This window comes from Phaeovulum veldkampii DSM 11550 (genome assembly GCF_003034995.1).
GTDB lineage: Bacteria > Pseudomonadota > Alphaproteobacteria > Rhodobacterales > Rhodobacteraceae > Phaeovulum > Phaeovulum veldkampii.
Genome location: NZ_PZKF01000025.1, coordinates 1 through 42365, shown reverse-complemented (window position 1 = coordinate 42365; position 42365 = coordinate 1). Strand labels below are relative to the sequence as shown.

At 65.6% G+C, this 42365-nt stretch carries 38 protein-coding genes; 8 read left to right on the top strand and 30 right to left on the bottom strand.

All coding sequences use genetic code 11. The features are described 5' to 3' along the window. The 4 genes from C5F46_RS11270 to C5F46_RS11255 form a co-directional block, all read right to left on the bottom strand. On the bottom strand, positions 1-540 hold a 540-nt coding region (locus tag C5F46_RS11270), incomplete at its 3' end, for a DNA methyltransferase (protein WP_146160224.1). Beyond that, the gene (locus C5F46_RS11265) at positions 540-3404 is read right to left on the bottom strand and encodes an SNF2-related protein (RefSeq protein WP_107325449.1); all 2865 of its coding nucleotides are present in this window, start codon (positions 3402-3404) and stop codon (positions 540-542) included. The genes C5F46_RS11270 and C5F46_RS11265, both read right to left, overlap by 1 nt. 5 nt (positions 3405-3409) lie before the next feature. After that, positions 3410-3604, bottom strand: a complete 195-nt coding sequence (locus C5F46_RS11260; RefSeq protein WP_235820156.1) for a type II toxin-antitoxin system prevent-host-death family antitoxin — start codon at positions 3602-3604, stop codon at positions 3410-3412. 206 nt (positions 3605-3810) lie between these two features. Then, positions 3811-4797, bottom strand: a complete 987-nt coding sequence (locus tag C5F46_RS11255) for a LysR family transcriptional regulator (RefSeq protein WP_235820154.1) — start codon at positions 4795-4797, stop codon at positions 3811-3813. Positions 4798-5041: 244 nt separating this feature from the next. Between C5F46_RS11255 and C5F46_RS11250 the strand changes: the two genes are divergently transcribed. Continuing rightward, positions 5042-5674: a TetR/AcrR family transcriptional regulator gene (locus C5F46_RS11250; protein WP_107325447.1), complete on the top strand. Its 633-nt coding sequence runs from the start codon at positions 5042-5044 to the stop codon at positions 5672-5674. Here the strand turns inward: C5F46_RS11250 and C5F46_RS11245 are convergent. Genes C5F46_RS11245 through trbB form a run of 11 tightly spaced genes read right to left on the bottom strand, consistent with a single transcriptional unit; the run spans position 5669 to position 15217 of the window. Further along, complete coding sequence (locus C5F46_RS11245; RefSeq protein WP_107325446.1) at positions 5669-5890, bottom strand: DUF2274 domain-containing protein; 222 nt, start codon at positions 5888-5890, stop codon at positions 5669-5671. The genes C5F46_RS11250 and C5F46_RS11245 overlap by 6 nt on opposite strands. 2 nt (positions 5891-5892) lie before the next feature. Beyond that, on the bottom strand, positions 5893-7032 hold the full coding sequence (locus C5F46_RS11240) for a TraB/TrbI/VirB10 family type IV secretion system protein (protein WP_201161480.1): 1140 nt from the start codon (positions 7030-7032) through the stop codon (positions 5893-5895). Continuing rightward, a complete protein-coding gene (gene trbG, locus C5F46_RS11235; protein WP_107325445.1) occupies positions 7029-8042 on the bottom strand; it encodes a P-type conjugative transfer protein TrbG in 1014 nt (337 codons plus the stop codon). Before trbG ends, C5F46_RS11240 begins: the two co-directional genes overlap by 4 nt. Next, positions 8039-8728: a conjugal transfer protein TrbF gene (gene trbF, locus C5F46_RS11230; RefSeq protein ID WP_107325444.1), complete on the bottom strand. Its 690-nt coding sequence runs from the start codon at positions 8726-8728 to the stop codon at positions 8039-8041. The genes trbG and trbF overlap by 4 nt, the downstream gene beginning before the upstream one ends. After that, positions 8728-10083 carry a P-type conjugative transfer protein TrbL gene (gene trbL / locus C5F46_RS11225; RefSeq protein WP_107325443.1) on the bottom strand — a complete coding sequence of 452 codons (1356 nt, stop codon included), beginning with the start codon at positions 10081-10083 and terminating at the stop codon, positions 8728-8730. Before trbL ends, trbF begins: the two co-directional genes overlap by 1 nt. A gap of 3 nt (positions 10084-10086) precedes the next feature. Further along, on the bottom strand, positions 10087-10374 hold the full coding sequence (gene trbK-alt / locus C5F46_RS11220; RefSeq protein WP_107325442.1) for a putative entry exclusion protein TrbK-alt: 288 nt from the start codon (positions 10372-10374) through the stop codon (positions 10087-10089). 21 nt (positions 10375-10395) lie between these two features. Beyond that, on the bottom strand, positions 10396-11175 hold the full coding sequence (gene trbJ, locus C5F46_RS11215; RefSeq protein ID WP_107325441.1) for a P-type conjugative transfer protein TrbJ: 780 nt from the start codon (positions 11173-11175) through the stop codon (positions 10396-10398). 2 nt (positions 11176-11177) lie between these two features. Continuing rightward, on the bottom strand, positions 11178-13664 hold the full coding sequence (trbE, locus tag C5F46_RS11210; protein WP_107325440.1) for a conjugal transfer protein TrbE: 2487 nt from the start codon (positions 13662-13664) through the stop codon (positions 11178-11180). A 10-nt stretch (positions 13665-13674) separates the two neighbouring features. Then, positions 13675-13956 carry a VirB3 family type IV secretion system protein gene (locus C5F46_RS11205; protein WP_107325439.1) on the bottom strand — a complete coding sequence of 94 codons (282 nt, stop codon included), beginning with the start codon at positions 13954-13956 and terminating at the stop codon, positions 13675-13677. After that, positions 13956-14288 (bottom strand): TrbC/VirB2 family type IV secretion system protein, encoded by a 333-nt coding sequence (locus tag C5F46_RS11200; RefSeq protein ID WP_107325438.1) that lies wholly within the window; start codon positions 14286-14288, stop codon positions 13956-13958. The genes C5F46_RS11205 and C5F46_RS11200 overlap by 1 nt, the downstream gene beginning before the upstream one ends. Then, on the bottom strand, positions 14285-15217 hold the full coding sequence (gene trbB / locus C5F46_RS11195; protein ID WP_456238440.1) for a P-type conjugative transfer ATPase TrbB: 933 nt from the start codon (positions 15215-15217) through the stop codon (positions 14285-14287). The genes C5F46_RS11200 and trbB overlap by 4 nt, the downstream gene beginning before the upstream one ends. 402 nt (positions 15218-15619) lie before the next feature. On the opposite strand from trbB, the gene C5F46_RS11190 reads away from it, so the two are divergent. After that, on the top strand, positions 15620-16510 hold the full coding sequence (locus C5F46_RS11190) for a tyrosine-type recombinase/integrase (protein WP_107325436.1): 891 nt from the start codon (positions 15620-15622) through the stop codon (positions 16508-16510). Positions 16511-16522: 12 nt separating this feature from the next. Continuing rightward, positions 16523-17716: an IS91 family transposase gene (locus C5F46_RS11185; RefSeq protein WP_107325435.1), complete on the top strand. Its 1194-nt coding sequence runs from the start codon at positions 16523-16525 to the stop codon at positions 17714-17716. A gap of 413 nt (positions 17717-18129) precedes the next feature. On the opposite strand, the gene C5F46_RS16900 is transcribed toward C5F46_RS11185, so the two are convergent. Both C5F46_RS16900 and C5F46_RS11170 read right to left on the bottom strand, forming a co-directional pair. Then, a complete protein-coding gene (locus C5F46_RS16900; RefSeq protein ID WP_201161481.1) occupies positions 18130-18627 on the bottom strand; it encodes a c-type cytochrome in 498 nt (165 codons plus the stop codon). Between the two features lie 547 nt (positions 18628-19174). After that, complete coding sequence (locus tag C5F46_RS11170; protein ID WP_107325433.1) at positions 19175-20092, bottom strand: IS5 family transposase; 918 nt, start codon at positions 20090-20092, stop codon at positions 19175-19177. 511 nt (positions 20093-20603) lie between these two features. On the opposite strand from C5F46_RS11170, the gene C5F46_RS11165 reads away from it, so the two are divergent. The 5 genes from C5F46_RS11165 (at position 20604) to C5F46_RS11145 (ending at position 29636) form a co-directional block, all read left to right on the top strand. Beyond that, positions 20604-21107, top strand: a complete 504-nt coding sequence (locus tag C5F46_RS11165; RefSeq protein ID WP_107325432.1) for a hypothetical protein — start codon at positions 20604-20606, stop codon at positions 21105-21107. Positions 21108-21123: 16 nt separating this feature from the next. After that, on the top strand, positions 21124-24534 hold the full coding sequence (locus tag C5F46_RS11160) for a hypothetical protein (protein WP_107325431.1): 3411 nt from the start codon (positions 21124-21126) through the stop codon (positions 24532-24534). Then, on the top strand, positions 24531-26102 hold the full coding sequence (locus C5F46_RS11155) for a hypothetical protein (protein ID WP_107325430.1): 1572 nt from the start codon (positions 24531-24533) through the stop codon (positions 26100-26102). The genes C5F46_RS11160 and C5F46_RS11155 overlap by 4 nt, the downstream gene beginning before the upstream one ends. A 29-nt stretch (positions 26103-26131) precedes the next feature. After that, positions 26132-28711: a hypothetical protein gene (locus C5F46_RS11150; protein ID WP_107325429.1), complete on the top strand. Its 2580-nt coding sequence runs from the start codon at positions 26132-26134 to the stop codon at positions 28709-28711. A 127-nt stretch (positions 28712-28838) separates the two neighbouring features. Next, positions 28839-29636 carry an SDR family NAD(P)-dependent oxidoreductase gene (locus C5F46_RS11145; protein WP_107325452.1) on the top strand — a complete coding sequence of 266 codons (798 nt, stop codon included), beginning with the start codon at positions 28839-28841 and terminating at the stop codon, positions 29634-29636. A gap of 289 nt (positions 29637-29925) precedes the next feature. Here C5F46_RS11145 and C5F46_RS11135 read toward each other — a convergent pair whose 3' ends face one another. The 13 genes from C5F46_RS11135 to C5F46_RS11075 form a co-directional block, all read right to left on the bottom strand. Continuing rightward, positions 29926-30969, bottom strand: a complete 1044-nt coding sequence (locus tag C5F46_RS11135; RefSeq protein WP_201161482.1) for a hypothetical protein — start codon at positions 30967-30969, stop codon at positions 29926-29928. Positions 30970-31129: 160 nt separating this feature from the next. Further along, on the bottom strand, positions 31130-31582 hold the full coding sequence (locus C5F46_RS11130; protein WP_107325428.1) for a ribbon-helix-helix domain-containing protein: 453 nt from the start codon (positions 31580-31582) through the stop codon (positions 31130-31132). A 10-nt stretch (positions 31583-31592) separates the two neighbouring features. Beyond that, positions 31593-33584, bottom strand: a complete 1992-nt coding sequence (locus C5F46_RS11125; RefSeq protein ID WP_107325427.1) for a conjugal transfer protein TraG — start codon at positions 33582-33584, stop codon at positions 31593-31595. A gap of 273 nt (positions 33585-33857) precedes the next feature. Beyond that, positions 33858-35168, bottom strand: a complete 1311-nt coding sequence (locus C5F46_RS11120) for a type II toxin-antitoxin system HipA family toxin (RefSeq protein WP_201161483.1) — start codon at positions 35166-35168, stop codon at positions 33858-33860. Next, positions 35155-35493, bottom strand: coding sequence for a helix-turn-helix domain-containing protein (locus tag C5F46_RS11115; protein ID WP_107325426.1), 339 nt, complete (start codon positions 35491-35493; stop codon positions 35155-35157). Before C5F46_RS11115 ends, C5F46_RS11120 begins: the two co-directional genes overlap by 14 nt. A 364-nt stretch (positions 35494-35857) precedes the next feature. After that, positions 35858-37930 (bottom strand): DUF3363 domain-containing protein, encoded by a 2073-nt coding sequence (locus tag C5F46_RS11110; protein WP_107325425.1) that lies wholly within the window; start codon positions 37928-37930, stop codon positions 35858-35860. Between the two features lie 309 nt (positions 37931-38239). Then, complete coding sequence (locus tag C5F46_RS11105; protein ID WP_107325424.1) at positions 38240-38920, bottom strand: lytic transglycosylase domain-containing protein; 681 nt, start codon at positions 38918-38920, stop codon at positions 38240-38242. After that, on the bottom strand, positions 38920-39255 hold the full coding sequence (locus C5F46_RS11100; protein ID WP_058096051.1) for a DUF736 domain-containing protein: 336 nt from the start codon (positions 39253-39255) through the stop codon (positions 38920-38922). Before C5F46_RS11100 ends, C5F46_RS11105 begins: the two co-directional genes overlap by 1 nt. Positions 39256-39289: 34 nt before the next feature. Then, entirely contained in the window at positions 39290-39835 is a 546-nt protein-coding gene (locus C5F46_RS11095) for a S26 family signal peptidase (protein ID WP_107325423.1), read from the bottom strand. After that, positions 39832-40350, bottom strand: a complete 519-nt coding sequence (locus C5F46_RS11090; protein WP_107325422.1) for a DUF2840 domain-containing protein — start codon at positions 40348-40350, stop codon at positions 39832-39834. Before C5F46_RS11090 ends, C5F46_RS11095 begins: the two co-directional genes overlap by 4 nt. Then, complete coding sequence (locus tag C5F46_RS11085; RefSeq protein ID WP_107325421.1) at positions 40347-40529, bottom strand: hypothetical protein; 183 nt, start codon at positions 40527-40529, stop codon at positions 40347-40349. Before C5F46_RS11085 ends, C5F46_RS11090 begins: the two co-directional genes overlap by 4 nt. Then, positions 40526-41563 (bottom strand): replication initiator protein A, encoded by a 1038-nt coding sequence (locus C5F46_RS11080; protein ID WP_235820153.1) that lies wholly within the window; start codon positions 41561-41563, stop codon positions 40526-40528. The genes C5F46_RS11085 and C5F46_RS11080 overlap by 4 nt, the downstream gene beginning before the upstream one ends. A 114-nt stretch (positions 41564-41677) precedes the next feature. Continuing rightward, positions 41678-41959: a helix-turn-helix transcriptional regulator gene (locus C5F46_RS11075; protein ID WP_107325419.1), complete on the bottom strand. Its 282-nt coding sequence runs from the start codon at positions 41957-41959 to the stop codon at positions 41678-41680. Positions 41960-42365: the final 406 nt, after the last annotated feature.

Here is a 42365-nt window from a genome sequence, read left to right as displayed (position 1 = left end):
CAGTCTTTTTCGGTAAACGAGGACGTACTCTTTGAGTTTTGGCAATTTTTTGTCCACATGAGACATCTTAACGCCTGAAGCCTCACTCATCTTTACTGCGATTACGTTTATCCTATTTTCTCGGCCGAAAACCTCATCAAGCATGACGGCAAAATAAGGAAATTCGTTGTCGTCTATTTGAGCAAAGAAAAGTCCATCGTCTGCAAGTAAGTCTCGAAGAATGAATGCACGCTCCCTCATAAGAGAGAGCCAAATCGAATGCTCCAAGCCATCGTCATAGTGCTCGAATGCTGATCCCGTATTGTAGGGCGGATCTATATAAATACACTTTACGTTGCCCGCGACTCGCGGGTCAGCCTCCAGTGCCTTGAGTGCGAGAAGATTATCTGCTTGAATTAGCAGATTGTCGAAGATGTCGCCGTCGCGCCGCGCCTTGGCGTGATAGGACAGCTCTGGCTCTTCGATCAGAATACGCGGTTCCAGCCGGGGGCGGATGTCCTTGCCAATCCATGTGAGTTCGAGCTTGGACTTAGTGGCCATCAGGCAAGGCTCCATCTTATTGAAAACAGTGTGGTCAATGTGGGCGTCAGGTTCAACTGATCGGCGATCTCGTCCAGCATCCGCTCGCGCTCGTCGTCGATCTCGCGCAGGCGGGTGTAAAGCTGGTGCTGCAGGTCGTCGACCTGCCGCTGGATCTGCTTGGCTTCGCGCTGCAGCTCCAGCTTGGCCTCAAGGCCTGACGTCGCCCGCGCCAGCTTTTTCTTCTCGTTGGCTTCCTTGCTCAGCGCCTTGATCTGCTGATCGAAGGACACCTTGGCATCATCGCGCCAAGCGTCGAGGCGTTCTTCCTCTTCGTTCAGGAACTCGCCCAGCCGCTCCTGCGCGCGGGCGACCACGTGGGTCTGCCGCTCCGCCATGACGCCGGAGAGGCGCGCGTCGGGCATGTCCCCGACCGCAGCCCCCGCAACCTCGGCCGGAACCTGCAACAGACGCTCGACCGTTTCGGAATGAACCTCATGGCCCTGGTCGGTGAAGGCGGCGCAGATGATCTCGTCATAGGTCTTGGCCGGGGTGTGCAGGGTCAGCCGCGCGACCCGCATCCAACCCGACTGCCCCCGCAGTTCGGCCACATCCGCCAGATTGCCGGGATAGGCCGCATAGTCGAACCGCAAGGACGCGGGTTCCAGCGGCCGTTCCTTGGCCTGCGCGATCAGCCGGTCGGCAAGGCCGCCATCGGCCAGCCGGAAGAACCGCCAGCCGCGCTCGTCCGCCTCAGGCCATTCGGTCGACCACGTCTCGCCCGCGTAGTCGAAGCGTTGGGCGTGGTCGTCGTGGAAACGGGCGTCGGGCAGTTCCGCCCGCGCAAGGCCAAGGAGCGCGCGCTTGAAGTCGCCGATGGCCGACACGACCGCCTCGCGCCGCCCCAGGAGGCGTTCGATCACCCGGTCGTCCATCTCGGCCAGAAGCTTGTTTCGGGCGTCCTTCTTGGCCTCGTCGATCTCGACGCTGAACTCGGCCTGAAGGCGGTCGAAGGCGGCATTGATCTCGTCATTGGTCCGGCATGACTGGACGATGTTGAGGATGCGTCGCTCGATGTCCACGCCGGACTCGATGGCACCGAGCACCTCGTCGGAAGATCCGAAAACCCCCTCGAACAGTTTGAACTTCTGTTCCAGCAGCTGGTGGATGCGCGCCTCGGCGTGGTTCTTGCGGTTCAGGAAGTTGATGACGGTGACGTCGATCTTCTGGCCGTAGCGGTGGCAGCGCCCAATCCGCTGCTCGACCCGCTGGGGGTTCCAAGGCAGGTCGTAGTTGATCAGCAGGGAACAGAACTGAAGGTTGATGCCTTCGGCGCCGGATTCCGTGGCGATCAGGATGGTGCGGTCATTACGGAAGGCATCGACGATGGCAGCCTTCATGTCGGCGGTCTTTGAGCCTGAAACGGCTTCGGTTCCGCGATGCCTGTCGAGCCAACCCTTGTAGATCGCGTTGCTGTCCTTGTCGGAGTTGGAGCCGTTCAGGATGACCGTCTGGCCCCGAAAGCCGTTCGCCTCGAGCAGGTCGCGCAGGTAGGATTGGGTGCGCACGGACTCGGTGAAGATCACAGCCTTGCGCTGCCCCCCCTTGCCGACGATCTCGGTCAGGACGTGCGGCAAGCACTCAAGCAACGCTCGGCCCTTGGCATTGTCCGCGATGGAAATGGCCAGATCGCGATAGCGGGTCAGTTCGTCGATCTCGGCCTGCAGCTTTTTGGGATCGATACGCTCGATGGCGTCATCCTCGTGATCCTCGACAGCATCGGCTTCGGCGCCGCCTCCGGCATCGCGCCAGTCTTCTGCCTCTTCGGCGAAACCGTCGATGTCGGCGAGCGTCTCGTCATCGACGATGAGCTTGCCCTGGAGCCGCCTGACCATCTTGTCGAGGGTCTGCGCCACGGCGAAGGACGACGATCCGAGGATCTTCCGCAGCATCAGCGTCACGAGGTGCCGCCCGTTTTGCCCCAGTGCGATCGTGTCGGTCCTCTGGAGATAGGCCGACATCAGGTCGTAGAGATCTGTTTCCAGCCGGGCCGGCGTGAAGTCGAAGGTCTTGGCCAGACGGTTCGTGTAGTTGATCAGGCCCGCCTTCTGCACCTGCCGGCGAAGGGTGCGCTTGCAGATCGGCTCAAGGCGGCGCGCCAGCAGCGCCTGCGATGCAACCTCCTCCCGGCCGCCGAACTCAGCGCGGAACGCCTGTTCTGACCCGAAGTAGGTATCGTCGATGATGCTGATCAGCCCGAAAAGCTCCATCAGGTTATTCTGCAGCGGTGTGGCGGTAAGAAGGAGCTTCTGGCGACCGGCCAGCGCGTGACGCAGGACGGCAGCCCGAGAGGTTTCCGCGGCCCGGTAGACGTTTCGGAGTTTGTGGGCTTCGTCGAACACGACTAGGTGCCATGGGACCATCCGGATTGCGTCAGCCATTCGGGCGGCGAACTCGTAAGAAAGGATGATGATGCCTTCCGCTCGACCGATAGGGCTTGAACGCCCCGCGGCCTTGATCTCCTTGAGCCTTTTGGCATCGAGGATTTCCGAAGGGAGTGAGAACTTCTCCATGAGTTCCGCGGCCCACTGCTTGCGCAGCGAAGCCGGAACGACAAGAAGCAGGTTCCGTTGCCGACTCCACCAATATTGGCTCAAGACCAAAGCCGCCTCGATCGTCTTGCCGAGACCGACTTCGTCAGCAAGGAGCACCCCTTTTGACAAGGGAGATCTGAGCGCGAACATAGCCGCATCGACCTGGTGAGGGTTGAGATCCACACGTGCCGAAGAAAGGGACTGGGTGAGCGCGTCACCGTCCTCGAAGCCTTCCCGGGTCAGGAAGTGGGCGAAATACTTCGCCTGATACTGACTAAAGCTTCGCTGCACCGTGCTTAGCCCTCCTGCTCTTCTTGCGTGGGCTTTTGATTGCTCTTGCCCGACCGCAGCGCTTGTTCGGCAAGCCGCTCATATTCTTCAACCGCCACGACCACGACTACCCCCCTGCCGTGCTTCTCGATCATCACCGGCTCAGCACGTGCAGTGTCGATCAGTAACCCGAATGCATTCTTGGCCTCTCTAGCGGACATAGTTCGCATGACAGCGTCCTTTCGGGGCAGTTTGGCTACCCTTTGCATCGCTCACGAAAGCCATACCGGCATACAACAGCACGATCACGTTAGTGCTATTTTGTCTATTATGGCCACATATGGCAAGCTTGGAACAGCGGCTGATCGGGGGGCGACGCTCCTTTAGCACTTGTTCTACTGCGTCCGGGCTAGCAAAGAAGAAACCCTTAGTGAGCACTCAAACTTGAGGCGGCGCGCTTTGCCATTGAACGCGCCATGCTCAGCAGCCGACGGCTCGCCGGGTTGTCGTTGCGCGCTGACCAGACCACGCTGAACGGCAGGACCTCTCCAGTCAGTTGCCGATACGCAATGCCCGGGAATCGCGCACCGATGGTGGCCTCGCTCGTCAGGGTCAAGCCCCGCCCCAGGGCAACAAGCGACAAGAGGTTGTCACGGCCGACCTTCTGGAACTGGACGTCAGGGTGACGCCCGAGATCGGAAAGATGCGCGACTAGGTAGTCGTGAATCTCCGGGCCCGGTGGGGCGTCGCTGACGATAAAGCGTTCTCTGGCGATGTCCGACCATGCCAGGGCGGCCTTGGCTGCGAGGGGGTGACCTTCGGGAAGTACGATAAAGACATGTTCGAACCAAAGCTGTTCTGTTTCACAGCCGTCCCGGTGACCTGCCCCGGTGACGAAGGCGGCGTCCAGTTCGAGGTTGCGCACGGCCGCGACATGTTCGGCCGGGTCGCCGTCGACCAGATGGACCCGGACCTTGGGGTGCTGTTTTCCAAAGGCACCCAGCAGGTCGAACAGGAAACCGGAGGCAAGCGAGGAGAAAATGCCGAGCTTGAGGACCCCTTCCTCCGCCCGACCGACCGCAGCAACGCGCGTCACACCGATGTCGATCTGACGCAAGGCATGACGGGCGCTCGGCATGAACTCCTGCCCTGCAACAGTCAGGCGGACGCCGCCGTGCGATCGTTGGAACAGAGAGGCACCAAGGTCATCCTCGAGATCCCGGATGCGCCGGCTGATCGAGGACTCCTGGATGGACAGGGCTGCGGCCGCCTTGCGGAAGCTGCCGTAATCGGCGGCGGCAAGGAAGTATCTGAGTTGCCGGAGCCTGACGGGTGCCCTTCCCCCGGTCATTGAAGCAAGCCGCGCCGGGGCGGTGTCACCAGAACGGCCTTGACTGTCCCGGTCCCCAGCCATGTCGGTTCATCCAGAGCCGCGGCCGGCGACCAGACGAAGCGCCATGAGTGTGATCCCATTATCCTGCGGGTCCAGCAGGGAACCGTCTACCATTTGGCACAGCTCGACCCGGTCTGTCCCCATCACCCGCCGCAGCCCTTAAAAGTTAACGTCGTTCATTTATGGATGCTGCCGCTTGACATCCGGAGCGTCAACGAAAAAAATAAACGTCATTCAGTAATCACGCAAAGTTGCGGGGACTTCGATGGCCCGCCCCCGGAAGGCGCAGGAACTCGACATCGGCCGTCGCGCGGTCGAGGAGACGATCAGACTGGTCGCGCAAAGAGGCGATTTCGATGTGCCGCTAACAGAAGTCGCCCAAGCCATCGGCTGCACGGCGCCTGCGCTCTACGGTCATTTCCGCAACAAGTGCGCGCTGCTCATCGCCATGCGGGATGAAGGCTTCAACCGGCTCTACGAAGTGAAGGCTGCGGTTTCCGAGCGCATGCGGTCAGACCCTTTCGGCTATCTGCGCGAGGGCAGCTACGCCTATGCGCGCTTCGCCCTCGACAATCCGACCCTTTACCGGCTGATGTTCTCCCCGCCCCCGAAGCTCGGCGTGGGTGACGATCCCTGGTCAAGCGAGAACGGACGCCGGGTTCTCGCGCTGCTGCTGAACGGTCTGAGGGAGTCGCAGGACCACGGCTATCTGCCGGGCGCGGATCTTCGGCGCCAGGGATTGATGTTCTGGTCGACGGTGCACGGCGCCGTCAGCCTCAACCTCGAAAACCAGGCGATGGACCCGGCCGCCAAATGGGACGCGACGCGGGACGTCATCGACACGCTGATGGAGATGATCGCGGCGACCGGGCGGCGCAATCCACCTTCTGGATCATGATCGGGGTTTGCGGGACCGGACGAAGCCCCGGTCCGTGGCCATGAAGCGCTTGAGCATCGGCACGATCAGTTTGACCGGATCCGCGACTGGCTGGCCGGTTTCCCGGGCCAGAACCTCGGCATACAAGAGAAGATCGCGATGCAGCGGTCCGGGCAGTTCAACGCTCACCTTCACGGGCCTGTCGTCGACGAGGGGGCCGAGTTTCAGCTTGGTCATGTTCAGTTCCCGTAAGGTTCGAGGACGAGGTCGCGGGTGACAATCACCCGGACCGGGAAGCCCGGCCGGATGGTCAGCGTCGGCGCGACCTGCAACTGGCGCTGGACGATCGCCTGCCCGGCCTGATTGATCGTGTCCTGCGCCCCGTCGCGCAGGGCGCGGATCAAGCGATCCTCTTCATCGGTGGCAAGCTCCGCCCCGACGGCGAGCAGCGTGGAAAGGCCGGCCGCCTGCAAGAGTTCCGCCCAGTGATAATCAACGCCGTCCTCAAGACCCGCGAAGCCTGAAGCATCCGCACCGGGCTGCCGTTCCAGCACGATGGAGCGGCCGTTGGGCAGGATGAGGCGGTTCCATACAAGGAGGACCCGGCGCTGGCCGAAGGTCACGCCCGCATCATATGCGCCGATCAGCCGTGTGCCCTGCGGGATCAGAAGCAGGCTTCCGGTCGGGCTGTCGTAGACGTTTTCCGTGACCTGGGCGGTGATCTGTCCCGGAAGATCGGACCGGATGCCCGTGATCAGCGCCGCCGGGATCACCGCCCCTGCCTGCAGGATGTAAGGCGAAGCCGGTGCCATGACGCGGTCCAACGCGACAACCTGTCGGTCGGCCGGGCCGGTCAAGAACGCGGTCTGGCGGTCCTGCGCGGGCGCCTGAGCCGGAAGCCCGGCAAGACCGAAGTCGGCAAGACCGGGAGCGGTCCCCGGACCTGCACCTGGCCTCGGCCCCGACTGGAAGAAGACCGTGCTCAGTCGCGCAGCCTCTTCCTCGGCGCGGCGGCGCTCTTCGTCGGGATCGACGGCAGGCATCGCCATCGCAGGAGGGGCAATGGGCTGACCTCGGTTCTGGGCATCGAGGATCGGACCCCCGAGATCGCCGGGAAGCGGCGGTCCGAGCACAGGGCCGGTATAGTCCCGCGGCAGGCCGGTCAGCCCGTCGGCGGTGGGGCGGTTGTCGATGGAATAGAGCTCCTCGCCGCCCGGCCCCGGATCGCGGGTCTGCAGCGCATAGATCAGCGCCCCGCCGATGCCGAGAAGTGCAGCGGCGCCGACACCCGCCAGAACCTTTCGTGACAGGCGCGTCACCCGCGGCGGTTCCGCGCGCAGGCGCATGGGCTCGGCAGTTGCGTTCATGTTGTCGGTCATGTCGGGGCCTCCCCGGTCGCAGCTGGGCGCACCTCAGCCTGCTGCGGCTCGATCCGCAGGATGCGGACGACCTGCTGGCGCTCACCACTGCCGAGGCGCAGTTCCGCGACCCCGAAGAGTCGATCCACGATCAGGACATTCTGGTGGATGCGGCTGTTGACGATTTGCGTCTCGCCATCCGACCCGATGACGAAGAGCGGCGGCATTTCGCCCTGCACGATGCCCCGCGGGAAGACGACATAGACCCGCCTGCCGTCATCGAAGACCGAGATCGGCCGCCAGGGCGGGCTGTCCCCGGTCAACCCGTAGCGGTAGTTGCGCGCCGCCTCGGCCGGAATCTGGGGCGCGGCCGGCACGGTGTTGCGCTGCCCCGGTGGAGGTGCCGGATAGGCCCAGGCCACGGCAGGCATGTAGAGTGCCTCCTGAGCCCGAAGCTCGATCATGTAGATCCGCCGGTCGGTGGTGATGACGAGGTTCGTCGAGATGTCCGGGCGGGTCGGCTTGACGAGGATATGCACCCGGCGGTTCGCGCCGCTGCCGCTTTCGGTGTCGCCGATGATCCAGCGTGCGGTATCGCCCGCAGCGATCGGCCCGGCGCCGGTCAGGCTCTCTCCCGGCTCGAGCGCGATGTTCGTGATCTGACCGGGCGCGGCATAGACCTGATAGAGTGCACCGTCGGACCAGGGGTAGATCTGGATGGCGTTGTAGTAGCCCTCGCGGCGCGGTTCGACCCGGGCGGCGGCGTTGGCGTTCTCGACGCGTCCGGCGGGCGTTCCGGCCTCCGGTCCGCCCCGCGCGACCGTCCAGGCCGGGGGCACATGCAAGGGGCGCGGGCGATCATCCGTGACCGCCGCAGGAACCGTCGGCAAGGGCGGTACATCGACATCGTAGCTGAACTGAGGGTTTGGCTGCGATGCGCAGCCTGCAAGGGCGGTCGCGGCCAGCAAAGCCGCAATCGCGGGTGTGCGGAAAGCCAAAGGCCGGGACATGCGGATCGTCGGGACGGTCATTGGCTCATCTCCCGTGACCAGTTGATGGCGTTGACATAGATACCCAGCGGATTGACCCGCAGCCGCTCGGCCGTGCGCGGGGTCTGGACCACGATGGTCAAGATCGCCGTCCAGCGCTCGGTCGTGGCCAGTTGGCCGTTCTCGAAATGCCGCTCGATCCAGGCAACGCGGAAGCTGTCCGGTGAGGCGCGGATGACGCTGGAAACCTCGACGGAGACCTGCTGCCGGCCGACGCGGCTGAAGGGGTCATTGGCGCGGGCATAGTCGTTGAGGGCCGCAGCCCCGCGGTCCGTCGTCCAGTCATAGGCCCGCAGCCAGTTCTGCCGCACGATGATCGGATCGGCGGGAATGGCACGGACCTGTTCGATGAACCGGCCAAGATGCCAGGCGATCTGGGGATCGGTGGGCATGTAGTCTGCGGCCGCCGGGGCCACGGTCTGCGCCTGCCCCAGATTGTCGACCTGCACGACCCAAGGCACGACGGTGCCGCGCGCGGATTGCCAGACGAGCGCCGAGGCGAAGCCGCCTGCGAGAATCAGGCAGCCGAAGGCCATGTATCGCCAGTTCCGGGCCTGAACGCGGGCGGAACCGATCCGCTCATCCCAGACCTGGGCGGCCTTCTGATAGGGCGTCTCGGGCTCCGGGGATTTCCCGTAATGGGGGCTGGGTCTCTTGAAGATGTTCATCAGCGATTGCTCTCGGAAAGATTGATGGAAGATCCGGCACCCTGACCGTCGCCGGACCGGATGGCATGGGCCGCCATCGTGGTGCCTTGGCTGAGGGCCTGCTTGCGCTGCATCCGCTGCGCCCAAGCGGGGACAGCACCGGCTGCGGTAGCCGGAGGCGCGGTTGCCTCCGGCGTTCCGGCAACGGTCCCCATTGAGGATGAGCCCCCGGTGGCGCCAAACCCGCCCCGCGCGCCAGCGGCGAAGCTGGAGCCGATACCGTCGGCGGCCCGGGCGGTCGCGCGTTTCAGCGGAGAGGCGGCGGCCGCACCCGCCGCGCGGGCCACGCCGCCCAGCCCCGCGGCGACACCGCCCGCTCCGGATTGTCCCATGGAGGCAAGGCTATAGGCCGTCGATGCTCCGCCTGCGGCGGCCGCGCCGCCACGGACGGTTGCGGCACCGCCGGCAAGCGCCGCGCCGCCGCCCCGTGCGGCAAGACCGGCTGCGGCCCCGCCCGCGATCATCGCGCCGCCTGCGGCAAGGCCGGTTCCGACGGCCGCACCCGCCCCGAGTTGCGGCCCACCCGAGACGAGGCCGGAGGCGATGCCGGGGCCAAAGATGCCGAGCCCCAGAAGCGAGAGCGCCGCCAGCACGATCGCCATGGCATCATCGATCGTGGGCGTGGCCCCGCCAAACCCCGAGGTGAACTGGGAGAAGAGCGTCGAGCCGATGCCGATGATGACGGCCAGCACCAGCACCTTGATGCCCGACGAGACGACATTGCCCAGCACCCGTTCGGCCATGAAGGCGGTCTTGCCGAAGAGGCCGAAGGGGATCAGCACGAAACCCGCAAGGGTCGTCAGCTTGAACTCGATCAGCGTCACGAAGAGCTGCACGGCCAGGATGAAGAAGGCCAGGAGCACCAGGACCCAGGCGAACATCAGGCAGGCGATCTGGATGAAGTTCTCGAAGAAGGCGACAAAGCCCATGAGGTCCGAGATGGCCTCGAGGAGCGGACGCCCGGCATCGAGACCGGTCTGAGCGACGCGGCCCGGGCGCAAGAGATCGGCGGCAGAGAACCCGGTGCCGGATGCGAGAAGCCCAAGCCCCGAAAAACTTTCGAAGACGATCCGCGCGAGCATGTTCCAGTTGGAGATCAGGTAGGCGAAGATGCCGACGAAGATCGTCTTCTTGACGAGGCGGGCGATGATGTCGTCGTCCGCGCCCCAGGTCCAGAACAGGGCGGCCAGCGTCACATCGATCACGATGAGCGTGGTGGCGATAAAGGCGACCTCGCCCCCCAGGAGTCCGAAGCCGCTGTCGATATAGCTGGTGAAGATGCCGAGGAAGTTGTCGATGACGCCGGTGCCGTCCATGGTTCACTGTCCCTCATTCCCTTGGGGTGCGGCGTGCGTCGTCGGGCGGCCCAGGAACCGGTCCCGCGACTGCGCCCAGGCCGACAGACATTCCACCTCGTTGCTGGCCGCCTCGCCGAGTTGCTGGCACCGGCGCAGCGTGGCGCGCAGAGGATCGGTTGGGGGCTGAAGGGCAGGAAGTGAGGACACGGGTGGCGGTTCTTCCTGCCGCGTCATGTCGATCACCGTTGCGGTGATGGCGATGGCCACAAAGACCACCGCACCGATCCGGGCCAGCACCTTGCCTTCCATAAAGGCCCCCTTCCCCGCGTTTCAGTTGGTGCTGAACATCCGGGCATTGCCGGGCTGATAGCCCGCGCCCGGCGTGAGGAAGCGCTCGCGCTGGACCCGCCCCTGCTCGGCGGCGGTGGCGCGCTCGGCCTCGATCAGCGCCTCGGCCCGGCCATTGGCCGACAGAAGCGCGATCATGTCCGACAGCTGTTGCGATTGCAGGGCCAGAAGCTGGTTGCCCGCCTGCGTCGCCTGCAGGGCACCGGTGGCGTTCTGGCTCTGGCCGACCAGCGCGGACATTTCGGCGCGGTTGGTGTCGATGTTGCCGACGACGCCCGCCTGCACGCGCAGGGCGTCCTGCAAACTGCCGACGGTGGTTTCCCAGCGCGCCCGGGCATCCGCGACGAGCTGCGCGTCGGTCGCGGATAGCGCGACATTGCCGTAGCGGTCCTGAAACGCCTGGTCGATCTGACCCACGTCGAAGGCGATGCTCTGGGCCTGTTGCAGCAACTGCTGCGTCCGGCCGACATTCTGCTGCAGTTGCTGCAGAGACGAATAGGGCAGGCTCGCGAGGTTGCGGGCCTGGTTGATCAGCATCTGCGCCTCGTTCTGCAGCTGCTGGATCTGGTTGTTGATCTGCTCGAGCGTGCGAGCGGCGGTCAGCACGTTCTGGGCATAGTTGCTCGGATCATAGACGATGCGACCGAAGCCGAAGAAGGCATGGGCCGGGCTGGCAAGGATCGGCGACAGGGCCACGGGCGCGGCAAGCGCGAGGGCGAGCATCGAGGCGCCGGCGAAACGGCCGATGGGGGTGCGGGTCATGGTCAGGTCTCCTCTGCTGGGGGGTGGTCCGGGTCCTGTGGCGACTTGGCCTCGGGTCCGGGAGTGAGGTTGGGAAGATCGGGGATCAGGTCAGCTGCCCAGTCCACGCCGCGGTGGCGCAGCCAGGCGGCGAGAAAGCCTGCGCGTCCATGTTCGGCCAGAAGCCGGTCGACGGCAGCCTGATCGGACTTCGAGGAGGCCGCGCAGAGCGCGAGGCCGACCTCGGAAAGCCCAAGTTCGAACAGGCGGTTGCCGCGGCGGGATTGGCAGTAGTAGTCACGCTTGGGCGTGGCCCGCGCGAGGAGCTCGATCTGGCGGTCATTCAGGCCGAAGCGGCGATAGATGGCCGTGATCTGCGGCTCGATCGCCCGCTCGTTCGGCAGAAGAAGCCGGGTCGGACAGCTCTCGATGATCGCGGGCGCGATGGCGCTGCCGTCGATGTCGCTCAGGGACTGGGTGGCGAAGATGACCGAGGCATTCTTCTTGCGCAGCGTCTTTAGCCATTCACGGAGCTGGCCGGCAAAGCCCTCATCATCAAGCGCCAGCCATCCTTCATCGATGATCAGCAGTGTCGGCCGACCATCGAGGCGATCCCCGATCCGGTGGAAAAGATAGGACAGCACCGCCGGTGCCGCGCCGGTCCCGACCAGCCCTTCGATCTCGAAGGCCTGAACGGAGGCTTCGCCCAGTTCCTCGATCTCGGCGTCAAGGAGCCGTCCATAGGGGCCACCGAGGCAATAGGGCCGCAGCGCCTGCTTCAGGTCGGTCGATTGCAGAAGAACGGCAAGGCCCGTGATCGTGCGCTCGCCGATCGGTGCCGAGGCGAGCGAGCACAGCGCGGTCCAGAGATGCTCCTTCACCTCGGGGGTGATGGTCACGCCTTCGCGGGCGAGGATCGCCGCGATCCAGCCCGAAGCCCAGGCGCGTTCTCCGGGATCGTCGATCCGGGCGAGCGGCTGGAGATAAACCGCCCCTTCCCCACTATCGGTAAGCGAACCACCTAGATCATGCCAGTCGCCGCCCATGGCGAGCGCCGCAACCCGGATCGACCCGCCGAAATCGAAAGCGAAGATCTGGCTCTGCGCATAACGCCGGAACTGCAGCGCGATCAGCGCCAGAAGCACGGATTTCCCGGCACCCGTCGGCCCGATCACCAAGGTATGGCCGACGTCGCCGATATGCAGCGACAGGCGGAACGGCGTCGACCCTTCGGTCTTGCCGAAGAGCAAGGGCGGCGCGTCCAGATGATCATTCCGATCCGGCCCCGCCCAGACTGCCGAGAGCGGGATCATGTGGGCGAGGTTCAGGGTCGAGATCGGGGGCTGGCGGACATTCGCGTAAGCATGCCCCGGCAGGGAGCCGAGCCAGGCATCGACCGCATTGACGGTCTCGGGCATGGCCGTGAAATCCCGCCCCTGCACGATCTTCTCCACCAGCCGGAGCTTTTCGTCGGCGGCGTGCGGATCGCGGTCCCAGACCGTGATCGTGGCCGTGACATAGGCCATGCCCGCGACATCGGCGCCGAGCTCCTGCAGCGCCATGTCGGCATCGAGCGCCTTGTTCGCCGCGTCGGTGTCGACCAGCGCGGACTGCTCGTTGGTCATCACCTCCTTCAGGATCGCGGCGACCGACTTGCGCTTGGCAAACCACTGGCGGCGGATCCGGGTCAGCAGGCGCACCGCATCCGTCTTGTCCAGAAGGATCGCGCGGGTGGACCAGCGATAGGGAAAGGCCAGCCGGTTCATCTCATCGAGGAGCCCGGGCGTGGTCGCACTGGGAAAACCGGTGAGCGTCAGGACGCGGAGATGCTGATCGCCGAGGCAGGGCTCGAGGCCCGCAGTCAGCGGCTGATCGGCCAAGAGCGCATCGAGATGCATCGGCACCTCGGGCACACGCAGGCGCTGGCGGTTGGTCGAGACGGTCGAATGCAGATAGGTCAGCGTCTCGGCATCATCGAGCCAGCGGCATTCGGGCATAAAGCCGTCCAGCAGGGACAGCACGCGATCGGTCCGGTCGATGAAACCCCGCAGCAGTTCCCACGGATTGACCCCGGATTGCTCGCGACCCTCGTACAGCCAGGTCTCGGCACGGGCGGCATCCTCCGCCGGCGGCAGCCAGAGGAAGGTCAGGAAATAGCCTGACACGAAATGCGTGCCCGCCTCCTCGAAGGCCGCCTTGCGTTCGGCATCGAGAAGCGCCGAGGCCGGATCGGGAAACCGGCTGTCGGGATAGGTCGCGGCCTCGGACCGCTGCGCCTCGACGAAGATCGCCCAGCCGGAGCCCAGACGCCGAAAGGCGTTGTTGATGCGCCCTGCCACCGCGACCAGCTCGGCCGCGACCGCGGAGTCGAGGTCCGGCCCGCGGAACCTGGCCGTCCGCTGAAAGCTGCCGTCCTTGTTCAGAACGATCCCGGGCGCGACCAGCGCCGCCCAGGGCAGGTAATCCGCGAGACGAGCGTTGCGGTTGCGATATTCGGCGAGGTTCATCATGGGCGCGCCCTCACACCGCGAGGAAGGCAGGAAGACGCAGATGCCTGCGACCGACTTCGACGAAGAGCGGGTCGCGCTTCGCGGCCCAGACCGCCAGAAGATGCACCACGGCCCAGATGAGGATGCCGACCAGCCAGAGGCGCAGGCCGAGGCCAATGGCCGCGGCCAACGTGCCGTTCAGGATCGCAATGGACCGCGGCGCGCCGCCCAGCAGGATCTGCTCGGTCAGCGCCCTATGCACCGGTACGGAAAAGCCGGGAACGGCATCGAGGCTCTCGAAACTTCCCGCCATCAGAGCAGCGCCCCACCGCCGAAGGAGAAGAAAGAGAGGAAGAAGCTCGACGCTGCAAAGGCGATCGACAGGCCGAAGACGATCTGGATCAGGCGCCGGAACCCGCCCGAGGTGTCGCCGAAGGCCAGCGTGAGGCCGGTGGCGATGATGATGATGACGGCAACGATCTTGGCGACGGGACCCTCGATCGACTGGAGGATGGCCTGAAGCGGCGCCTCCCAGGGCATGGAGGAGCCGGACGCATGGGCCGCAGGGGCCAGCAGCAGGCTGACATAGGCAGCAGTCGCGAGGGTCGTGGCACGACGTTGCAGGGCACGGGCGTGGCGGATCATTCGGGGTGTCCTTTCGGGGTGGTTGCGGGGGTGATGCTGTAGTCGCCGTCAGCGCCGAGCCCGTCGACGCGGGCCAGTTCGACCAGCCGACGCGCAGAGCCGCGCCCTGCGAGAACGGCGACCAGATCGATCGTCTCGGCGATCAGCGCGCGGGGGACGGTGATGACAGCTTCCTGGATGAGTTGCTCAAGGCGGCGCAGCGCGCCGATGGCGCTCCCGGCGTGGATCGTCCCGACCCCCCCGGGATGGCCGGTGCCCCAGGCTTTCAGAAGATCAAGGGCCTCCGCCCCGCGCACTTCGCCCACGGGTATGCGGTCCGGGCGCAGGCGCAGCGAGGACCGGACCAGATCAGAGAGGGTCGCAACACCATCCTTGGTACGCAGCGCGACCAGGTTGGGCGCGGCGCATTGCAGCTCGCGGGTATCCTCGATGATGACTACGCGATCCGAGGTCTTCGCAACCTCGGCCAGGAGAGCGTTGGTCAGCGTGGTCTTGCCCGTCGAGGTGCCGCCCGCCACGAGAATGTTGGCACGTGCTGCGACCGAGGCTCGGAGAGCATCGGCCTGATGTTCAGTCATGATCCTCGCCGCTACGTAATCGTCCAGCGTGAAGACTGCGACCGCGGGTTTGCGGATGGCAAAGGCCGGGGCGGCGACGACGGGCGGTAGAAGACCTTCGAACCGCTCCCCGGTTTCGGGCAGCTCCGCCGACACCCTGGGGCTCCGCGCATGAACCTCTGCACCGACATGATGGGCCACTAGCCGAACGATGCGCTCACCATCGGCGGCAGAGAGCCGCTCCCCCGTATCGGCTAGCCCTTGAGACAGACGGTCGACCCAGATGCGACCATCAGGGTTCAGCATGACCTCGACGACACTCGGGTCCTCGAGAAGCCGCGCGATCGACGCGCCGAGCGCAGTGCGCAGCATGCGCGCACCGCGGGACCTAGCCTCGGAATTCCGGTGATCTGCCGTCATGTCGTCCCCATTGCGCGGGGACGCCTCAGCTCAACCCCGGTTCGGGATCGATTAAGGGAACCGGATTTTTGCTCGACTCAACAGGTATTTGGCAGTGTGCGGTTCACGGCGGCGCACGGCGGAAAATCGGAGGGTTTGCAGATCCCCTTCAACAGGAACGGCACAAGGCATGACGGAACACATCACCGCGCCGAATTGACCGACACGGTCGACGATGTGGGCGGAAGGACTAAGCCGCTCCGCGGCATTGGCGCCTGTGGCTGGCGTTCGGTTCCCAATTCAGCGTTGCTCTTTGTGTGAGGCCTTTCTGGGCTGACGATGTGGGTCCTTCCACCCGTCAGACAGGAGGTTTCGATGAAGGAGGAGAAGACCACCCCGCTGCGCCAGCGGATGATTGAGGACATGCATATCCGCGGGTTGTGCGAGAAGACCCAGCAGGGGCACATTCGCTGCGTGAAGCATTTCGCGTCTTTCCTGGGGCGATCTCCGGATACAGCCACGCCAGAGGATCTGCGGGCCTATCAGTTGCAGATGACGAAGGACCTGGTGTCAGCCACCACGTTCAATGTGCGCATCATTTCGCTGCGGTTCTTTTTCGGCGTCACCTGCGGGCGCGAGGAGATGAAGCGATACATGCAGTTCCATCGCCAGCCGCGGAAGTTGCCGGTGGTGCTGAGCGTGGAAGAGGTCGCAAAGCTTCTGGCCTCGGTGCCGGGGCCCGGATTGAAGTATCGGGCAGCCCTTGGCATCAGCTACGGGGCGGGGCTGCGGGCCTCGGAGGTCTGCAACCTCAGGGTCCGCGACATCGACAGCCAGCGCATGCTGATCCATGTCGATCAGGGCAAGGGCAGCAAGGACCGGCAGGCCATGTTGTCGCCCAGCCTGCTTGAGGTGCTGCGGCAATATTGGCGCGAGTCCCGTCCCGAAGGCTGGCTGTTTCCGGGCAAGCCAAAGATCTCGCCATTGTCACCCCGACAACTGAACCGAGCCTTCATGGCGGCCAAGGATATGGCAGGGATCACGAAGCCAGCGACCCTGCATACACTGCGCCACAGCTTCGCCACGCACCTGTTGGAGGCCAACACCGACGTGAGGGTGATCCAGGTGCTGCTGGGTCATGCCAAGCTCAGCACCACGGCGCGCTATGCCCATGTCGCCACCAAGACGATCCAGAGCACTGTCAGCCCCTTCGAGCAGATGAAGCTTGTCCAGGACCGGGTGCTCCGATCCGTTGGGCCGGACTGACGCCGGGGCTGCGTGCCCCGGCCATCGCTGGAACTGGCTGACATCTTCCGCACCCATGGCCCTGCGTGGCGGCAGGCCAATGCGGGGCATGTCAGCCTGACCCAGCTCAAGGTGATGTCGGCCATCGAAGCCTGCCGAACCGAGGCTCTCGGCGGGCATGTGGCCGGTTGCGCCAGCTGCGGCCATCAGCACATCGCCTATAATTCCTGCAAAAACCGGCATTGCCCCAAATGCCAGGGCCCGGCGGCGCGGGACTGGATGGCCGCGCGCGCCGCGGACCTGCTGCCCGTGGAGTATTTCCACGTCGTCTTCACCCTCCCGGCCGAGATCGCGCAGATCGCCTTCTGGAACAAGAAGGCGGTCTATGACCTGCTGTTCCGTGCCTCGGCCGAGACGGTTCTGACCCTTGCCGCTGATCCCAGACGCCTTGGCGCGCGGCTCGGCATGACGGCGGTGCTGCACACCTGGGGCTCGGCGCTCACCCACCATCCCCACATCCATATGATCGTCCCCGGCGGCGGCTTGTCGCCCGACGGCACCCGCTGGATTGCCTGCAAGCAGGGCTTTTTCTTTCATGTTCGGGTGCTGTCGCGGTTGTTCCGGCGCCTGTTTCTTGAGGGGCTTCTCGCCTTGCACCGCGCCGGGGAACTCGCCTTCTTCGGCGATCTGGTGAACCTTGCAGACCTCGCCAGCTTCACCACCTGGTTGGCCCCGTTCCGCAAATCCGAATGGGTGGTCTATGCCAAGCCCCCCTTCGGCGGCCCCGAGGCGGTTCTGGCCTATCTCAGCCGTTACACCCACCGCGTCGCCATATCGAACAACCGCCTTGTCAGCGCCGAAGCCGGGACCGTCACGTTTCGCTGGAAGGATTACCGCATCAAACAGGGCGACAGGCAAAAGGTGATGCGCCTCGCCACCGACGAGTTCATCCGCCGGTTCCTGATCCATGTCCTGCCCGACGGCTTCCACCGCATCCGGCATTACGGCCTGCTGGCAAGTGCCAGTCGCAGGGCCAACATCGCGAGGATCCGCACCCTGCTCGGAGCGGCTCAACCCGCCCCGGCACCCGAAACGGCAATCGAGAACGCCCCGCTCACCCTGCGCGAACCTTGCCCCTGCTGCGGTGCGCCGATGCGGATTATAGAAATATTCCGGCGCGGCCAGACGCCGCGATCACGGGCACCACCGCAGGAGCAGGCCGCATGATGAAACGCCCATCCCTTTGCCTGATCCGCCGCCGGTGCTTGCCTCGAACCGGCGTGGCCCCGATTTGCGCGCGACGGAACGGATCGCCAAATTCGGCAGACGGTCGCCCGCTTTCGAGGCTCAAAGCACCGGCAACTGGCGGCAAAAGTCAGGCTCTCGCCGGGCGCCCCGAACTCCGGTGCCCGTTTGTCGGCCATGTGGACCACACCCTCGGCGCTCTTTCTCCATAGGCAGCGCCTTGCCCCCCGCGGCTTCGTCCTTCCGAGGTTTGTCAACGTGGACCGCCACCACCCGGCGGCAACCGTCGCGCTGCGGTCCACGTCGAAAAACCTTCAGGAAAGCAGCCCTTGGCTTGTGAAGAAACGACGTCCGCTTTCCGGCTCGAGTCAGAACTGCGGTTCAGTTCCCTCTTCTCACCGGACCTGTATGGAATCGAGATAGGCGATCAGTGCCAGGACCTCGTCATGCTCCAGCACGAACTCCGGCATTTCGTGACTGACCATGATCCCTTCTGCCAGTGCCTCTCCCAGGCTCTCGATCGGATAGAGCCTGCCAAGGAAGCGGAACGGTATTGCCCGAGGATTGGGGCTGTGATCCTCGGCGGTGACGCCGTGGCAGCGGGCGCAGTTCTCCTGCACCAGGGCAGAGCCATCGCCTATCGGGTCGGCACTGACCGGGGCCGCAAGGACAACCAGCGCTGCGGCGAGGTATCGCATCATCTCTGCGCCTCCCGTGCGTTCAGAAGGAACTGGTAGCGGGTTATGTCTCGAAAACTGAGGCAACAGCACAATCGGACCCAAACCGAGATAGACGGATGACGCATGAAGTTTGGGCGCTTCTGCGCTGTTGTCGGTGCAGATCTGCGCGCTCGTCAACCGCTTGGCCCTGCGTATTACCGCGTCACCCATCATTTCCGATGCTCCTGCAACCCGAGTTCTGCCCGGATCCAGCCGAAGGCGTAGTCGCCCATCGGATCGTCACCATGCCGCCTGACGCGGGGATTTGCCCCCCAAGGCAGGGATCGCCGCGATCGCTGTGGAAGATGCAGCCCCGAAGCGGGGACCGCGGGGCGATGGACATTTTCAGTGCCCGGATCGCCAGATCGCGTTTCATGCGGTTGCTGACGGCCCAGCATGATTACGTGCCGCGAAAGCCCACTCGTCAACGCGATCCGCACCGCATCCCTGCAAAATTCATCCGTCCTGCCTGTGTCCATGGTTCATCTCCTTTGCTGCACATTACGTGATCAAAGCAGCGGCACCAATCCGCAACAGGTCCAGGCACATCGCAGGAAGGTGACGCGCTCCGCACGTTGAGGAACGTCTGATCAACGGCTTTGGCTGCGCCAAGATGGCCGCGTGACTCGTTGTGCCACCCGAATACCTGCGTCCGTAGACTGTTTTCGCGCATTTCGAGCCGCCTGAGCGGCCCTTTCGTGGGTTTCAGGCAGGCTCGTCCTCATGCCATCAGCCTCCGTCGCACCAGGAACAGGTTGCCGAGGGCGAAGAGTGTGAACAGCTGGGCGCGGTTCTTGGCGAGGCCGCGGTAACGGGTCTTCACGTGGCCGAACTGACGCTTGATGATGCGGAAAGGATGCTCGACCTTCGCGCGCACCATGGCGATGATCCGGTTGATCCGTTCGTCGACCGGGTGCAGCGAGCCACCCTTCGGGGCCTTGCGCATGACGCCCCAGACCTTGCCCGGCCCCGCGAATGCGGCCTCCCGGTCGGCGCTGACATAGCCCTTGTCGGCCCAGACCGAGGTTTCTTCGCCGTGCAGCAGTTCGTCCCAGACCTGGCTATCGTGCAACTTGGCGGTCGAGGTTTCCAGACTGTGGGTCACGCCGCTGTCCGCATCCACGCCGACATGTGCTTTCATGCCGAAATACCAGTCGTTGCCCTTCTTCGTGGACGACATCTCGGGGTCGCGGGCCTTGGCCTTGTTCATGGTCGATGACGGCGCGTCGATGATCGTCGCGTCCACCAGCGTGCCCGAGCGCAGCGTGATACCCTTGTCGGCCAGATGGGCGTTGACGTCGGCAAAGATTGCCTCGGTCAGCCCGTGCCGTTCCAGCAGGTGCCGGAAATTCAGGATCGTGGTCTCGTCGGGAATGCGGTCGTCACCCAGTTCGATCCCGGAGAACCGACGCATCGCCTCACTGTCGTATAGGATTTCCTCGGCCATCGGGTCGCTCAGCGCATACCAGTGCTGAAGAAAGTAGACCCGCAGCATCGTTTCCAGCGGCATCGGCGGGCGCCCGCCCTTAGGTCCGACCTTGGGGTAATGCGGCGCGATGAGCGCCAGCAGCCGCCCCCACGGAACAACCGCCTCCATCTCCGTCAGGAACTGCTCGCGCCGCGTTACCTTCTTCTTCATCGCGTCTCGAAGACCGGGAAAGGCAGGCTATTTCGGCATCGGCGGGGCTCCTCGTCGCGCCCCGCAAATCCTATCAGATCACGCCAAAACGCGCAGGTTTTTCAGACGTTCCTTGAAGCTTCCATTGGACGGCTCCGCCGTAACCACCGATCTCCGGGCCCAGTCTTCTGTCGAGGAGTCGCGGGCGGATTGATCCACGTCATTGCTAAATTCTTAGCATCTGCAAACATTCTCAAATCTCGGAGGACGGTCGGTGTGGACTTGGCAATCAAGATCGTCCCTGCCTCCGCCGATCGCGGGGTGTGATATGAGCGAGATAATCACGTTGAGTTGGCCCACGGGAAAAGGAGCTTCGGAGATCGCGTTGCGTACTGTCGTGGCGGCACTCTTCTGTCTATCAGCCAGTGTCTCAGGCACGGCTCCTCTCTGGACGGTCATGCTCGGGTTTGCGTCCGGCCTGGCGCTATACATCCTCTGGCCGAAAGCCCGGTTCCCTGCGGGGACAAGCACGATGCACCGCGGCAGCGCGGTCATCGGGCCGGACATCATCGGCGTCGGGCTGCTTGCCCTGTTCGTGGCGCTTCCGGTCTGGATCGGCCGGGCCGAAGGCGCCGAGGGGCTGCACGGTTCGGCGCTGCTGATCTGGCCACTTCTGCCTGCGCCACTGGCCCTGCTGTTCGTCGCGGCGTCAAACGCCTGTTTCGGGCTTTGGGTCGGTCCTGCCGGGCTGAGCATCAGCAGCCTGCGGAGAACCGAACGGATAGGCTGGGACGAGATCATCGGCTGGCGGCCCTGGCGGCGCGACCGGTTGAGGGTATTTCGTGCCGTGGCACCGTTCCTGCCGCCGGGTGCTGCCGGTGCGGTGCTGCTGGCGCGGGCCAGCACGGGGGTCGAGATCGTGCTACGGACCGGCCGCAGCCGGCGCCTTCCCCGGGAAGGGTTCGAAAACGGGCTTGCCCGTGTCCAGCGCGCACTGACCGAACGCGGCCTGCCAAGGCTGGAGCCGGCACATTGAGGAGACGCATCTGACGATGAAAGGTTTTCTGGCCATGACTCTTCTGCGGGCGTTCTGCCTGGCGGTCTTCCTTCCTGCGGCGGTTTGGGCGCAGGCGCTGCACACCTTGGGCGAAGCCGAGGCGCAGGTTCCCGCCGACTGGGCCGAGGCGGGCCGGCGGGGTGATCGCGAGGTCGATTTCACCGGTCCCGGCGGGGCTTATCTGATGGTCCGCTGGTGGTTCCCGGACGAGCCGCTGACTGGCCACGATGGAGAGCTGTCGGCCGAGACGCGCAGCTTTCCTGCCGGGCCCGCGCTGGTCAGGCAATCGCGCACCGGGCCGCTGGTGCAGGTTACCATCGCGTTCGAGAGACTGAACCGGAATGGTGAACGGCTGCTGCTGACGGTGGGAGGCAGCGATGCCGATCCGCAGGCGCTGGAGGCGCTGCTGCTGCCGATCGCCGAGTCGGTGCGATTTGCCGGCGACCCGGCCTCGGCCGCGACGGTCGTGCCGCAGGCTTCGCCGGGCACCGCGGCATCGGGCGGCCGGAACCATCACGCCGAAGGTGGGTTTTCGCTGGCCATTCCGGCGGGCTGGACCATCCATCCGGTCAGTCCTGACGAGGGGCATGGTCTGGTGGCGCTGTCGCCGGCGGGTGATGCGCTGCTGCATGTCGCGGTGTTCGATCTGGCGACGGCCGACACGGTGCTGCTGTGGTGGGACCGTTTTCTGGCCGAAACCGCAATCCCCACCGATATCCTCGGCGAAAGCCATGATCCCTTCGCCGGGATCGAGGGGGTGGCTGTCACGCTGGAGGCCGAGGTCTATCCCTTTGCCGGCATCACCCTGCCGTTCCGACGTGGCAATGCCTGGATCTTCACCGGCAGCGCGTCGGAGGGCAACGTGATGCTGGCTTCCCTGCACGCCGCCGACGCACCGCCCGCCTTGCGGCAGGAACTGGCGGACATGGCGGCGAGCTTTGCCTTCGGTCAGCCGGCGCCGACAGCAACAGCCGAAGCGCCCCCTCCCGCGCCCGCACCTGCCGCCCCCGCGGCGGCGCTGTCGGCGGCCGAGACGCTGGCGCTGGTGGCCAGCGGCTTCGAGGGCGGATGCACCGCGCGCGACGTGGCGGGCGATGCCTTTGCCGGTGCGCTGGCCGCGATGGCCCTTGCGCCGCAGGTGGTGGCGGGCTGCGCGGCTGGCACGATCGAAGCGGCCGTCGTCTCGCTGCCGCAGGACCCGCGCCAACCGCAAGCCGCCATGCTGTGGCTCCGAGCATTGACGGCGGCGGGTGGCAGGGACGTGGCGCTGGCCGACCCCGCGCGCCGCCTTCTGGTCCTGCTGCGTGCCGATGGCGCCGCCGGGTTCCGCATCGAGGTTGCGGATCTGGCCGCTACAGCGCCCGCCGCGCATGCTGCTGCCGAACCCACGGCCGAGCCCGCAGAGCCGCCGGGCCAGCTGTTCGCGGGCGTGGAATCCCCCGACTGGGCGCTGCATCTTGCGCGGCGCGGGCAGGCGGAGTGGACCCGGTTCGAGGGCGGGGCCTTTGTCGCCGAGGTGCCGGCCGGCCCGGATTTCCGCGTTACGGGCTTGCGCACCACGGCGCCGATAGTGCGGCTGCCTTCGGCATCGGACGGCTTTGCCACGCGGCTGTCGATCGACCTCGACACCGCGCGGCTGGACAACATCGTCATCGCGCTGGTTGAACCGGGGCTGGAAGACCAGCTTGACTGGCACGACCACGAAGTCTGGCTGGCGGTGGAACGGGACGGCGATGTCGTGCCCGAACTGGTGCTTGCGGTGCAGCAGAAGATGCAGGGCCGCATGCCGCTGCCCGACGCGACGGCGCTTGCCGGCCTGCAGATCGAGATGCGGCCCGACGGGCTGATCCTTGTCTCGAACGGTACCGGCGCGGTGCTGCTGGAGGGGCGGCTTGCCGCCCTGCCGGGCGATGGCCCCTTCCATCTGCAGATCTCGGCCACCGCGCCGTCGGGTGAGGTTTCCGCACTGCTGGCCCTGCGCGGTGTGCGGATGGAGGATGTGGCGGTCGCCGCCGATGCCGACCCGGGCGCGCTGTTGGCCGATGCGCCCCAAGAGGTGGAGCTGTTCGACGGCCGCACCCCCGGCCCGCATTTCGCGCTGCACGGCCCCAAGGGCTCGGCCCCGCTGATCAGTGTTGGCGACGGCCTGCACGTTGACGCCGCGGGAGCAGCGCTGCAGGGCCTCGGGCTGTTTTCGCCTGAACCGGTCATCTGGCTTGACCGCTTCGGCCCCGGCGCCAGCGCCCGCCTGCGGCTGGAGTTCGACCCGGCTGCGACGCAGGGGGTGCAGGTGGCGCTGGCGGCGTCGATGTCCTACGCCGATCAGGAGCCGCACCGCCCGCGCGCCCTGCTGCACTGGCGCAAGGTGGGCGATGCGCATTACCTGACCCGCACCATCGACACGGCCGAATCGCTGCACGCGGTCGTGCCAGGCATCCCCGCCGTGGTTGATCTGGTGCTGACGCCCGAAGGGGTGCAGATCGTGGCCGAAGGCTTCCCCGACGACGTGCTGCCCTGGCCCGTGCTGCAATCGGGTGCCGGCCTGCGGCTTTATGTGCTGGCGATGGGCGACCATGACAGCCAGGCCGCGCAGATGGCCATGCGCCGGATTACCCTCTTGCGCATGCCCGCCGCACCCGCGGTTGCCGACGACCTGCCCCCCTCTGCCCTAGAGCCGCTTCCGGTGGTGCGCCTGTTCCCAGATCCCGCCGCCCCTTGGGAAGGCCACGGCGTCGCCGGCCTGACCTTCGAAGAGGCGGGGCAGTTCACCGCAGATGGCGCGGTGGTGGTCCTAGCGCCCGAGGGGTATCAGGGCGGCCGCGCCGGGGTGCTGTCGTCGGCCCCGGTGGCGGTGCTGGACCGTCGGCTTGACCGCACGTCCTATCGCCTTGACTTCGCCTTCGATCCTGCCGCCACGGATGGCGCATATGTCACCCTGTCGCAGACGCCCCAGCCAGACATGGACGACAGCGGCGAGATCTTCATCTCCCTCGTTCGGCAGGCGAAGGGGCGGCTGGCGGAGGACTGGCTCTTGCATGTGCAAGGCGGGTTCTACGCCACCTGGACCCGCCGCATCCCAGCGGCCAAGATGGCGGGCTGGGACGGGCGGCTGACCCTGCGCATCGACAGGGGGGCCGCGACCGTCTCGCTGCCTGGCATCACCGATCTTCACGCGCCCGATTTAATCGGGTTTCGCAAGGGCGTGTCGCTGTTCGCCACCGTCCAGTCGCGGTCCTTCGATCCTTATGGCGCCGCGAAGATGACGCTGCGGTCTGTGGACGGCGGCTGGATCACCCCGTCAGGCATGACGGCGCGGTCGCGGCTGCTGCTGATGGGCACCAAGGACTTCGACGCCGAGGAATATGTGCGGTTGTTGCGCGCCGAGCTTGAGGAGACCGTGCCATGACGACCCGTCCCCGCCTTGCCCTCGCGGCCCTGATCGCGCTGGCGCAGCCGGCGCTGGCGCAGACCGCGGCCGATCCGGCGAACATCTTCGGCCTGCCAGGCGATGGCGGCGCGGCGGGCATCGAATCCGGCACGGCGGTGATCGACGACTCGGCCGCCGTGGCCGAACTCGCCCCGCTGCGCCAACGCTTTGCCGAGTTTCGCGCCGCGGGCTTTCCGCTGCCGGATGTGGCCGATCTTGACGCCTACAATCCCGAAACCCTGCTTCAGGCGGCGCGGCTGATCGAGGGGCAGGACGATCCCTGCACCGCAGCGGCCGACCTATCGATGTTCCTGAACGCGCGCATCGCTGATACCAACCTGCGCGACAGCCTGGGCACGGTAGACCGTCCGCTGTGGATGACGACGAAGGTTCTGGCGACCATGACGCTGCCCGATCCCGTGGGGCTGGGCGGCGACATGACCGACTGGCTTGCGGGGCTGAAGAACCGCTTCTCCCATATCGGCCCGCTCTACAACGCCTGGCAGTCCGCCGGGATCGTCAAGGAGCACTGGGGCGACACCATCGCGGTCAAGCACGGAAACTGGGCGCAGCAGGTCTATGACGAGGCCCGCCGCGAGGACTGGTCCGCCGAGGAGATCGGCACCGAGATCGTCAACCTGCAGGCCCAAAGCAACAGGATCCTGGCCGAGATCAACCGCGACACCACCGCCTTCGAGGCTGCCGTCAAGGCCGAGGAGGACCGCCACGCCGCCGCAGACGCCGAACAGGACGCCGCATATCAGGCCAAGCTGGCCGCCATCGCCGAGGACGAGGCCACCGGCGGCGAACGCAAGCGGCGCGAGAAATGGCTGCGCGAACATGCCGAAAGCGGCGAGCCGAAATCGGGCATGGGCCGGGTCATCGACCCGACGCGCGATCCGTCCGGGATCAGCAATGAATGGGCGATCACCGAAACCGAACCGGGCGGCCTCTACTACCGCGAGGAACGCGCGCGGGCGTTTCAGGAACTGCAACTGCGCCGCATTGCAGAAAAGCTGCAATACGAGGCGACGCTGACCAAACTCGGCTTCGATTTCGACATGACGATGGAGGATCGGCTTGAAACACTCGCCGAGCTGCAGGTCGAGCGAGAGACGCTGCACCGGATGAACCTGCCGATGGCGAACGGCAACTGCAAGGACATCGCCAAGCCGGGCAAAGTCAAGGAAAAGCTGCCCGAGATCGGGATGGAGACGCTGATCGCCCTGCCGCATGACGAACTGCTGAACGTGCTGAGCGTGCTGAAGATCCTGCCGCCGGACGACATGATGACCTGCATCTGTCAGCGTGCAGCCTATGGCCAGATGGGCACGACGCAGATCTACCACCCCGACACCTACGGCGAATACGACGCGCGGTATGCCTGCAACACGCCCGGCCCTCCCTGCATCGTCTCGGGCTATGGCTGCACGCGCAACCCGCTGCCCTCGAACCCCGCCTTCTGGAAAGACTGCGCCATCGGCACCGACATGGACGGCATGACCGTGCCGGAGGCGATCATCGAGCGATTGAACAACGGCGAATGACCGGCCGGCGCAGGAAAAAGGATCCCGTAATGACCACACAAGCAACCCGTCTTGCCTGCACCACCGCGGTGGCCCTTGCGCTGTCGCTGGGCCTTGCCGCGCCTCTTGCGGCCCAATCGTCGACCGACACCGTCGCCATCGCCCGCAGCGAGGTGCCGGGCGATTGGTCGGCGCAGATGTTCCGCGGCATCGCCTTCGCGCTGCCCCCCGGCTGGCAGGAAATGGGCCGCAGCGACGAGAACGTGATCTACTTCGGCGGCGATGTCGCCACCCGCACCGGTCCCGGCTTCGGCCTGATGCTGGAAGACGACCCGGACCAGACCTTTTCGGGCAGCACGATCGTCGAATTGGGGCAGGTGACGTTCGAGAACGGGCAGGTCTTCCGTCGCATTTCCTCTTCGGTCACCGAATCCGGCGTGGAGATGTGGGCCGAGATCCTGATCTCGAAGGTCCCGGTGTCCGGAGACGATCATCTGGTCATCGTGCAAAGCGCCTATGGCGACGCACTTGACCCGTATCGGTCGGTGCATGCCGGCATCCTCGCCTCGCTGGACCTGCCCGCGCCGGGGTCCGTGCTGCGCGAGCCGGTGCTGGGCGGTGCCTTTGTCGCCCCGGTCGAAGGCACATGGGACACGAAAAGCCACAGCGACGACGAGGTGCTGACCTACGAACAGCGCGACCTGGCCGGCGAGGTCACGCTTTACCGCTATGCCGCCGATCCGGCAACGGGCCATTTGAACAGGTGGTATCTGCCGTCGGATGTCGCGGGCCAGCCGGTCACGCTCATGGACCAGCCGGCGCTGCTTTACGAATGGACCCAGCGGTCGAACCGGTTCTCCGACGGCAGCGACGCCGATACCACCACCCGCATCTTCGTGTTCGAAACCTGCCTGCCGGGCCCCGATACGCTGGCCATCGGGTTCGAGGGGCTGCCCTCGTTTTACCGGTCGGAACAGGTGGCGCAGCTTGTGGACGCGATAGAACCGGCGCGCGGCGATGCCGCTTGCGGCGCGGCGAACCTGCCAGCCGGGGCCGTTGCCGGTTCCCCGGGAGCCCGCCCGGACGGGCTGGCGGGTTTCCAGGCCGTTGGTGTGCCGGCCCCCACCGCGCCGGCCGCAAAGGCCGAAGGGACGGCGCTGAATGGCATCCTGACCTACAGCGCCCGCGAGGGATGGATCGCCATGTCGGGCGAGGGCACGCTGACGCTGATGCACCCGGACGGGCGGGGGGTGGTCACGGTGGCGCGCGGCGCCGCGGTCCTGCCGCCAAACGGCCTCGCCGCGCTGGTGCCGCCCGGCCGCCTGCCCAGTTTCTTTGGCGACTATTACATGGAGTGGACCCAGTTCGGCTGGCCCTCGACTTCGGCCGAGTTCATGGACAACGGCCAGCCGGTCACCGGCTGGCACTTCCTGAACATCTCGCGCAACTGCCTGCCGGGGCAAGAGCCGGTGGCGTTGTATTGGGCCGGGATCAACAGGTTCCTCAGCGGAGACACGCTGCGCGACTTGCTGATGGGCCTGCGGTTCAACTGGCCCGAGGGGATGGAGGAATGCGCCCTGAAGGATGCGGGAGTGGGCGCCGCCCTCTCTGGCCTGCCCGCAGAGCCCGCGCCCGAGCACTCGGCCGCGCCCGAACCCGCGCCCCAACCCCAGCCGCCCGTCGCCGCAGAGGCCGAACTGCTGCTGCCCCCGCCGCCGCCCCCGGTCATGCCCGTAGAGGAACCGGCCGAAGAACCGGACGCCTTCATCGAAGGCGAGGCCGGCTACACGCTTTACCGCAACGGGCGCTATGGCACCTTCATCGAATACCCCGCCAGCTACTTCCGCGCCGAGCCGCCGCCGGACAGCGGCGACGGCCGCACCTTCGTGTCGGCGGACGGCCAGTCGCAGTTCTATGTCTTCGCGCAGTACAACGCCCTTGGGCTGACACAGGACGAGATGATGCGCCAGGATATCGAACAGGGTGGCACCGACAGCGTGACCTACCGCAAGTCGGGCGAAGGCTGGTATGTGCTGTCGGGCTATGGCGATGGGGGCGTGATCTACTACCGCAAGGTCATCCTCGATCCCTCGGGCCTGGTTCAGGTGTTCGAGATCGCCTATCCGCCGTCCCTGAAGGAGGCGTTCGATCCGGTCGTAACCTACATGGCCAACAGTTTCGGCCCCGGAACCCCGACCGGCGACTGGACCCAAGGTGTCGATCCGGCCTGGGATGACGAGGTCACGAAAGAACCTGTTCGGGTGGACCGCCTGACGAGCCCCGCCCGCGGCACAGACTTGCGCAAGGCGCTGATGGCGGCCGCGCGCGGACCCATCGAGGCGGAAATCGGCCTAAGCATCGTCTTCGTCGCCTCGGTCCTGCGCACCGACGGGACCTGGGCCTATCTGCAGGCCGTCCCGCACAACCCCGACGGCAGCAGGATCAACTGGGCGAATACACCCTACGCCGCCGAGATGAAGAAGGGCGTCATGAGCGATACCGCCATGGTCCTGATGCGGAAGGTGCAGGGGGAATGGACCGTCGTCGACCACATCTTTGGGCCGACCGACGTCTACTGGCTGAACTGGGCCAATGCCTACGAACTGGACGAGGCGCTGTTCACGCCCTGAGGCCAGCGTCGCCAGACGCGGCCTTGCCGGCACATTACCTGTGCGCAGGGGCTGGTTCCCGGTCCTTGAACCTGACCGTTGCCGCCCCGAAATCGGCTTCTGGATACTGAAACGAAAGGAAATCGACATGGAAAGAGCGCCCCCCGGACCAGAGACGTTCCCCGTCATGAAGGGCAAGGTGGCGATCGTCACCGGTGCCGCAATGGGCATGGGCGAGGCGACGGCGCGACTGTTCGCCCGGGCGGGCGCCAAGGTCGTGCTGACCGACTTCAACGCCGAGGTGGGCGAGAAGGTTGCGCAATCGATCCTGGACGCCGGTGACAAAGCTGCCTTTGTCCGCACCGACGTGTCGATCTCCGACGAGGTGAAGCAGACGGTGGCCTTTGCCGTCGAACGCTTCGGGCGCCTTGACGCTGCGGTGAACAATGCCGCGCTGAGGCCCGACAACGCTCCAGCCGCCGAATTCGACGAGGCTTACTGGGACCGGCTGATGTCGGTTGACCTCAAGGGCACTGCACTGTGCATGAAGCACGAACTGGCACAGATGGTGGCGCAGGGCGGCGGCGGGTCGATCATCAACATCTCGTCGGTCTCGGGCTTCCGCCCGCAGCCCAACACGATGGCATATGTCGCCGCCAAGCACGGCGTGAACGGCCTGACCAAGAACGCGGCGATGGAATACGGCCGCCACAACATCCGCGTGAACGCCATCGCGCCGGGTGCCATCGACACGCCGATGCTCAAGGCCTTGCTTGACGAGATGGGGCTGGACCGGGGTGAGTTCGCGAAAAAGCTCAGTGTGCTGGAGCGTTTCGGCCAGCCCGAGGAAGTGGCGCAGGGCAGCCTGTGGCTGGCGTCCGACGCGTCGTCCTTCGTGACCGGCACGGTGCTGTTCGTTGACGGGGGATACACTGGCGCGATGTGACCGCCAATGGCAGACCTACGGCACGCCGCAGGGCAGATTGGATTTCCCGCCGTGCCCGCAGGGCTATCTTGGGAGGCCATATTGCGCCACGAGCCACCGGGCGAAGGCTGGAGAAGGTCGGCTTTCAGACCCGTCCCCTCCAGCAGCCGGTGCTTGTGGAGGGGAGGCACCATGGTTCCTCAAAAGCTGCCGTGACATCCTTCGTGGCGACCGTCCGCTAAGGGCCGTTCACGAAGGCCCAAACCAGCTTCACCTGCCACCTTTCGAGGCGGGTCGTTGGTCGCGGATTTCATCCCACCCCAAGCCCCGGCCGCCCACTGTCGCACTCCGGACATCGTCGTTGGAAGATGTCCGAGCCGTTGGCGCCATATCGTGCTCCGCAGGCGTGGCACCGCAGCAAATAGACGACCTGATTGTGGTCGTTACCCGGCAGACCAGTCTTGGACAGCACCTCCTGGAGGTTTCGGTTGATGTAGCCTGGTGTTGTCGTCGATGCCTGCGCCATGGTCGACGCCACCCTTCCCCGCTGCTTGCGGATCGGGGGCCAGCTACTGCCAAGGATCCACCCCTCCACCCGTCCCGTCATCGCAACGCTTTCAGGCTCGGGCGCGGCGAAGGCCTTTTCGATCTCCCCGGTGGTGCTGGCATCCTGAAGCCATCGGGCGATTGAATAGGCGTCATGTTGATCGGCAGTTCGGTCGTCTTGGGGGTAGGCGGCGCTCCATAGGCGCGGATAGGCCTCGGTGATCACTGACGTCCCCGAAGCGGGGTTCCATCCGTCGAAGGGCCAGAAGTGTAGCTCTGGCCGCGCGCGTCGCATGTATTTCAGCCAAGGGATGCCGGCGTGGGTCGATTTCGCGACAGCGCCTTGCACGTCGAAATGGAAAACGGATTTCGCCGACCCGGTCGCTTCTTCGGTCAGGCGGCGCCAGTGCCGCTCACCCCATCTGGCAGCGCCGTTTCCGACAGAGCCATCGCGCACGAAGTCGACATAGGTGTGTTTGCCGTCGGTCGGCCAATGGGCGCAGAAGTCATCCAGGAAGACGGGCCAGTCGGGCGGCAGGCCGTGTCGCTCGAAGTAACGGATCGGGAAAGAGAATCCGTGATCGATGCCGACAATCGTCGGCACCTGGCCATCGAGCGTTCCGACCAGCCATTCCGCGAGGCCGCGGCGCGTCCAGTACCTCTTGGGTCCAGCGGGCGGCAGAACTTCCTCTGGCGGGGCGTCGCCGTCAGCCTGATAGACCCGGAGTCCTTTCAGGCTGGCCTCGGCTGTCTCGGCACCTGAGTAGTCGATGCCGATCGTCCGTTCGAACCTGCGCTCCTGCCCCATGCTGACCCCACCTGATCCCGCGAAACGGTCGTCGTGCCGTCTGTCCGCGCAACAGGTTCAGGTTTCGGAGCCGCTTGCACATCCAACAGGGCAAGTCTGCATGACGGCCGGACATCCCGCAAGTCCGAGGACCGCCTCGTGCTGCGATCCAGCCACAGGGTCAGACGCCTTCATCCTTTCCCGGAACGACATCGGCACCACCCTCTGCGGTCCGGTCGCGGGAAACCTCCCGCAGAAATCTGTCGCCAGTGGCAAGCTTTCGGCCGAGGCTTTGCAGGAACCCCTCGAAGCGCTCAGCGCCTTTCGCACGGGCGGCGTCCCTTGCGGCTTCGGGCAAGGGCGGCGTGACGGTCATCCAGAAGCGGATGAAGAGCGACAGGGTTTCCCCAAGGACGGCGAGATCCTCGTCGAGACCCTCGACCTGACGGCCGAGCCTGTCGAGCCGCCGAGAGAGCGCGGCCTCCATGCGCTCGCTCGTGTCACCCGAAAGGAAGGACGCGACCGCCGCCTCGATGACGGCGGATTTCGAGACGTTCCGGCGCAGCGCCAGCGCCTCGACCTGGCCCAGCAACGCCGGGTCGAAATAGACATTCATTCGGGTGCGACGAGTCATGACGGCTGCTTCACAACTCGATGCCGTCATCGGGGTTCATCGCGACTTGGCGCGCCACCATGCGCATGCGTTGCCGGATAGCACGGGCCTGAGCCGCATCGACATCGGGCTCGTCATCGAGGAGGTCGAACTCCTGCAACGGCACCGGTGGAGGCGGAACGATTTCTTCCTGCTCCGGCAGTTCCGGTTCACGTCGAATGCCGGCATTCGCCGGGTCGCCAGTGAGGGTGTCGGACGCGTCGGACTGCACGGAGGTCGCAGCGGGGGTCAGATCAGACCAATCGTCCGACGGCCGCAGCCCTCCGACCGCGACCGATCGGTTGCGCAGGTCAGGCGGCGGCAGCACCCGTTCCCGGAAGCGCTGGTCCTCGAAGTAGCGGGCCTTGGTCGCCCGGATCGGCGGAACGCCTGCCACCATGACGATCTCGTCGGTGGGCGGCAGTTGCATGACCTCGCCCGGCGTCAGCAGCGGCCGCGCGGTTTCCTGACGCGAGACCATCAGATGCCCGAGCCAGGGCGCAAGACGGTGCCCGGCATAGTTGGTTGAATCGCGCATCTCGGTCGCCGTTCCAAGCGCATCGCTGATCCGTTTCGCGGTGCGCTCGTCATTGGTCGCGAAGGCCACGCGCACATGACAATTGTCGAGGATGGCGTTGTTGGGACCGTAGGCGCGCTCGATCTGGTTGAGGCTCTGGGCGATCAGGAAGGATTTCAGGCCATAGCCCGCCATGAAGGCCAGTGCGCTTTCGAAGAAATCGAGGCGGCCGAGCGCGGGGAATTCATCCAGCATCAGCAGCAGCCGGTGACGCTTGCCCGAAGTCTTCAGCTCTTCCGTCAGGCGCCGCCCGATCTGGTTCAGGATCAAGCGGATGAGCGGCTTGGTGCGGTTGATGTCGGAGGGCGGGACGACCAGGTAGAGGCTAGTCGGGCCGGGCCCTTCCACCAGATCGGTGATCCGCCAGTCACAGCGCGCCGTGACCCGGGCGACGACGGGATCGCGGTAGAGCCCGAGGAAGGACATGGCGGTCGAGAGGACGCCGGAGCGCTCATTCTCGGACTTGTTCAGAAGCTCCCGCGCCGAGGACGCGATCACCGTATGCACGCCTCCTGACCCGAGATGGGCGGTTTCCATCATGACGCGCAGCGTCGCCTCGATCGGTCGACGCGGGTCCGACAGGAAGTTCGCGACCCCAGCGAGGGTCTTGTCCCGCTCGGCATAGAGGACATGGAGGATCGCGCCGACCAGCAGCGAGTGGCTGGTCTTTTCCCAATGGTTGCGCTTGTCGAGGCTGCCTTCGGGATCGACCAGAATATCGGCGATGTTCTGGACATCGCGGACCTCCCATTCCCCCCGCCGGACCTCGAGCAGCGGATTGTAGGCCGAGGATGCGGCATTCGTCGGGTCAAAGAGCAGCACCCGCCCATAGCGCGACCGGAACCCTGACGTCAGTCCCCAGTTCTCGCCCTTGATGTCATGCACGATGCAGCTGCCGGGCCAGGTCAGCAGGGTCGGCACCACAAGGCCGACGCCCTTGCCGCTGCGGGTGGGCGCAAAACACAGGACATGCTCCGGCCCGTCATGGCGCAGATAGGCCCGCTCATGACGCCCGAGGACCACACCATCGGGGCCGAGCAGACCGGCCGCATGGATTTCCTTCGCTTCCGCCCATCGGGCCGAACCATAGGTGGCGACGTTGCGCGCCTCGCGCGCCCGGATGATCGACATGAGGAAGGCAGCGGCGATGGCGAGCGCCGCGCCAGTGACGGCGATGGCGGCCCCTTCCATGAAGATGCCCGGGGCATAGGCATCGAAGGAGAACCACCACCAGAAGAACGCGGGCGGATGGTAGACGGGCCATCCCGCAGCCTCGAACCAGGGCGCGCCAAGCTGGGGCTGGAAGCCGAGGCGAAAGGCCACCCACTGCGTCGCCGCCCAGACCATCACGAGGACGATCGAGAAGACGGTGATGATCTGGCCCCAGAGGATCCGGCCTCCCCGCATGCGCGCTCCTGCAAGAACTTGCGTGAGGCTCATTTGAAGGTGCCGATATCGAGCTGAGGCAATGGGTTAACTTGCGCCCGGAAGCTGCCGGATAGGACGGGCGGCACATGGGATGGGAGGAGTGTTCAATCCTGCGGCCATGTTCTTTGCGGATGCCAGATGCAATCCGCCGCGCGGAAGCAGGAGTGTTCATGCAAGTTCTCCCGGGCGCGGATTGATCATGCCAAGGACGCGTCGGCGGATGGCCTGTTCAGGTCTTCAGCGACGCCGGCATTAGTCGCGGCCCAGCGTCATGCGGAACGTCTTCTCGATACGGCTCATGTCCGACGGCGCGACCCCGGCCTGCTCGGCAAAGGCGCGCCAACTGTCCACGGCCTCGACCACCTCCTCGATGGTCCGCTTCGCCCGCACGGCTTTCACGCCCACATTGGACGCGAAGGCCATCAGGTCGTCGCGGGTGAAATCGTTGCGCTTCCCCGCCAGGCTCATCTGGTGATCGCGCGTCCAGAGACCCGACGGGTTGTAGGAATAGGCGACGTCATAGGCGGGCGACAGACGCCAGCCCCCGGACCGGTCCATCAGGAAGGAGATGTTCTTGACGTGGTCGTCCTGGTTGCGGGCCACAACATTGAAGATCGCGCGACGGACCTGTTGTTCCACGACATCCATGCCCAGCCCGAGATCCCGGATCGTCAGGGCCGCCTGCTCGTAGGAATAGGAGGCCGGATCGTTGAAATCGAAGTGCTGCATCGCGCCCAACGACTGCATGTGTAGCTTCCGGCCGCGTCCGTCGCGGTCGAATCGCCGGGTCATGAAATGGCTTCGACCGCCTTCGTGGTGAAGCCTGCATTCCGACATGTCGATGCCCGCTGCCGTCGCCATCAGGTGATAGGCATACTCGATCTTTCCGAAGCCCTGCGGGTCGGCAAGTTCCTTGTCGCGGTTGTTGGACACGCCGTCGAACTTCAGAAGCCAGTGCTCGTAGCCCTCGTCCACCTTGACCTGGCCGGATCTGAACTCGCCCGTTTGCCGGTTCCAGGCGAGCACGGCCTTGGCACGCGCGCCCCCCGCCGAGGTGCCGACGCTCAGGATATCTTCGAGCGCTTCGGCGTCATTGTCGCCACCGAGCCTGCCGGCAAGGGCCGCGCGCTCACTGAGCACCCTGTTGGCCAGATCCACCAGCTGGGCCACTTCCAGCTTCTTCGAACGACTGGCCTTGCGGATCGTCGGCTCGAACTCGAGGGCACCGATCCCGCGGTTGCCGATGTAGCACAGCCGGTCGACCGGGCTGAACCCATCCGCGCTCCGCCCCGTTTCCGCAAGCCACGCATCGATGAGCCGGTTGCCGAACTTGTCCGGCAGCGCGTCGGCGAGCATGCCTGGCAAGCCCTTGAAGGTTTCCCTTGCAAGCGCGGGAAACGCGTAGGGCGCTTCCCGTACCGGCATCTTCAGCGGCGCGACCTCGATCCCTGCCCCCACGAAGGCCGGATCATATTGAAAGATGCCAAGCGCGCGCGATGCGTCCCAGCTGACTGCGCCGATGCGGCGCCCCCAAAGGATGACGCTCGCGTCAGTCATCGCCATCCTCTCCCCATGTCCATGTGGGTGTCCTGGGCAGTTCGGAGGGCGCGCGCGCCCTTTGGCGTTGGCGCCCCTTTTGTGAGACCCGCTCGATGGGCCGGATGTCACTCGCCGGCAAGGCCGAGAGGATGGCCTCTTCCAGATCGAGCACTGCCAAGACGCGCAGGAATGTGTCGAGGGTCGAAGGTTCCCCGGCTTCGAGGCGACGCAGCGTGCGAACGGCGATGCCCGCCCTCTCGGCGAGGTCAGCCTGGGTCACGTTGCGGGCGAGCCGGAGGCGCGCGAGGCGCTGGCCGATGTCCTGTTCGATCTGCCGAGGTGTCGCCATGTTGACTCCAGAGGCCTTTTGAGTCCGCTTAGTGTGCTATTCCATACCTTAAAGGCCAGATAATGCCCCTTAAGTGAAATCTTGTCAAACGGCAAATTTCGACCTCTTAGATAGCGAATCTTGTCTCAAACGGCAACATTGTGCCTCTTATCATTGAATTCTGACTTGATGCACCAAGGATCGCCCGAAGACAGCTGGGGCGTCCCCAAGGACAAGTTCATCCGTCATGCCGACCATACCCTCCGCGATGGCGATGGCAGCAACTTGGAACCGCGCCCCGCATATCACGACTGCCGAAGCCCGAGCGCGGGAGGCTGATCTCTTGGCCGGATTGGTGCAACAGGACGCCCAGATAGGTCTGACCTCAGACCCCAAGGTCCTTCCCTCGCCCGAGTTGCCAGGAGATCGACCCGCCCTTCGCGACACCCGTCACTTCGCGCCCCAGCTGGGGATCGATGACGGGTCGCCAAGGGACCAGCGTGAATTCGTGGCTCTGCTCGACCAGGGCGAACTTGCCGCTCGCAAGGGTCACGGTGCCCGTGAAGGTGCCGCTGACCCGTGCGCCGTCAGCCGCTGGGCGGAAGGCAAGGCCCTTGCGCTCGGCCAAGGCCGCCCCAACCCGGGCGATCTCTCGCTCGCGCAGGGTCGCTACCAGATTGCGGCGGTAGAGGATGCGGGCGCCCTGTCGCGTCGCATCGCCACGTGCAAGGTGATGGTCACGACGCTGATCAAGCGCGTCGCGCACCTCCTGCCCGAAGCCCGAAGACGCGATGTCAGACCGATCGCCGCGCAGGAGCCGCTGGTCGAGCCAGGTTGCGCCATCGGCCCCGATCTGTTTGTCGAGCGTCATGGCCGACAGAACCCGGACCGTCGCTTGTCGGTTGCGACCCGCGTCATGGGCGGCCGAACGGCGCACATAGTCCTCGGGGATCCGCCATCGATCCGCGTCGATCCGCTCGACGATCCCGGCGCGGCGCAAGGCCTCGAGCCTGCGGACATGGGCATCGACGAAGCCCGCATGATCGCCGCCTGGCACCCGGCCCTCGAACCGGGCCTGTTCGAGATGGCGGCTCGGCCGATAGATCCCGTCCTCGGCCATGGCGGCGATAGCGCGATCAGAAGGCCGGGCCGCGGCATCGGCAGGCCCGACCTCGACGATACTGCCGACCTTTGCCTCCTCGAGGCGGTCGGCATCCAGCCCCGAGACATGATGAGTCCGGCCGTCGAGGCCATCCACCACAAGAGTCAGGCTTTCGCCCATCTCGTCGGTCAGAAACTTGTCCATGACCCGCCCGGTGATCGGCACTTGGGGGGCAGCGTCATGGACCTCGAAGGTCATGGGATCGCGGGTCAAGCCATCGGCCTTCAGGGCGCGGTGAATGCTGCGAATGATGTCGCCACGCTCCCCCATGGCGCGCAGCGTCGGCTCCAGCCTCGGGTTCAACTCCCAGACGCCCGGAGCCTGTTCCGTGGCGAGGCCCATCTTCTGCAGTCGACCAAGGCGACGAAGACGGAGGGTCCGGTCAAACTGCCGCCGCGCCTCCTGCGGTTCGGGACGCAGGTCGAGGAGACCGTCCTCGGCCTCCGAGATCATCGCGCGATCGATCCGCGTGAGCCGGTCCTGGTCGACCTCGGCCGCGAGCTTGCGGGTCTGCTCACGTTCCGAGACCGGGCCAAGTTCAAGCGTGGCAAGCGCGCTCGCCCGCTCCCGGATGCCATGGGCAAGGTAGTCGCCATGGATGACGAGGGTTTCGCCGCGATCATCGCAACCGCGCACGATGACATGCACATGGGGATGACCCGTGTTGTGGTGGTTGACGGCGACCCAGTCGAGCTTTGTGCCGAGGTCGCCTTCGACGCTGCGCATAAGGTCACGGGTATGCCCTGTCAGGTCGGAAAGCTCGGCGGCATCCTCGGGCGCGATGATGAACCGGAACTGATGGCGATCGTCGCGTCCCCGCGCGAGGAAGGCCTCGCCATCGGCCTGATCCTCGGTCGCGGAATAGAGCTGTCCCGGCGCGCCGTCGCGGGATGTGCCGTCGCGCTGGATGTAGCGCAGATGGGCGGCCCCCTTCCCGCTGCGGCCAGCCTGCCGGACATAGCGGGTCTTCACCACAACCCGACGCATGCCCGGCGTGCTGTGTCGCCAGCCGCCCGAGAGGTTCCGGGCGCGGACGAAGGCCGCGCCCCGCCCGCGCCGGACGCCCGCCCCTTCCGCACGCCGTCCCGCCGCCTTCGCGCCCTTCCCGGCCGAATTGGAAGCGGAACGCGAGGCGCTAGAGGGCGCGCGCGCCGCGCCGCGCACGGGTCGGTTGCTATGCTGGCGGGCGAGCTTCTTCGCACGGCTCAGAAAGCTCTTGGCCTTGCCCGCTTTCGGACTGTCCGAGCGGATGGCCCCCGGCCGCGGTTCGAACCGGTTCTCGTCATCGCCGCTCATGGAACCGTCCGGGGATCAAGGGGCGCCTGCTGGCGAGAAACAGGGCACAGTGCCGCAAGTAGCGTCGCGAATTCAGGAACTTGTCGCACAGCGCGGCACCACGGCCCGGAAAGCAGGGTGCCACATCCGCGCCCCGAAAACAGTGTGCAGACAAGGGCTTGCCCGGAAACCGACGCCTCGGGGTGCCGGTTTCCTTTATCTTGCCCTCCGCCTTCCCTGCCTTTTCCGCTTCTGCCGCCGGGATCGCAGCCAGGCGTGCCCTCCCCGAACCTGTCAGCTCAGAGTGGCATTCTGATGCCGTGCATGCGCTCATGGTCCGCCCAATCCCGCGCCCGGGGTCACGAAAATCCCGTCCGCCGGGACTCCGGGCTCCGGCGCGCTCCCGGGCATACCAGACGCGATTTGCTGCTCGGACCGCGCCACGAACAGCGCCGCATCGCGCCAGTCCAGCGGCAGAGTTTGCGCAACCCTCTGCGCTTCCGATGCAGTCCCGCTGCTGAGAAGAGGGGCGAGTGCCGCCACATAGGCACGCGTCTCGGCGGGCAAGGGACGCCCGGTTTCGAGATAGGCGTCGTAGCGACCGGGCCCGGCATTGTAGGCGGCAAGCATAGCGGCGACATTGCCGTAACGGTCCCACATTTCGCGCAGATAGACGGTCCCGGCGAGGATGTTGTCGCGCGGATCATGGGGATCATCCCCGAGCCCGTGGCGCGCGCGCAAGGCGGCCCAAGTGCCAGGCATGACCTGCATCAGCCCCATGGCTCCCGCGTGGCTGACGGCGCTGGGATCATTGGCGCTTTCGGCGCGCATCACCGCGACGATCCAGTGTGCCGGGATCCCGAAACGCTGCGCAGCCTCGGCAATGAAATCGCCGTGGGGATGCGCCTCGATCTGCGCCGGAACGGGCTCCGCATGCGCGATGGCGGGGCCATGGTTGAACGAAGACAGTGCGCAAACGAGCGCCGCGATGTGACCGTGCCGCATGGCCATCAGTCCCGGTCTTCGCGGGGTTTCGGACGATTCCAGTGCAGCGACCAGGCGGCACCGGCGTCATCGTCGCGAAAGAGATTGGCGCGGATCGGCTGCGGCAGGGCCGGATCGTCGAGCAGGACAGATAGGTATTCACCGGCCTTCTCGCCGCTGCGCTTCCAGGCGGCCCCGACCTCCGGACCCTCTGCATCACCGGCATGCACGCGATAGGCCGGTGCGTTCTCGGCCTCGCTGTTTTCCACCGGGACGAGGGCAAGCGAGAGGTCGAGTGTGAGCGTCCGGAGCTGTCCGGTGAAGCCCGTTTCTTCGCGGGTGAACTGTCCGATCTGTGACATGTCAGGTCTCCTGTGTTTGGGGTTGGGTGGGCTGTCAGGGGTGCATGAAGCGCCCGTCTCGGGGCTCGGCTGGCTCGGAAGCCACCCAGATCGGGCGCGCCATACCGATGACGGCGTCAGCCGGAAGCGGCCCGAAGTAACGGCCATCGAGGCTGTCCCGGACCTCGCGATTCATGAGGAAGATTTCGCCGTCCTGAAGCAGGCGGCAGCCCTGCCAATCGGGCAGATCGCGACCGAGCCGATCCTGCGGCAGCGCCTCGCCGAGGACGACGTCATCGACGGTAATGCTTGCGCCGCTGCGGCAAATGCGCTGTCCCGGCAGGCCCGCGACATGCTTCAAGAGCGGGACATCCGCGCCGATATAGCCCCGCGTGACCATGAACGCGGCAAGAGGCGCAGGCGGCATGACCGCGACGAGGTCGCCGATTTCGAGCACGGTCGGGCGTTCGACCCAGTAGAGGCCGAGCGGCACGCTGGCAGACGCGTTCCAGATCAGCCAAGCGGGCAGAACTGCGACTGACGGAGCTGCAAGACTCGCCAGACCCATCGCGGCCAAGAGGAGGATCACGGGGCGCTTCATGGCCAGATCCTGCCCCGCGCAAGCCAGGCCGCATGCCGCGCCGAGGAATAGACCGACGGGGACTGTCCGGCCGCGAGGCGATTGTGCACATGACGCCAATGATCCGGCGCGACGGCGGTCGGATCGATCCCGAGGGCTTCGATGGCATCGATGATTTCGAGGGTGCGCTTGACCCTCGGCCAGCCATCCAGCTGCAGCAGGATTTCGGCACCGGGATGCACGAAACTGAGGGTCTGGAAGGGCTCAGTGCGGAAGACCGCGCGCAGGATGACGAGCCGCGCCGCGACGGTTCCATGCTCATTTCCGGCCCAATGAACGCAGGCGAAGATCGCACCGGAAGCAAAGCCGACCCGTCGTCTTTGCCGATCGATCACCTGTTCGCGGCAGGAATGACCGAAGCGGATCCACTGCTCGACGCGGCGTCGCTGGAACGTCAGATCAACCCATGTGATCGACGAGATGGGCCGGTCGTGCGTCGTGTGTGCGTCGAGTTGCGGCGGAAGCTTGCCAGTCATGAAGGGGCCCCCTCTTCGGCGGAAAGAGGTTGGCCGATCAGATCGCGCAGCTTGGCGGCGTCGGTCTGGCCTTGCAGGCAGGCCGCAGCCTGGACACGCCGGCGCAGCTCGGACGTTACATCAGTGGCACAGATGGTCTTGCCGGTCCTGCTTCTCAGCCTGAGCAGCGCACGGGTCATGGCTGTTCCCGCGGCTTCCCGAGGGGCAGTTCTGGTTCTCGTGGAACGGGCTCGAAGGGCCCCCTTCCCCGGCGCCGATAGCCGGTTTTCAGCGCGGCACCGGTTCTTGCGATCAGGGTTTCGACAGCGGTCCTGCGCTCTTCAAGGTTAGAATCTTTGTTAGACTCTAAGTTAAGTGCGCGATTTTCTGTTTTGGTGCATGTGGTTGAGCGCGGTTTCGGTTCCCGATAGCACGAGCCTGGGGTTCCTGATGGCACGATACCCCGGGTTCCCGATGGCACGAGGCCATTCACAGCTTGTCCACAGGGCGCGGCAGGCTCAAAGGCCAACAGCATGCGGCCGCCGGTTTCGATCTCGGCGAAGAGGACATAGCCGGGCAGCGGCTGGCGGCGGATGATGTCGCGCAGCTCGAAGGCGAAGCGCTTGAAGGGCGAGAGGCTTCCGGATTTCTGGTGCAGGTGACGGAAATCGAAGCGCCAGCCGCCCGCCTGCCGCCCACCATGCTTGCGCACGAGGCGGTAGAGCCAGCGGTCGAGCCCGCCGGTCAGATCAAAATAGGCGCGGTCGATGGTCAGGATCAGCGCGTCATCGAGGACGGCGCGATAGAACCAGTCCGGGACGATCAGCTCGATGCCGTCGGGTCGCCCCCTCGCGTCGCTGCGTTCATGCCATTCGTTGATCCAGGAGAAGCGATGGCGCCGCCCCTCGGCGGGCTGGCGGATCGTCGTCGCCACCGTGGTCGATTGCAGCCGGTCCAGCGCAGCCTTCAGGCGCTGATAGTCCCGCTGCGACGTCCCGCGCCCGGTGAAGTTGAGGATCTCATAGGGTGTGGCCGCCATCAGACGCGAAGTGCGCAGACCTGCATCGCGCGCCTCAACGATCTGGCTCGCCGCCCAGATTAGGATGTCGGCATCCCAGATCGTGGCCATGCCGTGGTCGGGCACGGCCTCGACCCGGATCGCCACATTGCCCGCCACGAAATTGATGGGGCGGATGCGCGGCGACTTGGACAGGGAGAAGAAGGGATAGGCCATGAGATCCTGCGCATCACGTGGGGCGAACTCCCCCGGAAGCGCCCGAAAGAGGTCGAGTTGGCCTCGCTCGGAGGCGCTGCGGGGCGTCGGGGGCATGAGGAACCGGAAAGGCCGTCAGCGTGTTGCGCGCGCTGGCCCGGTATGCGGCGACGCAGTCAGACGCTTGGCCGGCAGGACCTGGCCGCGCGGATCTGAAGTCGAAGTGACCGAACCACGAGCGACCCAAGCCGTCAGGTCATCGACCGAATAGACGACGCGCCCGCCGAGCTTGTGATAAGCGGGGCCAGTTCCGTAGGTGCGGTGCTTTTCCAGCGTGCGCGCCGACAGGCTGAGGAACGTGGCCGCCTCCTTGGTGCGCAGGTAGCGTGGCGGCAGAACGGCGAGATCGGGTCGCATGGATGGGGCCTCCGTGGGTCTGAGGAAGGCCGTCGGCAAAGGACGGCCTGTCCCGCGCAGGCTGGCGAAGAAGTGCCGGATAGGGGGATGAGGAAGATTGGGGGTGGAACTATCCTACCCCCCTGGGCGGATAGCCTCGGGGGCCGGGGTTCAACATCAGGCGAGAGGTTCCGACTACCCGGGCTGCTTGGTTGCGGTAAGCAGTTTTGCGGATCCTCGGGACCGTCGCTGCAGTGCCCAATCTCCGCTGCATTCGCGAAGGCACTCCGGAGGAAGGGCGGGAAGCAGACGGTGGACGTAACCAAAAAAAGAAGCGGTATTAGTCCCTAGGGTCAGGACCCATAAAGCCGCTTGAGGCTCCACGGGCTGCATGATTCAAGCTCTCAAACAGAGGGGGCATGATGAG

Excerpts from the sequence above, each read along its gene's own strand:
- trbB (WP_456238440.1), bottom strand. The coding sequence starts at position 15,217 with ATGCTGCGCACTGCGCTCGGCGCGTCGATCGCGCGGCTTCTCGAGGAC.
- C5F46_RS11200 (WP_107325438.1), bottom strand. The coding sequence starts at position 14,288 with ATGATCCGCCACGCCCGTGCCCTGCAACGTCGTGCCACGACCCTCGCG.
- C5F46_RS11245 (WP_107325446.1), bottom strand. The coding sequence starts at position 5,890 with ATGACCAAGCTGAAACTCGGCCCCCTCGTCGACGACAGGCCCGTGAAG.
- C5F46_RS11170 (WP_107325433.1), bottom strand. The coding sequence starts at position 20,092 with ATGAAGAAGAAGGTAACGCGGCGCGAGCAGTTCCTGACGGAGATGGAG.
- C5F46_RS11145 (WP_107325452.1), top strand. The coding sequence starts at position 28,839 with ATGGAAAGAGCGCCCCCCGGACCAGAGACGTTCCCCGTCATGAAGGGC.
- C5F46_RS11080 (WP_235820153.1), bottom strand. The coding sequence starts at position 41,563 with ATGGCCTATCCCTTCTTCTCCCTGTCCAAGTCGCCGCGCATCCGCCCC.
- C5F46_RS11250 (WP_107325447.1), top strand. The coding sequence starts at position 5,042 with ATGGCCCGCCCCCGGAAGGCGCAGGAACTCGACATCGGCCGTCGCGCG.
- C5F46_RS11160 (WP_107325431.1), top strand. The coding sequence starts at position 21,124 with ATGAAAGGTTTTCTGGCCATGACTCTTCTGCGGGCGTTCTGCCTGGCG.
- C5F46_RS11135 (WP_201161482.1), bottom strand. The coding sequence starts at position 30,969 with ATGGGGCAGGAGCGCAGGTTCGAACGGACGATCGGCATCGACTACTCA.
- trbL (WP_107325443.1), bottom strand. The coding sequence starts at position 10,083 with ATGGACGGCACCGGCGTCATCGACAACTTCCTCGGCATCTTCACCAGC.
- C5F46_RS11090 (WP_107325422.1), bottom strand. The coding sequence starts at position 40,350 with ATGACTGGCAAGCTTCCGCCGCAACTCGACGCACACACGACGCACGAC.
- C5F46_RS11105 (WP_107325424.1), bottom strand. The coding sequence starts at position 38,920 with ATGGCCATGCGGCACGGTCACATCGCGGCGCTCGTTTGCGCACTGTCT.
- trbG (WP_107325445.1), bottom strand. The coding sequence starts at position 8,042 with ATGACCGTCCCGACGATCCGCATGTCCCGGCCTTTGGCTTTCCGCACA.
- trbE (WP_107325440.1), bottom strand. The coding sequence starts at position 13,664 with ATGATGAACCTCGCCGAATATCGCAACCGCAACGCTCGTCTCGCGGAT.
- C5F46_RS11125 (WP_107325427.1), bottom strand. The coding sequence starts at position 33,584 with ATGCGGGGAGGCCGGATCCTCTGGGGCCAGATCATCACCGTCTTCTCG.
- C5F46_RS11205 (WP_107325439.1), bottom strand. The coding sequence starts at position 13,956 with ATGGCGGGAAGTTTCGAGAGCCTCGATGCCGTTCCCGGCTTTTCCGTA.
- C5F46_RS11190 (WP_107325436.1), top strand. The coding sequence starts at position 15,620 with ATGAAGGAGGAGAAGACCACCCCGCTGCGCCAGCGGATGATTGAGGAC.
- C5F46_RS11240 (WP_201161480.1), bottom strand. The coding sequence starts at position 7,032 with ATGACCGACAACATGAACGCAACTGCCGAGCCCATGCGCCTGCGCGCG.
- C5F46_RS11155 (WP_107325430.1), top strand. The coding sequence starts at position 24,531 with ATGACGACCCGTCCCCGCCTTGCCCTCGCGGCCCTGATCGCGCTGGCG.
- C5F46_RS11120 (WP_201161483.1), bottom strand. The coding sequence starts at position 35,168 with ATGGCGATGACTGACGCGAGCGTCATCCTTTGGGGGCGCCGCATCGGC.
- C5F46_RS11130 (WP_107325428.1), bottom strand. The coding sequence starts at position 31,582 with ATGACTCGTCGCACCCGAATGAATGTCTATTTCGACCCGGCGTTGCTG.
- trbJ (WP_107325441.1), bottom strand. The coding sequence starts at position 11,175 with ATGACCCGCACCCCCATCGGCCGTTTCGCCGGCGCCTCGATGCTCGCC.
- C5F46_RS11150 (WP_107325429.1), top strand. The coding sequence starts at position 26,132 with ATGACCACACAAGCAACCCGTCTTGCCTGCACCACCGCGGTGGCCCTT.
- C5F46_RS11100 (WP_058096051.1), bottom strand. The coding sequence starts at position 39,255 with ATGTCACAGATCGGACAGTTCACCCGCGAAGAAACGGGCTTCACCGGA.
- C5F46_RS16900 (WP_201161481.1), bottom strand. The coding sequence starts at position 18,627 with ATGATGGGTGACGCGGTAATACGCAGGGCCAAGCGGTTGACGAGCGCG.
- C5F46_RS11095 (WP_107325423.1), bottom strand. The coding sequence starts at position 39,835 with ATGAAGCGCCCCGTGATCCTCCTCTTGGCCGCGATGGGTCTGGCGAGT.
- trbK-alt (WP_107325442.1), bottom strand. The coding sequence starts at position 10,374 with ATGGAAGGCAAGGTGCTGGCCCGGATCGGTGCGGTGGTCTTTGTGGCC.
- C5F46_RS11165 (WP_107325432.1), top strand. The coding sequence starts at position 20,604 with ATGCACCGCGGCAGCGCGGTCATCGGGCCGGACATCATCGGCGTCGGG.
- C5F46_RS11255 (WP_235820154.1), bottom strand. The coding sequence starts at position 4,797 with ATGGCTGGGGACCGGGACAGTCAAGGCCGTTCTGGTGACACCGCCCCG.
- C5F46_RS11115 (WP_107325426.1), bottom strand. The coding sequence starts at position 35,493 with ATGGCGACACCTCGGCAGATCGAACAGGACATCGGCCAGCGCCTCGCG.
- C5F46_RS11260 (WP_235820156.1), bottom strand. The coding sequence starts at position 3,604 with ATGTCCGCTAGAGAGGCCAAGAATGCATTCGGGTTACTGATCGACACT.
- C5F46_RS11085 (WP_107325421.1), bottom strand. The coding sequence starts at position 40,529 with ATGACCCGTGCGCTGCTCAGGCTGAGAAGCAGGACCGGCAAGACCATC.
- C5F46_RS11110 (WP_107325425.1), bottom strand. The coding sequence starts at position 37,930 with ATGAGCGGCGATGACGAGAACCGGTTCGAACCGCGGCCGGGGGCCATC.
- trbF (WP_107325444.1), bottom strand. The coding sequence starts at position 8,728 with ATGAACATCTTCAAGAGACCCAGCCCCCATTACGGGAAATCCCCGGAG.
- C5F46_RS11075 (WP_107325419.1), bottom strand. The coding sequence starts at position 41,959 with ATGCGACCCGATCTCGCCGTTCTGCCGCCACGCTACCTGCGCACCAAG.